42 protein-coding genes and 1 tRNA gene are annotated in these 54,664 nt (G+C 67.5%); 21 read left to right on the top strand and 22 right to left on the bottom strand.

Annotation, left to right across the window (positions count from 1 at the left end):
* The first annotated feature begins 321 nt into the window (after nt 1-321).
* Nucleotides 322-549 (top strand): helix-turn-helix transcriptional regulator, encoded by a 228-nt coding sequence (locus GGD82_RS17950; protein WP_150063654.1) that lies wholly within the window; start codon nt 322-324, stop codon nt 547-549.
* Entirely contained in the window at nt 546-1,643 is a 1,098-nt protein-coding gene (locus GGD82_RS17945) for a tyrosine-type recombinase/integrase (protein WP_170284426.1), read from the top strand. The genes GGD82_RS17950 and GGD82_RS17945 overlap by 4 nt, the downstream gene beginning before the upstream one ends.
* 14 nt (nt 1,644-1,657) lie before the next feature.
* Here the strand turns inward: GGD82_RS17945 and GGD82_RS17940 are convergent.
* The 5 genes from GGD82_RS17940 to GGD82_RS17920 form a co-directional block, all read right to left on the bottom strand.
* A tRNA-Phe gene (locus GGD82_RS17940) sits at nt 1,658-1,733 on the bottom strand.
* A gap of 99 nt (nt 1,734-1,832) precedes the next feature.
* A complete protein-coding gene (locus GGD82_RS17935) occupies nt 1,833-2,231 on the bottom strand; it encodes a PGPGW domain-containing protein (protein ID WP_150063656.1) in 399 nt (132 codons plus the stop codon).
* Between the two features lie 56 nt (nt 2,232-2,287).
* The gene (locus tag GGD82_RS17930) at nt 2,288-2,866 is read right to left on the bottom strand and encodes a YqaA family protein (RefSeq protein WP_150063657.1); all 579 of its coding nucleotides are present in this window, start codon (nt 2,864-2,866) and stop codon (nt 2,288-2,290) included.
* Nucleotides 2,867-2,952: 86 nt separating this feature from the next.
* Nucleotides 2,953-4,023 carry a bifunctional DNA-binding transcriptional regulator/O6-methylguanine-DNA methyltransferase Ada gene (gene ada / locus GGD82_RS17925; RefSeq protein ID WP_150063658.1) on the bottom strand — a complete coding sequence of 357 codons (1,071 nt, stop codon included), beginning with the start codon at nt 4,021-4,023 and terminating at the stop codon, nt 2,953-2,955.
* The gene (locus tag GGD82_RS17920) at nt 4,020-4,979 is read right to left on the bottom strand and encodes a DMT family transporter (protein ID WP_150063659.1); all 960 of its coding nucleotides are present in this window, start codon (nt 4,977-4,979) and stop codon (nt 4,020-4,022) included. Before GGD82_RS17920 ends, ada begins: the two co-directional genes overlap by 4 nt.
* 219 nt (nt 4,980-5,198) lie before the next feature.
* On the opposite strand from GGD82_RS17920, the gene GGD82_RS17915 reads away from it, so the two are divergent.
* The 5 genes from GGD82_RS17915 to GGD82_RS17895 all read left to right on the top strand — a co-directional run bounded on the left by GGD82_RS17915 (nt 5,199) and on the right by GGD82_RS17895 (nt 10,965).
* Nucleotides 5,199-6,599: an aspartate aminotransferase family protein gene (locus tag GGD82_RS17915; protein ID WP_281292764.1), complete on the top strand. Its 1,401-nt coding sequence runs from the start codon at nt 5,199-5,201 to the stop codon at nt 6,597-6,599.
* Nucleotides 6,600-6,627: 28 nt separating this feature from the next.
* Complete coding sequence (locus tag GGD82_RS17910; RefSeq protein ID WP_150063660.1) at nt 6,628-7,731, top strand: polyamine ABC transporter substrate-binding protein; 1,104 nt, start codon at nt 6,628-6,630, stop codon at nt 7,729-7,731.
* Between the two features lie 147 nt (nt 7,732-7,878).
* Nucleotides 7,879-9,054: an ABC transporter ATP-binding protein gene (locus GGD82_RS17905; protein WP_150063661.1), complete on the top strand. Its 1,176-nt coding sequence runs from the start codon at nt 7,879-7,881 to the stop codon at nt 9,052-9,054.
* Nucleotides 9,055-9,200: 146 nt separating this feature from the next.
* Nucleotides 9,201-10,094: an ABC transporter permease subunit gene (locus GGD82_RS17900; RefSeq protein WP_211364834.1), complete on the top strand. Its 894-nt coding sequence runs from the start codon at nt 9,201-9,203 to the stop codon at nt 10,092-10,094.
* A gap of 1 nt (nt 10,095) precedes the next feature.
* On the top strand, nt 10,096-10,965 hold the full coding sequence (locus GGD82_RS17895; protein WP_150063663.1) for an ABC transporter permease subunit: 870 nt from the start codon (nt 10,096-10,098) through the stop codon (nt 10,963-10,965).
* Nucleotides 10,966-11,148: 183 nt separating this feature from the next.
* Here GGD82_RS17895 and GGD82_RS17890 read toward each other — a convergent pair whose 3' ends face one another.
* Nucleotides 11,149-11,976, bottom strand: coding sequence for an HpcH/HpaI aldolase family protein (locus tag GGD82_RS17890; protein ID WP_150063664.1), 828 nt, complete (start codon nt 11,974-11,976; stop codon nt 11,149-11,151).
* Nucleotides 11,977-12,195: 219 nt separating this feature from the next.
* Here GGD82_RS17890 and GGD82_RS17885 point away from each other — a divergent pair, with 219 nt between their 5' ends.
* The gene (locus GGD82_RS17885) at nt 12,196-12,936 is read left to right on the top strand and encodes a FadR/GntR family transcriptional regulator (RefSeq protein ID WP_211364831.1); all 741 of its coding nucleotides are present in this window, start codon (nt 12,196-12,198) and stop codon (nt 12,934-12,936) included.
* A gap of 83 nt (nt 12,937-13,019) precedes the next feature.
* On the opposite strand, the gene GGD82_RS17880 is transcribed toward GGD82_RS17885, so the two are convergent.
* The 6 genes from GGD82_RS17880 to GGD82_RS17855 form a co-directional block, all read right to left on the bottom strand.
* Nucleotides 13,020-14,078, bottom strand: a complete 1,059-nt coding sequence (locus tag GGD82_RS17880; protein ID WP_184013317.1) for an Ldh family oxidoreductase — start codon at nt 14,076-14,078, stop codon at nt 13,020-13,022.
* 52 nt (nt 14,079-14,130) lie between these two features.
* Nucleotides 14,131-15,105: an NAD(P)-dependent oxidoreductase gene (locus GGD82_RS17875; RefSeq protein ID WP_150063666.1), complete on the bottom strand. Its 975-nt coding sequence runs from the start codon at nt 15,103-15,105 to the stop codon at nt 14,131-14,133.
* Nucleotides 15,102-16,010, bottom strand: coding sequence for a dihydrodipicolinate synthase family protein (locus GGD82_RS17870; protein ID WP_150063667.1), 909 nt, complete (start codon nt 16,008-16,010; stop codon nt 15,102-15,104). The genes GGD82_RS17875 and GGD82_RS17870 overlap by 4 nt, the downstream gene beginning before the upstream one ends.
* Nucleotides 16,007-17,518, bottom strand: a complete 1,512-nt coding sequence (locus GGD82_RS17865) for a tripartite tricarboxylate transporter permease (RefSeq protein ID WP_150063668.1) — start codon at nt 17,516-17,518, stop codon at nt 16,007-16,009. The genes GGD82_RS17870 and GGD82_RS17865 overlap by 4 nt, the downstream gene beginning before the upstream one ends.
* A gap of 95 nt (nt 17,519-17,613) precedes the next feature.
* Complete coding sequence (locus tag GGD82_RS17860) at nt 17,614-18,585, bottom strand: Bug family tripartite tricarboxylate transporter substrate binding protein (RefSeq protein WP_150063669.1); 972 nt, start codon at nt 18,583-18,585, stop codon at nt 17,614-17,616.
* Between the two features lie 57 nt (nt 18,586-18,642).
* Nucleotides 18,643-19,173 carry a tripartite tricarboxylate transporter TctB family protein gene (locus GGD82_RS17855; RefSeq protein WP_150063670.1) on the bottom strand — a complete coding sequence of 177 codons (531 nt, stop codon included), beginning with the start codon at nt 19,171-19,173 and terminating at the stop codon, nt 18,643-18,645.
* Nucleotides 19,174-19,645: 472 nt separating this feature from the next.
* Between GGD82_RS17855 and GGD82_RS17850 the strand changes: the two genes are divergently transcribed.
* The 3 genes from GGD82_RS17850 to pdxA are packed head-to-tail and all read left to right on the top strand — an operon-like array spanning nt 19,646 to nt 23,152.
* Complete coding sequence (locus GGD82_RS17850; protein ID WP_211364832.1) at nt 19,646-20,776, top strand: iron-containing alcohol dehydrogenase; 1,131 nt, start codon at nt 19,646-19,648, stop codon at nt 20,774-20,776.
* 43 nt (nt 20,777-20,819) lie between these two features.
* Entirely contained in the window at nt 20,820-22,145 is a 1,326-nt protein-coding gene (locus GGD82_RS17845; RefSeq protein WP_150063671.1) for a four-carbon acid sugar kinase family protein, read from the top strand.
* Nucleotides 22,142-23,152: a 4-hydroxythreonine-4-phosphate dehydrogenase PdxA gene (gene pdxA, locus GGD82_RS17840; RefSeq protein ID WP_150063672.1), complete on the top strand. Its 1,011-nt coding sequence runs from the start codon at nt 22,142-22,144 to the stop codon at nt 23,150-23,152. The genes GGD82_RS17845 and pdxA overlap by 4 nt, the downstream gene beginning before the upstream one ends.
* Nucleotides 23,153-23,236: 84 nt before the next feature.
* Here pdxA and GGD82_RS17835 read toward each other — a convergent pair whose 3' ends face one another.
* A complete protein-coding gene (locus tag GGD82_RS17835) occupies nt 23,237-25,342 on the bottom strand; it encodes a methyl-accepting chemotaxis protein (protein WP_150063673.1) in 2,106 nt (701 codons plus the stop codon).
* Between the two features lie 288 nt (nt 25,343-25,630).
* Nucleotides 25,631-26,542, bottom strand: coding sequence for a LysR substrate-binding domain-containing protein (locus tag GGD82_RS17830; protein WP_150063674.1), 912 nt, complete (start codon nt 26,540-26,542; stop codon nt 25,631-25,633).
* A 69-nt stretch (nt 26,543-26,611) separates the two neighbouring features.
* Here GGD82_RS17830 and GGD82_RS17825 point away from each other — a divergent pair, with 69 nt between their 5' ends.
* The 3 genes from GGD82_RS17825 to GGD82_RS17815 all read left to right on the top strand — a co-directional run bounded on the left by GGD82_RS17825 (nt 26,612) and on the right by GGD82_RS17815 (nt 30,444).
* Nucleotides 26,612-27,532 (top strand): DMT family transporter, encoded by a 921-nt coding sequence (locus GGD82_RS17825; RefSeq protein WP_150063675.1) that lies wholly within the window; start codon nt 26,612-26,614, stop codon nt 27,530-27,532.
* A gap of 124 nt (nt 27,533-27,656) precedes the next feature.
* Complete coding sequence (locus tag GGD82_RS17820; protein WP_150063676.1) at nt 27,657-28,397, top strand: TIGR00266 family protein; 741 nt, start codon at nt 27,657-27,659, stop codon at nt 28,395-28,397.
* Nucleotides 28,398-28,515: 118 nt separating this feature from the next.
* Nucleotides 28,516-30,444, top strand: coding sequence for a polysaccharide biosynthesis protein (locus GGD82_RS17815; RefSeq protein ID WP_311731986.1), 1,929 nt, complete (start codon nt 28,516-28,518; stop codon nt 30,442-30,444).
* A 21-nt stretch (nt 30,445-30,465) separates the two neighbouring features.
* On the opposite strand, the gene GGD82_RS17810 is transcribed toward GGD82_RS17815, so the two are convergent.
* Both GGD82_RS17810 and cobN read right to left on the bottom strand, forming a co-directional pair.
* Nucleotides 30,466-31,989, bottom strand: a complete 1,524-nt coding sequence (locus GGD82_RS17810; protein ID WP_150063677.1) for a hypothetical protein — start codon at nt 31,987-31,989, stop codon at nt 30,466-30,468.
* A gap of 97 nt (nt 31,990-32,086) precedes the next feature.
* Nucleotides 32,087-35,824, bottom strand: a complete 3,738-nt coding sequence (cobN, locus tag GGD82_RS17805; RefSeq protein WP_150063678.1) for a cobaltochelatase subunit CobN — start codon at nt 35,822-35,824, stop codon at nt 32,087-32,089.
* A gap of 607 nt (nt 35,825-36,431) precedes the next feature.
* Between cobN and GGD82_RS17800 the strand changes: the two genes are divergently transcribed.
* On the top strand, nt 36,432-36,659 hold the full coding sequence (locus GGD82_RS17800; protein WP_150063679.1) for a hypothetical protein: 228 nt from the start codon (nt 36,432-36,434) through the stop codon (nt 36,657-36,659).
* A gap of 55 nt (nt 36,660-36,714) precedes the next feature.
* On the opposite strand, the gene GGD82_RS17795 is transcribed toward GGD82_RS17800, so the two are convergent.
* The 3 genes from GGD82_RS17795 to GGD82_RS17785 form a co-directional block, all read right to left on the bottom strand.
* Nucleotides 36,715-37,701, bottom strand: coding sequence for a transcriptional regulator GcvA (locus GGD82_RS17795; RefSeq protein WP_150063680.1), 987 nt, complete (start codon nt 37,699-37,701; stop codon nt 36,715-36,717).
* A 189-nt stretch (nt 37,702-37,890) separates the two neighbouring features.
* Nucleotides 37,891-39,450, bottom strand: a complete 1,560-nt coding sequence (locus GGD82_RS17790) for an ATP-binding cassette domain-containing protein (protein WP_150063681.1) — start codon at nt 39,448-39,450, stop codon at nt 37,891-37,893.
* A gap of 172 nt (nt 39,451-39,622) precedes the next feature.
* Entirely contained in the window at nt 39,623-40,492 is an 870-nt protein-coding gene (locus GGD82_RS17785; RefSeq protein WP_150063682.1) for a hypothetical protein, read from the bottom strand.
* A 366-nt stretch (nt 40,493-40,858) separates the two neighbouring features.
* On the opposite strand from GGD82_RS17785, the gene GGD82_RS17780 reads away from it, so the two are divergent.
* Nucleotides 40,859-41,608 (top strand): response regulator transcription factor, encoded by a 750-nt coding sequence (locus GGD82_RS17780; RefSeq protein ID WP_150063683.1) that lies wholly within the window; start codon nt 40,859-40,861, stop codon nt 41,606-41,608.
* Here GGD82_RS17780 and GGD82_RS17775 read toward each other — a convergent pair.
* Together GGD82_RS17775 and GGD82_RS17770 are read right to left on the bottom strand one after the other, a co-directional pair.
* Entirely contained in the window at nt 41,566-46,533 is a 4,968-nt protein-coding gene (locus tag GGD82_RS17775; protein ID WP_150063684.1) for a PAS domain S-box protein, read from the bottom strand. The genes GGD82_RS17780 and GGD82_RS17775 overlap by 43 nt on opposite strands.
* Before the next feature lie 258 nt (nt 46,534-46,791).
* Complete coding sequence (locus GGD82_RS17770) at nt 46,792-47,184, bottom strand: PilZ domain-containing protein (RefSeq protein ID WP_170284427.1); 393 nt, start codon at nt 47,182-47,184, stop codon at nt 46,792-46,794.
* Between the two features lie 404 nt (nt 47,185-47,588).
* On the opposite strand from GGD82_RS17770, the gene rpmI reads away from it, so the two are divergent.
* From rpmI to pheT, 4 genes are all read left to right on the top strand, one after another.
* Nucleotides 47,589-47,792, top strand: coding sequence for a 50S ribosomal protein L35 (gene rpmI / locus GGD82_RS17765; RefSeq protein ID WP_150063686.1), 204 nt, complete (start codon nt 47,589-47,591; stop codon nt 47,790-47,792).
* A 49-nt stretch (nt 47,793-47,841) separates the two neighbouring features.
* Nucleotides 47,842-48,198: a 50S ribosomal protein L20 gene (gene rplT / locus GGD82_RS17760; protein ID WP_150063687.1), complete on the top strand. Its 357-nt coding sequence runs from the start codon at nt 47,842-47,844 to the stop codon at nt 48,196-48,198.
* 181 nt (nt 48,199-48,379) lie between these two features.
* Nucleotides 48,380-49,456 carry a phenylalanine--tRNA ligase subunit alpha gene (gene pheS, locus GGD82_RS17755; RefSeq protein WP_150063688.1) on the top strand — a complete coding sequence of 359 codons (1,077 nt, stop codon included), beginning with the start codon at nt 48,380-48,382 and terminating at the stop codon, nt 49,454-49,456.
* Entirely contained in the window at nt 49,453-51,864 is a 2,412-nt protein-coding gene (gene pheT, locus GGD82_RS17750; RefSeq protein WP_150063689.1) for a phenylalanine--tRNA ligase subunit beta, read from the top strand. Before pheS ends, pheT begins: the two co-directional genes overlap by 4 nt.
* 230 nt (nt 51,865-52,094) lie before the next feature.
* On the opposite strand, the gene GGD82_RS17745 is transcribed toward pheT, so the two are convergent.
* Nucleotides 52,095-53,162 (bottom strand): nitrilase-related carbon-nitrogen hydrolase, encoded by a 1,068-nt coding sequence (locus GGD82_RS17745; protein ID WP_150063690.1) that lies wholly within the window; start codon nt 53,160-53,162, stop codon nt 52,095-52,097.
* A 347-nt stretch (nt 53,163-53,509) separates the two neighbouring features.
* On the opposite strand from GGD82_RS17745, the gene GGD82_RS17740 reads away from it, so the two are divergent.
* The gene (locus GGD82_RS17740; RefSeq protein ID WP_150063691.1) at nt 53,510-53,788 is read left to right on the top strand and encodes a site-specific integrase; all 279 of its coding nucleotides are present in this window, start codon (nt 53,510-53,512) and stop codon (nt 53,786-53,788) included.
* Nucleotides 53,789-54,664: the final 876 nt, after the last annotated feature.

The raw sequence follows: 54,664 nt of genomic DNA, 5'->3' as shown, positions 1-54,664 counted from the left end.
GACCTGTTGGCACCGTCTGACGTGCCCTGGGGCTTCGCGTTGCCCCGGCCGGATACCCTGGTGCTGCGCCCGGAGCCCTGGCACGACGCCGCCGACCGCTGGCTCGCCACCCTGCGCACCCTGCTCCCGGCCGACGCGCCGGTGAGCGTGTGACAGAAGGCAGATCCCTGCGTCATTTGGGAGGTGTGCTGTGGCGCGTGGCACCTTGAAGCGCAGCGCTTAAGCCAGATCGAACAAGATGTCATCGTCGGGTTCCATGCGGGAAGCGTATGGCGATACCCGGAACGAATAAAGAACACAAATCTATCTTGGTAGAACGTCATGAACGACAGCTGCCCCCTTCCCGGATGGCCACGCCTGATGCGCCGAAAAACCGTTGCCGCCTATCTCGACGTCTCACCGGGAACGGTCGACACCCTGGATCTACCGAGTCACCGCATCCGCTCCATGCGGTACTGGTTGCGTGATGAAGTCGACTCCTGGATCGACAGTCAGACCGGGCATATCAGGGAAATGGATACGACCGCCTACCTGGAGCAATGGGGATGACGGTCCTACGTCTTCGCAATATCCACCGGGTCAAAACGGGCGGGCGCGTCTACTACTACCATCGCCCCACACGAACCCGTCTGCCTGGAATGCCCGGCAGCCCCGAGTTCATGGCCGCCTACGCCGCCGCCGAAAAGCAGGCAGCGCCGCCGCCGAAACCCGGCACACTGGGCAGCCTGATCCAGGCCTATCGCGCCAGCCCGGAATACGCCGCTCTGGCAGCCGAAACGCGGAAGGACTACGCCCGCGTGCTGGACTGGTTGGGCAAAGGGCACGACACCCCCCTGCCCGCGGTCACCCCGCGCCTCGTGTTCGGCCTGCGCGACAAAGCGTTCGAGCAGCACAAGCGTCGCTTTGCCAACTACGTCGTCCAGGTCTTGTCTCTGCTGTTCAACTGGGGCCGACCACGCGGGATCGTCTCAGGGAACCCGGCGGAGGGCGTTGCCAAGATTCGCAAGCCGCGCGGCGAGGCAAAGGCGAATCGTCCGTGGCGATGGGAAGAGCTAGCGGCCGCCCTTGAGGCGACAGTGTCTCACCCAGGCATAAGGGCCGCCATTGCCCTGGCCGCCTTCACAGGGTTACGGCAAGCCGATTGCCTAACCCTTGCTTGGTCGGCGTGCTCTGATGGGCGTATTTCAGTCCGCTCGCATAAGACCGGTGTCTCGATCCGGGTGCCCATGCACTCGATGCTATCCGCTGTTTTGGACAGGACCCCCAGACAGTCGCCCCTCGTTGTCACGGGCAAGGGTGGCAATCCCTACACGGGGTCAGGCTTCCGAACCGAACTGCGTAAAATTATGAAACGGCTCGAAGGCGACGGAGCGACTCAACCGGGCCTGACATTCCACGGACTGCGGCACACGGCGGGGACCATGCTCGCCGACGCCGGTTGCGACAGTCGTGATATCCAGGCCGTTCTCGGTTTGGCCACGCTTCGCATGGCGGAACACTATACCGAGGAAGCGGATCGTTTGCGCCGCGCGGAAGGCGCCATGGCGCGTCTCGAATTGGCCACGCGAACGAGAACAGGTCCGGGACATTGTGTAAAAAACGAAGGGCGAGAGTGTAAAAACCACTCTCGCCCTTCCAGCTAAGTCGCTGATAAATATGGTGCCCAGGGACAGATTCGAACTGCCGACACGGGGATTTTCAGTCCCCTGCTCTACCAACTGAGCTACCTGGGCGTCGTGCGCCTCGCGCGGTGGCGGGGCCGACGATGTGGCGCCGGGCGGCACCGTGGGAGAGGGGTTTATGGGAAAACGACGGCGCTGTCAAACATGGTTTCACACCGATGACACGGGTGCGGGTTTTGGGCTCGACGACCCGAGGACCGGAACGTGCGGATCCGTCGCATGAAGCACCCAGACAACCGGTCGCGGCAGCTTCGGCTCGATCCGGCGCAGGCCCCGGTCCAGCGCGCCGACGCGACCGCGCACCCATCGCACCGCGCGGCGCACCCGCTCCGAATCCCGGGCCAGCAGACCCAACGCCAGGGCAATCAGCGGCAGGCCGATCGGCAGCGGCGTCGGGGCCGTGATCAACCCCACCACCAAAAGCACCCAGCCCGCCGACAGACGGCCCAGGCGCGCCAGAAGGCGGCGCGACGGCCCGTTGCCAGGGGATGAAGCGCGCTCCGGCCCCATGGGGGATACCGGCGGCGTATGGGGTGTGGCGTGTGTCATGGCGTCGGATATGGGCGGCGGCGCCGGCGGCGACAAGGTCCCGCCGCCCGGCCCGATCACAGCAGCTTGAGCGCGAGGAAACCGCCCAGCAGCAGCCCGAACGCCAGCGTCGCCAGCAGGCCCAGGCGCCGCTCGATAAACACCCGCATGGGCGGGCCCCACTTCCACAGCAACGCGGCCACGATGAAGAACCGCAGCCCCCGCGACACCACCGACGCAAGGCCGAAGACCCACGGGTCGAGCTGTGTGACCCCGCTGGCGATGGTGATAACCTTGTAGGGGAAGGGCGTTACGCCGGCCCCGGCCACGATCCAGGCGCCCCACTCGTTGTACATGCCCTGGAAGTCGGCGAACCGATCCAGGTAGCCGTAGAACGCCAGCACCGGCTGCCCGATAGCCTCGAACAGAAAATACCCGATGGCATAGCCGGCGAAGCCCCCCACCACGCTCGCCAGGGTGCAGACGCCGGCGATCAGCCAGGCACGCTCGCGCCGCGCCAGGACCATCGGGATCAGAAGCAAGTCCGGGGGAATCGGAAACACCGAACTTTCGATGAACGAGATCAGGGCCAGCGCCCAGAGGGCATGGCGGGACTCCGCCAGCCGCATCGCCCAGTCGTACAATCCGCGCAACACAGCGGCTCTCCCCCACGTGAGACGAACGATGCCAAGGGTTCTATCAGCGCGCCGCGCGGCTCACAATCCGGCCGGACCGGCGCGCGCTATGCCTCTTCCTCCCTCAACAGGGCCTTCTTGCGCTCCAGGCCCCAACGGTAGCCACCGAGGCCACCATCCGACCGCACGACCCGGTGACAGGGCACCACGGGCGCGACCGGGTTCGCCCCGCAGGCGTTGGCCACGGCCCGGGTGGCGGAGGGCTGGCCGATGGCGGCGGCGACCTCGGTATAGGTGCGAGTCTCACCGGGCGGAATACGGCGCAGTTCCTCCCACACCCGAAGCTGAAACGCCGTGCCCCGCAGGTCGAGTGGCACCTCCGGCAACGCCGCCACGTTCTGGCGTGGATCCGCCACCACGCGCAGGACCACCGGCAACACCGCCTGGGCCGCCGGGCCGTCGGCGCGTAACGTCGCCTTAGGGAAGCGCGCCCACAGGGTGGCCAGCAGCGCCCCATCATCGTCCCCCAGCGCGATACCACACAGACCGCGTGCCGTCGCCGCCACCAAGACTCGACCGAGCGCACTGTCCGCCGTGGCGTGGTCGATGACCTCGCCCGCCCCGCCCTTGCGATAGGCCGATGCCGTCATACCCAGCACGCCGGGCGCGTCCGCGTGCGCTCGCGCCGATCCGCTGTAGCCGGCCGCATAGGTCGCTTCCGTCACCGTCGCCCCCTCCTCCAACGCCGCCCGCATCCGGTGGCCGCGCACCGCGCGCGCGTATCCCTTCGGGGTCAAGCCCGTCCGGTCCTTGAACACGGCGCGAAACTGGGCCGCGCTCAACCCCGCGTCGGCCGCCAGATCGGCCAGGGCTGGCTCCGCCTCGTCGGTCTCCAGGCGACGACACGCCCGCGCCACCGCCACCGTTTGCGAATCGTCGGGATCGGCCCCCTGCGGCCAGCAGCGACGACAGGGCCGGTACCCCGCCGCCTCCGCCGCCGCGGGCGTGGCGAAGTAGACCACGTTCTCCCGGTTGGGCGTGCGGGACGGACACCCGGGCCGGCAATAGATCCCGGTTGTGGCGACGGCATACACGAACGGCTCGTCCGCGATCGGCTGCCGGTCGGCAACCGCCCGCCAACGCCGGGCGTCGCGCCCCTCCCCGGTCCCGGCGGTCATGCCGTCGCCTCCGGTCCGGCGTTCGACCGCAACCGCCGTCGCACGGCGGTCCAGGCCCGGCCGTCCATCACCAGCAACCCCACGCCGATCAACGCCATGCCGCCCAGGTGACTGGCGCGCAACGTCTCATCCAGCACGAATACCCCCAACAGGATCGCGGTGACGGGCACCAGAAAGGTCACCAGCAGCACGTTCGTCGCCCCCGCCGTCTCCAGAATGCGAAAATACAGGCCGTAAGCCAACGCAGTGCACAGGACCGCCAGACACACCAAGGCCGCCACGATCTCCAGCCCCGGCATCGGCAGCGTCCAGGGCCGGTCGAGGGCCATCGCAAGGCCCGCCATCACCGCACCCGACGCGGTCACCTGACCGGCGGCCGTCACCAAGGGATCGACGCGCCACGCCCGGAACCGGCGCCCGAACACGCCGGCGAACGCATAGGACACAGCCGCGCCCAGCACGGCCACCTGGGGCAGCACGGGCAGCTCGCCGATATCCAGCGCATCCACCCCGATCAGCAGCGCGACGCCGACGAACCCGATGGCGACGCCCAGGATCCGAGCGAGCGTGAACCGCTCATCGGCCAGCAGGGCACCGGCCACGAACACCGCGAACAGGGGCGTGCTGGCATTCAGGATCGAGGCCAGACCGGAGGGAATCTGCGTCTGGCCCCACACGATCAGGCTGAACGGGATGACGTTGTTCAGGACCCCCATGACGGCGAACGCCAACCAGACCGACGGGTCCCGGGGAATCGGGCGACCCAGCGCCGCCACCGCAAGCCAGAGCACCGGAGCCGCCAGCCCGACCCGCGCGGCCACGATGGTCAGGGGCGGCACCTCCCGCACCGCGACGCCGACCAAAAAGAAAGACCCGCCCCAGAGACAGGACAGGGACAGCAGCAGGCTCCACTCACGGACGCCCATGGCCCGCGTGATCGTTGCGAGGGGTGCCATTCGGCGGGTCTCCCATTCCTATAAGCGATAGACTGGGGAACCCTACCCGGCCGCCCCGCCCCCCGCATTCCGGTTCCGACGGTCACATTCGAAGCGCGCGCACGCTGCCCAGCGCACAGGCGGCCTCTTCCCAAAAGCCCTACGGTCGGTCAGAACTAAGGCCGTTGAGCACCCGCGACGGTGCACCCGCCCCGCTCCCAAACCAGGACGCATGCCGCCGTGACCAACACCCAGATCGCCGCACCTCTGCCGGACCGCACCACCGATGCGTGGCGGCACCTCGACGCCGCGCATCATCTGCACCCCTTCACCGACTACAAGGCCCTGGCCGCCGAGGGCAGCCGGATCATCGTCCGCGCCGACGGCTGCTCGCTGTGGGATTCGGAGGGCACCGAAATCCTCGACGGCATGGCCGGCCTGTGGTGCGTCAACGTGGGCTACGGGCGGGACGAATTGGTCCAGGCCGCCGCCCGGCAGATGAGCGAGCTGCCGTACTACAATCTCTTCTTCAAGACGGCGACGCGCCCGGCCATCGAGCTGGCGAGCCGGCTGGCGGACCTGGCGCCGCCGGGCCTGGATCACGCCTTCTTCGCCAACAGCGGATCGGAGGCCAACGACACCATCATCCGCATGGTGCGGCAGTATTGGGCGCTGGAGGGCCACCCGGAGCGCCGCGTCATCATCGGGCGCCAGAACGGCTACCATGGCTCGACCGTCGCCGCCGCCTCGATGGGCGGCATGAGCGCGATGCACAAGCAGGGCGGCGGCACCCTGCCCGACTTCCATCACATCCGCGAGCCGCACCACTTCAAATACGCGCAGGACCAGGACCCGGAGGCGTTCGGGCGCGAGGCCGCCGGCTGGCTGGAGGAGGCCATCCAGGCCATCGGGCCGGAGCGCGTGGCCGCGTTCGTCGGCGAGCCGGTCCAGGGTGCCGGCGGGCTGATCGTGCCGCCGCCGGGCTATTGGGCCGAGATCCAGCGCATCTGTTCCAAGCACGACATCCTGCTGATCGTCGACGAGGTCATCTGCGGCTTCGGTCGCACCGGTCAGTGGTTCGGTAGCCAGACCTTCGACATTCGGCCGGACATCATGACGCTGGCCAAGGGCCTGTCCTCCGGCTACCTGCCCATTGCCGCCGTCATGGTGGGCCAGCGCATCGGGCGGACCCTGGTCGAAAAAGGCGGGGAGTTCGTGCACGGCTTCACCTACTCCGGTCATCCGACCGCTTGCGCCGTGGCGCTGGAGACCCTTAGCATCATGGAGCGTGAACGCTTGGTGGAGCGCGTTCGCGACGATGTCGGTCCCTACCTGATGGAGCGCCTGGGCGCGCTCCGCGAGCATCCTCTGGTCGGAGAGGTACGCGGCGTCGGCCTGATGGCCGGTGTCGAACTGATCCGCGATAAGACCGCGCACGCCTTCTTCTCTCCCGTGGGCAAGGTCGGAACACGCTGCCGGGACCACTGTTTCAACAACAACGTCATCATCCGGGCCGTCGCCGACACCATGGTTCTGTCGCCGCCTCTCGTCATCACGCCTGCGCAGATCGACCACATGGTCGACACGCTGACCCGCTCCCTGGACCAGACCGAGCAGGACCTACCCACGCTGATGGCCTGATCCTCAGGCCCCCGCACGGAGTTACCTGATGCCTGATCTTCGTCCCTCCCTGGTCGCCGGGATCGCCCTGGCCACCGCGACCACTCTGGCCACCCCCGCCCTGGCGGATGGCACGCTGCATTTCTACAACTGGTCGGACTACATCGCCGAAGACACGATCCCGAATTTCGAGGCGCAAACGGGCATCGACGTCACCTATGACGTTTATGATTCCAATGAAGTGCTGGAGGCCAAGCTGCTGGCCGGCAACACCGGCTACGACCTCGTCGTGCCGACCGGCATTTTCATGGAACGGCAGGTGAAGGCCGGGGTGTACCAGCCGCTCGACAAGGACAAAATCCCGAATCTGAAGACCCTCAATCCGCGACTGATGGAGTATCTGGCGCAGCTGGATCCGGGCAACGAGCACGCCGCCATCTACATGTGGGGCACCACCGGAATCGGCATGAACGTCGACATGGTGAAGGCGCGCCTGGGCGAGGACGGCCCGCTCGACAGTTACGACATGTTCTTCAAGCCGGAGAACCTGGCGAAGCTGGCGGACTGCGGCGTCCATGTGCTGGACGCGCCGACGGAGTTGCTGCCGATCGCCCTACACTACCTCGGCCTCGATCCCTCCAGCGGCAACCGCGAGGACTTCCGGAAGGTCGAAGAGCTGTTGATGCCGATCCGGCCCTACATCACCAAGTTCCATTCCTCCGAATACGTCAATGCACTGGCCAACGGGGATATCTGTCTGGCCATCGGCTGGTCCGGGGACGTGCTGCAAGCCGCCGACCGCGCCGCCGAGGCCGACAACGGCGTCACCGTGACCTACGTGATCCCGAAGGAAGGCACGCTGCTCTGGTTCGACACCCTGGCGATTCCGACCGATGCCCCGAACCCGGACGCCGCGCACCAGATGATCAACTATCTGCTGGAGCCAGAGGTGACCGCCTCCATCTCCAACTACGTCGCCTATGCCAACGCGAATGACACCTCCAAGCCGTTCCTGGACGAGGAGGTTCTGAATGATCCGCGCATCTATCCCGCGGATGACGTGTTGGATCGCCTGTTCCCGGACCGCGCCTCGACCCAGGCCGTCGATCGCCTGCGGACGCGGCTGTGGAGCAAGTTCAAGACCGGGATCTAAGCGTCGGCGGATCATCCTGAGGACGCGCCGCGGCCGGGGGACCTCGTGCGAGCACCATCGCTCCGCGGCGTCTCCCCGGACCGCCCGAGCCTCCGGGTGGCCATTCCAGACACGGGATCGCATCATCCATCGGAGGGGCCGCTTGGCATGACCGACACCCTGGTGCAGGGCACCCACAGCGCCAGCTCCCGCCCGGAAGGCAGCCGCCCGGGCGCGGTGCTGCGCCGGGCGGAGGCCCGTCCGATCATCGAAATCCAGGACGTGGTCAAGACCTTCGGCGATTTCGTCGCGGTCGATCAGGTCTCGCTGACCATCCGGGAGGGGGAGCTGTTCGCCCTGCTGGGCGGGTCCGGCTGCGGCAAGACCACCCTGCTGCGCATGCTGGCCGGATTCGAGCGGCCCACCGCCGGCCGCATCCTGATCGGCGGCCAGGACATGACGCAGGTGCCGCCGTACGACCGGCCGGTCAACATGATGTTCCAGTCCTACGCGCTGTTCCCGCACATGTCGGTAGAAGCCAACGTGGCGTTCGGGCTGCGCCAGGACAGCCTGCCGAAGGCCGAGATCCGCGACCGCGTGCGCCAGATGCTCGACCTCGTGCAGCTCGGCCCATTCGCCAAGCGCAAGCCGCATCACCTGTCGGGCGGACAGCGCCAGCGCGTCGCCCTCGCCCGCTCCCTGGCCAAGCACCCCAAGGTGCTGCTGCTGGACGAGCCGCTGGCCGCGCTGGACAAGAAACTGCGGGAGCAGACCCAGCTTGAACTGGTGGGCATCCAGGAGCGTGTCGGCACCACCTTCGTCGTCGTCACGCACGACCAGGAAGAGGCCATGACCATGGCCGACCGGGTCGCCATCATGGATTCGGGGCGCATCATCCAGGTGGACACCCCGCACGCCCTGTACGAATACCCGAACACCCGCTACGTGGCCGAATTCTTCGGCACCGTGAACATGTTCCAGGGCCAGTTGATCGAGGATGAGCCCGACCACATCCTCATCCGCTCCGACGCGCTGGCGAACCCGGTCTATGTCGGCCACGGCATCAGCGCGCGCGGCGGCGCCACGGTCTGGGTCGCGCTGCGGCCGGAGAAGCTTGCGATTTCGCGGGTCCAGCCGGACAGCCCACACAACTGGGATCAGGGTATCGTCGAGGATATCGTGTACCTCGGCGGCATTTCAACCTATCACATCCGCCTGGACAGCGGGGCGCTGGCCCGTGTGACCACCCAGAACCTGGAACGCATGGCGGAGCCGGATATCACGTGGGACGACCGCGTGTTCGTGTCCTGGCGCCACGATAACACCGTTGTGGTGACGGGATGAGCGGGGCCGGTGAAGGCCCCGGCCACGGTTTGGGGGGCCGTCCCACCACCGGCGCCCGCACACGGTCAATCGCCGAGGCCGCATGGGCCGCGGCCGGCCGCGACGGCGAACGCAACGGCCATGGCCGGACCCGCCTGCAATGGCTTATGGCCCGGTTCGGACGGGGCACCGTCATCGGGATCCCGTACATCTGGCTGCTGCTGTTCTTCCTGCTGCCGTTCCTGATCGTCCTGAAGATCAGCTTCGCCGAGTTCCGCATCGGATTGCCGCCGTACACGCCGCTGTTGGAGTGGATCGAGGGTGGGTATCTCCAGATCAAGTTGGCGTTCGGCAATTTCCTCTTCCTTCTGGACGACCCGCTGTATGTCGTGGCCTACCTGAATTCGCTGAAGGTGGCGCTGGTCTCCACACTGATCGCGCTGCTGATCGGCTACCCCATGGCCTATGCGATCGCGCGGGCTTCGCCGACGTGGCGCGCGGTGTACCTGCTGTTGGTGATTCTGCCGTTCTGGACGTCGTTCCTGATCCGCGTCTACGCCTGGATCGGCATCCTGAAGAACAACGGCCTGATCAACAACGCGCTGATAAGCCTGGGCCTGATCGATTCCCCGCTGCCGCTGCTGAATACCGAGGTCTCGCTCTACATCGGGATCGTCTATTCGTACCTGCCGTTCATGGTTCTGCCGCTGTACGCCACGCTGGAAAAGATGGACATCGCCTTGATCGAGGCGGCGGCGGACCTGGGGTGCCGCCCGTTCAAGGCGTTTCTGACCGTCACCCTGCCGCTCTCCATGCCGGGCATCGTGGCGGGCTCCATGCTGGTGTTCATCCCGGCGGTCGGCGAGTTCGTCATTCCCGACCTGCTGGGCGGGGCCGGCACACTGATGATCGGCAAGGTGCTGTGGAGCGAGTTCTTCAACAACCGGGACTGGCCGGTGGCTTCGGCCGTGGCCATCGCCATGCTGATCTTCCTGGTCATCCCCATCGTGGTGTTCCAGTACTATCAGCACAAGCACGCCGAACGGGCGGAGGAGAGCTGACATGAAACGCTCCCCCGTTTTTCTGTATGCGATGCTGGCGTTCGGGTTCGCGTTCCTCTACGTCCCGATCCTGCTGCTCATCCTGTATTCGTTCAACGAAAGCCGCCTCGTCACGGTGTGGGGCGGTTTTTCTCTGAAGTGGTACGCGGAGCTGTTCCGGAACGAGCAGATGCTGAACGCCGCCCTGGTCTCACTGCGCGTCGCGGTGACCTCGGCGACCATCGCCACGGTCCTGGGCACCCTGTCCGCCTTGATGATGGGCCGGTTCGGCCGGTTTCGCGGCCGCCTGCTGTTCACCGGCATGATCACCGCGCCGCTGGTCATGCCGGAGGTCATCACCGGCCTGTCGCTGCTGCTGCTGTTCGTCTCGCTGGAAACGGTGATCGGCTGGCCGGCGGGACGGGGAATCGACACCATCACCATCGCCCACACCACGTTCTGCATGGCCTATGTCAACGTGGTCGTGCAATCGCGGCTCGTCGGGCTCGACCGCAGCGTGGAGGAGGCCGCGATGGACCTGGGTGCGCGGCCCCTGAAGGCCTTCCTGGTCATCACCCTGCCGATGCTGGCCCCGGCGCTGGTGTCGGGCTGGCTCCTGAGCTTCACCCTCTCCCTGGACGATCTGGTGATCGCGAGCTTCGTCGCGGGACCGGCCTCGACCACCCTGCCGATGGTGGTGTTCTCCTCCGTGCGCCTGGGTGTCACGCCGGAGATCAACGCGCTGGCCACCCTGCTGGTGCTGCTCGCCACGGCCACCATCCTGATCGCCGCCGGATTCATGTGGCGCCAGGAGCGTGAACGGGAGCGCGTGGCCACCAAGGCCCTGAAAACCGAACGCGGGGGTTCGCACACATCCTCGTCTCGCCCCTGAGTCGACATGCCCATAGGCGGGCCAAAGATCCGCGTCCCCCCGCGGCCGAACCGACTTCGGGCGCCGCTGATGGCCCCGGACAGCCCCAACCCCGGTTTCCGCCGTGTGCGAAAGCCTTTTGGGTGACCCCGATGTCCCCTCAAAAGTTGCCGCAAAAAGCTCCGAGGTCCGGGCTGCCGGGGGTTACGACACCAGGGCGAGGCGCGCGGTTTTCAGGTGTTCCGCGGCGGCCTTGTCCAGGTGGTTCAGATCCGACGACACCGAGGCGAAGGTGAAGCCCTGATTCAGGCGCTTCGCCGCGATGTCCCCGGCCATGGTGTGGATGCCGGCAGCCACGCCGGCGTTCTTCGCGGCCGCCAGAATCCGGGCCAGCGCGCCCTCGAAGTCCTCCGCTTTCGACGGATCGTTGATGGTGCTCCCACCCAGGGCGAGCATCAGGTCCATCGGCCCGATGTAGAGACCATCAATGCCCGGGGTGGCGACGATCTCCTCGACGTTCGCCAACCCCTGCCGGGTTTCGATCATGACGATGCAGGCGACCTCCACGTTCATGACGGCGGTCTCCGGTCCCGAGCGCAGGCCGGCGCGCATCGGACCGTAGGACCGCATGCCCCCGCCGCTCGGGTACCGGCAGGCCGCAACGGCGGCCTTGGCCTCTTCGGCGGTGTTGATCAGCGGCACGATGACGCCGCGCGCCCCCGCGTCCAGCGCCTGGCCGATGACCGCGATGCTGTTTTCCGCGACCCGGACCATGCCTCCGCAGGCGCTGCCCGCAAGGGCGGCCCCGGCCTCGATGCCGATCATCCCGTTCAGAACAGCGTGATAGTCATGGAAGCCATGTTGCGCGTCAAAACAGACGTAATCGTATCCATGGCGCGCGATGCGCTCCTGAACGGCCGGAACCGGTAGCTGCGTCCAGTAGCCGATCATGCGTTCACGGGCGCGAAGCCGCTCGGCGAACGAGAGGGGCTTCGGGTGGCCGGAGGCCGGTATCGACGTCGTGGTGCTCATGATTGGTCCTCTGGGCCCGCGGGGGGCCATGCTGTGGGGTTCGCGAATTTGTCAACAGGAATGCCCGTTGGCAGATACAAATCTCTGGACACAATGCCCTGAGAATATTATACGTTTTAGACAGGATCTAACACAAAGCCGGTTTCTTGCCCGACTACATTCAACAGGTTTACCAATTGTTTGGCCCGAACGGGGGCCCAGGCGTAAGGAACGAAGGAGATGATGGACGGACAGCCCGCGCAGCCGGAGCGAAGCCGGCCCCGCAGTGCCCTGGCGGACCGCGTCTATCACATGCTCTATGCCAGAATTACGAATGGCGAATATCCCGCCAATCAAAAACTCCCGACGGAAAAAGAACTCGCACAGGAGTTCAGCGTTTCGCGTCCAATTCTTCGGATTGCGCTGGAAAAGCTCCGCACCGAAGGATTCGTGTACTCGAGACAAGGCTCCGGCAATTACGTTCGGGCGCCACAGGGTTCGGCACTTGGCTTTGCGCGTGTTGAAACCATTGCCGACATTCAGCGGTGCTACGAATTTCGCATGACCATCGAAAGCGACGCGGCCTGGCTGGCGGCGCAGCGGCGCAACCGAGAGGTCATGACCGACCTGGAAGCGGCCCTGGAGATGCTGCGCGTCGCCACCGGGTCCCAGGTGCACCGCGAGGACGCCGACTATGCCTTTCATGTGGCGGTGGCGCGGGCGTCGAACAACCAATACTACGAAGCCACCATGCGGGCGCTGCGCGAACACATTCACGCCGGCATGAAAATGCACGGGGAATCGCTGCTCAGCGATGGCCCCTTTGCGCTCAATGAGGTCCTCGCCGAACACACCGGAATCTATCAGGCGATCCTGGATCAGGATGGGGACCGGGCTCGTGAGATCATGCGCCAGCATGTGAAAAATTCCCGTGACCGGCTGTTCGGCGCCGGAGCCCTGGACCTCACGATGCGCGACTGACCGGTCGGCCGGGCATCGCCCTCCCCCACCCCTCCGCGCCGGACGCCCGATCCGAAACGAGCGCCGGCCGGAGGGGCACTGGATCACGCCACCGGCGTCGGCAGCGGAACGCCCAGACGGGCCGCGTGCGGCTCCAGGGACTCAAGGATACCCTCGAACAGCGCGACCCCTCTCTCCAAGGCCTCGCGCTTGCGCGCCAGCGCCGCCTCGCCCGGCAACCGAACCCGGGCAACGCCGGGCCGCGGCGGGTTGGCATGGCAGGCGTCGGCCAGCCAGCCGGTCTGGCGCAGGAACGCCTCGGCGCCGCCGAACGCCGCCGGGTCATGCACCTGAACGGTCACGGCCGCGTTGGTACCCTTGGGGGCGTCGACCCGGCCATAGCCGCCGAGCCCCTGGGTCCAGGCCTCGATCTGCAAGGCCATGCCGTAACCCTTCTGGCCGTGATCGAGCCCGCCCGTGGGCAGCAGCGTCCCGCCGTCCTTCAGGACCTGCGGGTCCTGGCTCGGGGTGCCGTCCTTGTCCATCAGCCAGGGATGATCGTACGTCTGGCCGGCCTTGATCAGACGGTTCGCCATGTTCACCGTGGTGATGGAGGCCGAGATGTCGATCAGGATCGGATCGCCCGGCGTGGGGATGCCGTAGGCGATGGGGTTGGGCGTATAGAGGCCCTTCGTCCCCCCGAACGGCGCCACCTGCTGACCCGAGGGGCTGGAACTGGCGACCGAGACCATGTAGCCGCGGTCGGTGGCAATCGAGAGATACGCCGCCAGACAGCCGATATGGTGGCTGTTGGCCACGACGACGGTGGCGGTGCCAAACTGGACGGCCCGGTCGCACGCCAGGGTGACGGCCTGGGCGGTCAGCCAGGCGCCAGGCAGGCGGCGGCCGTCCCAGCGGACGGCCGCGCCGCGATCGGAGGTCACGTCGGGCGCGCCGGACCGGGTCACGACGCCGTCGGCGACGCCTTGCAGGTACCAGCCCGCAAGGGCGAGGCCATGGGTGGTGTGCCCCATGAGATCCGCTTCGACGAGATACTCGGCCACCGCGGCGGCCTTGTCGACCTCAAGCCCAGCGGCCGTGAACAAGGCGTGCGCCATGCCCCGCAGGGCGTGGGCATCATAGCGGGGGGATCCGATAACCATGGTGTTTTCCCATGTTTTAGACGGCCGGCGATCGACCGGCCCGGGTGACGGCTTATTCGGCCGCCGTGTTGAACACCTCCGGGTTCAGAACCCGTTTCGGCCGTCCGCCCGCCAGCATCTCCTCGATATCGGCCACATTCATCAGACCGACGCGCTCCAACGCCTCCAGGGTGTCCGCGCCGGAATGCGGGGTGAACACAACGCTCGGGCGGGAAAAGATCGGATGGCTGCGATCGGGCGGCTCCACGGTGTAGGCGTCGATCCCGGCGCCCCCCAGAGCGCCGGCCGCCAGCGCGGCGTCGAGCGCGTCCAGGTCGACCACTTCGCCCCGGGCCAGATTGAGCAGGCACGCGGTCTTTTTCATGAGCTTCAGCGTGTCGGCGTTGATCAGGTTCGTGTTGGCCGCACCGCCGAAGACATGCAGGGAGACGATGTCGCTGCGCGCGAGCAAGGCCTCCAGATCCAGCAGCTCGATCCCAAGCTCCTTGACGAAGGCCGGATCGGCGTAGGGGTCAGTGGCGACGACGGTCATGCCCAGAGCCTGAGCCTTGGCCGCCAGCATCCGCCCGATGTTGCCCAGGCCGACGATGCCCAGGGTCTTGCCGTCGATCTCAAACCCGGCCTGACGGTCCCAGCCCCCCTCGACCACGCTCTTGTGACCGCCGGGGATGTTGCGGGCCAGGGCAAACATCATCCCCAACGCAAGCTCGGCCACCGCATTGGCGTTGGCGCCGGGGGTGTTCAGCACCGGAATGCCGCGCGCGGTGCAGGCGGGAATATCGATGCTGTCAACGCCGACACCGTGCTTCAGGACCGCCTTCAGTTTGGGGGCCGCGTCCAGGGTTTTGCCGGTGACGGCCACCAGACCGGCCACCAGGAAATCAATCCGGTCGATACAGTCCGACAAGCCGCCATCAGGTTTGGTGCTGTCGGCGCAGCGGATGAACTCCCACCCGTTTTCTTTAATCCGGGTCGGCACGCGGCCATACCGGCCGAAGCCGGGCGAGGTGGTTGCAATCGTGGTCATGACAGGGCCTCCTGCTCCGTCGGCAGCAGATCGTGAGCCTTGAGGATCGCCGTGATCTGGGCGTCCTGCGCCGGATCGGGCAACAGGGCGGGCTGGCGGCTGGCGCCGACGCTGGAATCCATGACGTAGAGCGCCCGCTTGACCATCGCCGGCGGGTAGCCGAGCGCGTACAGGTCGGTGCGCAGGGCGGTGAACCGGTCCTGCTGACGGGCCGCCTCGTCCATGTCGCCGGCGTTGAAGGCGCCGACGATGCCGGCCAGCACGTCCGGCATCACGTTGCCCAGACCGGAAATGCATCCCTTGGCGCCGTTCTGGCAGGACCAGAGCACCAGGGAGTCCGGGCCGGAATAGACATCGAACCCGGTCGTCTCCTTGGAAACCTGAAGGTAGGCCTCCAGGGTGTCCTTCTTGCCGCCGCTGTCCTTGATGCCGGCGATGTTGCCATGCGCCGCCAGGGTCCGGGCCGTCTCCGGCTCGATGTGGTTCTGGGTCCGCGCCGGAATGTCGTACAGGTAGACCGGGCTGTTCACGGCGTCGGCCACGGTGCTGAAATGGCGAACCAGGCCATCCTGGGTGCAGGCGATGAAGAACGGCGTGATGACCGCGATGCCCGCCACGCCGATGCGGTCGAAGGCCTTGGCGAGCTGGACGGTCTCGTAGGTCGCCGGCATGCCGGCGTTGACGATGACCTTCACCTTGCCGGCGGCCTCCTCGACCACCTGTTCGGTCAGGGTCACCTTTTCCTCGAACGTCAGGGCGGTGAAATCCCCGTTGGTTCCGGCGCAGAGGATATTGTTCCCGGCAGCCACCTGTCGGCGCACCTGCGCGCGCGTGGCCGGGTAATTGATGCTCTCGTCCGCATTGAAGCAGGTGACGAGCGCGACATAGGACTCCGCGGTTCTCATAGAAGCACCCTTTGCTGGGTCGTATTCGCGGCAGCCGCCCGGCGGCGGGCCAGTCCGCCACGGATCAGGGGCCACGCGAGCGACAAGACCGTCAGGCCAAGGAACACAAGCGTGATCGGGCCGGACAGGAAGTCGACAAGGTTGTCGTGGGTCTGCAGCAGGCCGCGCCGCAGGTTGGATTCCGCCATCGGCCCCAGGATCAGGGCGATGCACAGGGCGGCCTGGGAGAAGCCGAACTTCTGCATGCCGTACCCCAGCACGCCGAACCCGACCATGGTGTAGAGATCGACCACGTTCAGGTTGATCGCGAACGAGCCGATGAAACAGAAGGCGACGATGCTCATCACGAGCAGGCGCTTGGGGATCAACAGGATGCGGGAGAACAGGCGGATCCCCAGCATGCCGAAGATGAACATGAAAATGGTCGCCTGGAACGTGCCCGCGAACATGCCGATGATGATGTCCGGCCGGGTTTGAAACAGCACCGGTCCCGGCGCCAGACCATGGATCATCAGGCCACCCATCATCACCGCGGTGACCACGTCACCGGGCACACCCAGGGCGAGCAGCGGAATCAGCGCGGCGGCACAGACGGCGTTGTTGGCGCTTTCGGTGGCCGCCACGCCCGGCATGTGACCGGTGCCGAACAGCTCCGGCGTCTTGGAACTGCGCCGGGTCTCGTTGTAGGCGATCCAGGATGCGGTACCCGAGCCGGTGCCCGGAACAATCCCCAGGATCGTGCCGATCACGGAGCCCCGGATCAGGGCAGGCACCGAACTGCGCAGATCCTTGCCACTGGGCCAGCTGCCCGAAACCTTCACCACGTCGGCCTTCCGGTCGACGAGGATCTTCTCGATCTGGACGAAGACCTCGGACAACGCGAACAAACCGATCAGGGCGGGCGTGAACGCAAACCCAGAAGCGAAGCCGGAGACACCGAACGTGTAACGCAGCGTCCCGGAGATGGGATCCGCCCCGAAGGTCGAAATCAGAACGCCGAGGAGGCCTGCGATCGCGCCCTTGACCAAGTCGCCGGACAGCGAGGCGATGATGGTCAGGCCGAACAGGGCCAGCGCGAAGTACTCGGCCGGGCCGAACTTCAGCGCGATGGCCGCAAGCTGCGGGGCCAGTGTCGCCAGGACGACCGCCGCAAAAATGCCGCCGACGAACGAGGCGATGGTGGCCATGGCCAGCGCCTTGCCCGCCTGCCCCTTCTGCGCCAGCGGATACCCGTCCAGGCACGTCGCCGCCGAGGCCGGTGTTCCGGGCGTCCGCAACAGGATGGACGAGATGCAGCCGCCGTAGATGCCGCCGATATAAATGCCGATCAGCATGTTCAGGCCAAGGACCGGCTCCATGCCGAACGTCAGCGGGATCAACAGGGCCACGCCCATGGTGGCGGTGAGCCCCGGCAAGGCCCCGATGATCATGCCCCCGAGGGTCCCCAAGGCAATGACTTGCATGACCTCAAGGGAAAAGACGGGGGCGATGTATTGCAGGATGTCCATGGCACCACCGGAGAAGCGGGCTCAGGAAAGAGGCGAAGGGCGGCGGCCCCGATACGCTGTGTGCCGGGGCCGCCGCGGGCAATGAACAGAGTGGACTACTTGTTCATTCCGTACATGCCGAGGTCCTGAATGACCTCCTTGGCAAGGTTGCTGTCGCGCTCGGCCAGCGCCCGGTAGGCGTCGCCGTCCCGGTATTCGACGAACTCACCCATCTCTTCCATTTTGGAGACGAAGTCCGGGTCGGTGAACGTGGCCTTGAAGGCATCCTTCAGCGTGGCCAGCACATCCTCAGGCAGGCCCTTGGGCGCGATGATGCCTTTCCAGGAGGCCCAGGTGAAATCCACGCCCCCTTCGATGGCCGTCGGGGTGTCCGGGTAGTCCGGGATGCGCTTGTCGCTCATGATGAAGAGCGGCGTGACGGCGCCGGACTGCGCGTGCGGCAGGGCTTCAGAGGGGGTCGACGTCATGGCGTCGATATGCCCGCCGAGGCAGGCCGTCATGCCCTCGGATGCACCATTGAAGGGCACCGGCTCCAGATCAACGTCGGCGGCCTTGGCGAAGGCCTCGATGGCGATGTGATCCGCGCCGCCAGCGCCGGAGTTGCCGATCTGAAGCTGACCCGGGTTGTCCCGGGCGTAGTCCATCATCTCTTCGAAATTGGAGAAGGGCGCGTCCTTGCAGCCCACCAGCAGCTTCAGGTTCCACCCCATCATGCCGATGAACTGGACATCGTCGAGGCTGTAGTCGGTGCCGCCGAAATGCGGCAGCAGGGCGAGCGGCCCCTGGGACCCGGTGCCGAGGGTGTAGCCGTCCGGCCGCGCGTGCAGGGCGGCGCTGGTGCCGATAGCGCCGCCGCCACCGGGCTGGTCACGAACGACGATGGTTCCGCCGTCCACGTGCTTCTTGAAAACGTCCGCCATGATGCGGGCCGACAGATCGGTGCCGCCGCCGGCCGAATACGGCACGATGACCTGAATGGGACGCACCGGGAAGTCGGCGGCCGCCGCCGGGCCGCCGAACGCGACGAGAGCGGTGAAGCCAAGGGCCAAGGATTTATAAATGGACATGATGTCCTCCCAAGGTTTGTTCTGGTTTCAATGTGACGGACGGTGGCTGATGCGGCGTCACGGAAGCCAGACCGCGAGAACCTCCGTGAATCCGAAGTAGATTCCGGTGGTGATGGCGATCGGCAGCACTATGAGGGAGAGCCACCCCCTCTCACCGAGCAGATACATGCCGATGATGAAGACGCCGCAGGTCGACGCCAGATAGCCGACCTGCATGAAGACGGCGGCGTAGCCGACCAGCAGGGCGATAAAGGCGAAGATTCGAAGCGTGATCCGCCGCGCCAGCGCCGGGTCCAGGCCTTCGGCGGCGACATCGGCGTCAGCGGCGGCGGAACCGCTGGCGGATCCGGACGAGTCCGCCTGCGGGGTGGCGGCGTCGGGAGCCGCTTTTCGAGCGGCGATCTGGGCCCGGATGATCAGGACAAAGCTCAACACCGCGATCCCGCCGATCATCACCCAGGGGATGAAATCGGGGCCGGCGGATGTTCCCGTCGCGACCGAGGGAATGCGAAGCGTGCGCCACGCCATGAAGGCGACGGTAGCGAGAAGACCGAAACCGATCCAGGTGTCCGCGCGGCGTTCAACCATGTCCTACCCCACAGTGCGGCTGACCTCCCTCCTTGTGTCGGGGAGGCTTTCCCACGTCGTGCCGCCATCCTTCCCGCCCAGTGGTCTAGTTGTCAATAGAGAGCACCAGGAAAATAGGATTAGTCCTATCGAGCCGCTCACAATGCCCTGGTTTCTTAGCATGAGATGCGGGCCCAACACCTCTGCGTGACATCAATGATAATGGCATGCAAAAAGACAGATCAATACGGAGAAAGCCATTAGTACCTTGAAATTCCTACGTTATTAAATGCGCTGCCGCGTGAGGCCAGGCACCTAAAACCGTATTATGGACAGAAAGGATGGCTCCCTTGACAAATTTGTGTTCTGGGGTATTTGAGGTTGGAGTGGATCGCCACCGGCGCCCGCTCCGCCGGGGATCGCGCTCTATCGATCGCAGGGTGGTCAAACCCTGACCTCCGGTGGCCATCCGCCGGAAAAACGGAGACATGACATGATGCGCTTGGACCGCCCGCTGGAGATGTTCCGCCCCACGACCACGCGATTTGGGACGGGCCAGTTGACAACTCTTTCGGAGTGGCTCGAGGCGCGCCGTGTTCGGACGGTTCTTGTTGTGTCCGATCCCTTCAACGCCACGCGGATCGACCGGCTGGGGATCGGCGCGCCCGCGGTCTTCAGCGACATGGCGGCCGAGCCGGACTTGAACGATCTTCAGGCCGCCCTGACCGCCGCCCGTGCGTGCGACGCCGACCTTGTGATCGGCTTCGGCGGCGGAAGCGCGATGGATCTCGCCAAGATCGTGGCCGTTCTATTGCGTTCGGAGAAGGGCATGGCGGATATCGTCGGGCCGAACCGGGCGCCGGCCCGCGAGGTCGGCTTGGTGCAGATCCCCACCACGGCGGGGACCGGCAGCGAGGTGGGCACCCGCGCCTTGATTACCGACCCCCTGAGCCTGAACAAGATGGCGGCGGAAAGCCCGCATATGATCGCCGACCTGGTGATCATCGATCCCGAGCTGACCCGGAGCGTCCCGCCGGCGGTGACGGCAGCGACGGGCATCGATGCGCTGGCCCACTGCGTCGAATCCTACACCAGCAAGCGCGCCCATCCGCTGATCGACGGCTACGCCCTGCAAGGGATCGAACTGGTGGGCCGGTACCTGCCCCAGGCCGTCCGCAACGGCGACGATCTGGAAGCCCGGGCCGGGTTGTCCCTGGCGGCCTTCTACGGTGGGGTCTGCCTGGGACCGGTGAACACCACGGCCGGGCATGCGGTCTCCTACCCCCTCGGCACCCGCCACAAGATTCCCCACGGGCTGGCAAACGCCCTGATCTTCCCGCACACCCTCGCCGCCAATGCCTCGACGGTGCCCGAGAAGACCGCGCGGATCTGCCAAGCGCTGGGTGGCGAGGCGGATCCCACCTCCGAGACGGCAGTCCGCGACGTGGCGGCGGCCTTCTGCCGGGGCCTCGACCTCGACATGACGCTGTCGGGCCACGGTGTGCCCGCCAACGACCTGGAGACCATGGCGCGGGAGGCCCACGGCATCCGCCGGCTCCTGGATTTCAATCCGCGCGATCTGTCCGAACGGGACATCCTGGCCCTGTACGAGGCGGCGTATTAGCCGCCCGTCTTAACGCGCCCCTCGGGGCGCTGCGGAGGACGCGATGACGATCGCGATCATGGCCGACGACCTGACCGGCGCCAACGACAGCGGGTTGCAGATGGCAACCCGGGGCGCGGCGGCCCGGGTCTTTCTCGGCACCCCGTCGCCCGGCGAGCTGGCCGGCCTTGATGTCGCGATCCTGGATACCGAAACGCGGCCCCTGTGCCCGCAGGCCGCCGAAGCCAAGGCCGAAGCCGTGGCTTCGGAGCTCCGGGCGGCCGGCATCGACCACGTCTTCAAGAAGGTCGACTCCACCCTGCGCGGCCCGGTCGCCGCCGAGCTGGCGGGGGCCGCTCGGGGGTTGGGGGCTAACCTGATCCTCGTGGCTCCCGCCTTTCCGGCGCAGGGACGGACGGTGGAGAACGGCCGGCTGTTGGTAAACGGTGTGCCGGTGGCCGACACCGCGTTCGCGCGCGACCCGGCCACGCCGGTGCGCGAGTCCAACGTGACAGCCCTGGTCGCGGCGGGGCGGCCGGCTGCGTCCTGTCTGACCGTCGGGTCGGAGGACACACGGGATCCCGACGCCCTGGAGCGTCGCGTGTTGGAGGCCCTGCACCGCCAGGCCCCGTTGTGCGTGGTCTTCGACAGCCGCGAGGAGAAGGATCTGAACCGGATCGCCGCGTTCGGGCAACGCCTTGAGGCGCAGGCGCAGGCGACGGGGCAGATTCTCTGGGTCGGATCGGCCGGGCTGGCCGCGAGTCTGGCGTCTGCATGGGGGCTGACCGGCGCGCCGGAGATCCCCCATCTGGCCCAGGGACACCGGCCGCCGTTGCTGGTGATCGGCAGCGTCCATCCCGCCAGCCGGGACCAGATCGACCACTTGGCCCGGCACCTGTCGGCGGACCCGGTGTTATTGGACCCGGCGCAGATCCTGACGGCCGGCGCCGCGCGCGAGACGGAGATCGCCCGCTGCGTGGCAGCCCTTCACGCACGGATCGCCCAGCGGGATCCGGCCCTGGTGCTGACCACGGAGGTCGATCCCGCCGGTGCGGCGTTCCTGTCCGCTCAGGCCGACGTGCCCGGGTGGTCCCGCGTCCGGGTGGGGCGGGAGATTGCCGCCAGCCTGGGCGCGGTCGCCGCCAGCACGGTAGAGGATGGGACCGTCGATCGCCTGGTTCTGACCGGGGGCGAAACCGCGCGGGCGGTCATGGATGCCGCCGCCATCGGAAGCCTGGACCTCATCGCGGCAATCGAGCCGGGGATTCCCCTGGTGCGCACGGCGACGGGTCCGGCCTGCCACATCGTCACCAAAGCCGGAGGCTTCGGGACCGCCGCGTCCCTGGCCCAGGCAATGGATTTCTTGATCAACGGGAGACTCGACCCATGACACCGGTTATCGGCATTACCATGGGGGATGTCTGCGGCATCGGCCCCGAAATTATCGCCAAAAGCCTGATGGACCCCAAGGTTTACGCACTCAGCCAGCCGGTGGTGATCGGCGACGCGGCGGCTCTTGAACGGGCGCGCGATCTCGTGGGGACGGACTTTGCCGTCCGGCGGATGGCGCCCGACGCCATCGATCTGGCCGGAACGTCGCCCAAGCTCGTCGCCTGCGTGGATCCGGGCCTGGAGGTCGGCGCGCTGCCCTATGGGGACGTGAGGGCCGAGGCCGGCCATGCGGCCTATGAGTTCGTTCGGGTGGCCGTGGAGCTGGCCCAGGCCGGCACCATCCGGGCCATCGTGACCGCGCCCCTGAACAAGGAGGCGCTGCACAAGGGCGGCCACCTGTTCGCCGGGCACACCGAAATCCTCGCCGACCTGACCGGCACCACCGACTACTCCATGATGCTGGCAACCCCGAAGCTGAAGGTGATCCATCTGACCACCCATGTCGGCATGATCGAGGCCGTGCGCCGGATCAATCCGGAGCGGACCTATCAGGTGATCAAGCTGGCGCACGACACCGTGATGCGGGCGGGTCTGGGTGCGCCACGCATCGCCGTGTGCGGCATCAATCCGCACGCCGGGGAACACGGCCTGTTCGGCGAGAACGAGGAAGAGACCAAGCTGGAACCCGGCATCGCGCGCGCCAAGCAGGACGGCATCAACGTCTCGGGACCCTGGCCGGGCGACACCATTTTCTTCCGCGCCATGCGGGGGGATTTCGACGTGGTGGTGGCCTGCTACCACGACCAGGGGCACATCCCGGTGAAGCTGATGTCGATCGATGACGGCGTGAACATCACCGTGGGTCTGAAGGGCGGCATCATCCGCACCTCCGTCGATCACGGTACCGCGTTCGATATCGCGGGCCAGGCAATCGCCCGCCACGACAGTCTGGTCACGGCCCTTCAGCTCGCCGTGGATCTGGCCCCCAAAACCGTCTCCGCCTGACCCGGTCGGCGTTGCCCCGGCCCACCCACGCCGAACCGCGGCCAACGGCCCCTGTCCCGGGAGCGGGATAGGGGCCGCTCCGCATCAGGCCCGAATGCCGGCCAGGAACTCCCGCACCCGCGCCTGCAGCGCTGCCGACTGATCCGCCAGACGGCGTGCCGCGGTGCCGACGTCTTCGGCCGACTCCCGACTGGCGGCGGTTTCCTGGCTGACCCCGACAATGGTCTCCGAGACCTCGTGGGTCCCAACCGAGGCCTGCTGGACGTTGCGGGCGATCTCCCGGGTGGCCGCGCCCTGCTGCTCTATCGCAGCCGCGATGGCGTTGGCGATTTCGCTGATGCTGCCGATGGTCTCGGAAATCGTCTTGATGACGACGACGGCGTGCCGGGTCTCGGACTGGATGGCGCCGACCTGCGCACTGATCTCCTCCGTCGCGCGGGCGGTCTGGTTGGCCAGCGTCTTGACCTCGTTGGCGACGACCGCGAAGCCCTTACCGGCCTCCCCGGCGCGTGCCGCCTCAATCGTGGCGTTGAGCGCAAGAAGGTTGGTCTGGCTGGCCACGTCCGTGATCAAGGTGATCACCTTCCCGATGCGGTCCGCCACGTCCGTTAGGCTCGCCATCCGCTGGTCGGCTTCCTCAGCTTGACCAACAGCGTCGGTGGCCACGGTGGACGCCCGTTGGACCTGAGCGCTGATCTCGTCGATGGAGGCGGTCAGTTCCTCCGTCGCCGACGCGACCGCCGACACGTTCGTGCTGGCTTCCTCCGAGGCGGCGGCGACAGCCGTGGCCTGCCCATCCAGGGTCTGCACGCGCTGTGTCATGGTCTGCGCCACCGCATCCATATCGCTCACCGCGCCGGACACCTGACCGAGAATCTGCCCCACCGAGGTTTCGAACGTATCGGCCATGCTCAGCCGTTCGCGACGACGCTCCGCCTCGGCGGCCGTCTCGGCCCGCTGACGCTCGGCTTCCATCTCGCGGACGCGAATCAAATTGCCCTTGAAGGATTCGAGCGCCCGGGCGATGGCCCCGACCTCGTCCGTTCGCTGCTGCCCCGCGATCGGGATCGCGGTGTTCCCGCCTTCAATTGCGCCGATCGCCCCAACCAGTGCGCTCAGGGGCCGGTTGATGAGCTGGCGCCCGACCAACGCCAGCGCTCCGATCAGCGCGACCAGAAGCACCGCTCCGGTCGCCGCCAGGATCAGCGCCACACGCTGCGCCGGGGCTTTGATCGCCGCGTCGCGCAGGTTCACCATCACGGACCAGGGAAGCTCTGTCCGACCCAGGGGGATTGGCGTGAATAGGTGCGTGTACGCCGCGTCCTCCAGGATACCGCCGTCGCGCATCCCTTCGGACTCCAGCTCGAAGAACGACCCCGTCTGAATGGCCGGCAGGGCGGCCTCCAGCGCCGGGAGGGCGTCCACGACGGGCGTGCCACGCGCGGCCGCATCCGGCAACGCCACCCATCGGCCATCGTGTGAGATGACGAACACCGATCCGGTGCCGAGCGGTCGTGTGTCCGCGATGCGTTCCCACAGATCGGACAGCGTCATGTCCACGCCCACCACACCGATGGTGCGGCCGCCCTCCTTGATGGGCACAACGAGCGAGGCCAGAAACACCTCCGTCCCCTCAATGTCGTACACCGTCGGCTCGGTCACGAACTCCCGACCGGTGGTCATGGGCACCTGATAGTAGGCGGAGGCCGCCCCTGCCGCCTCGAACGTGGTCAGGTGGTACAGGGTCAGACCTTTGGCATCGCCGAAGTCATACCAATAGGTGATATACCGACCGCTCTCGTCGGTGCGGTCGCCGCGGCCCGCAAACGCCGCATCCTGCCCGTCCAGGGCATTCGGTTCATACCCCGCCCACGCCCCGGCCAACGATGGGTTGCGTTCCATTGTTTCGCGCAAGATGGCATCGAACACATCCCGGTCCGTGTCGCCCTCCGCCTTCAAGGTCTCGAAGGTTTTCGCCAAGGTGCGGGCGATAACCAGCCCCTCCTCCAGATCGGCCTGGATATCCCGCGCGATCGCGGTTCCGATGGCGCGCCCCTCGCCCAGCGCCAGCGCGGCTGTCTCCGATTGCGTCTCCAACGCCAGCACCAGGCCGCCCACCAGAAGTCCAACGACCAACACGATGGCACTGGCCGTCACCAGCTTGGCCGCCACCGACAGCTTGAGGCCCATTCTGTCCCCCCTTAAGCGCGTGGGTCACTTTCGTGCCCCGGTTCCATCCGATAAGGCCGATGTCCACACACCGTCGGCGGGCCCAACCTAAAAGGGACCACACAAGCCAAACGATGAATTGTCTGTGAAACGAATGATTAGCTTAGAAAAGCTCAGAAGACAAGAAAAGTCGCTGTGCAAGATCCACTTATGGGCGAGTTACAATACAGCGTGTTCGAATGAAATAATCCGCATTCAGGGCGCGCCTCGATCGACACCGGGCCCGCCGCACCACGGGCTGATAATGGCTCACGCGGGCTCGGCCAGTTCCTCCCGCAACCAGTCGAGCAGCGCCTGCGTCTCACCGTGAGAGCCGCGGCGAGGACCGCGAAACACCGACAGTTCGGCCGGACGAAGGACGGACTCTTCAGTGGGCCGGATCAGCTTGCCCTCCGCCAGCAGGCCCGCCACGGTCCGCTGCCAGCCCAACGCGATCCCCTGCCCGGCCACGGCGGCCTGCAACACCAGCGGAAAGCTGTCGAACGAGATCAGACTCAGGTTTTGGCGCGGCGTCAGGCCAACGGCCGCGAACCACGCGGGCCAGTCCATCCAGTCCTGCGGCACCACGCGGTGGGCCAAGAGCGGATACGCGGTCAGGGCAGCCGGCGGGACTGGGCGGCCCGTATCCCCCAACACGCCGGGCGCGCACACCGGGAAAATCGCGTCGGACGCGGTGAACACCAGCCGTGCCGAGCCAGCCGCACGCCCGGTGGTCTGAATCGCCACGTCGAACGGCTCCGCCGCCTCGGTCAGCGGCGTCAGAACCGTGACCACGCGCAGCTCGATCTCCGGATGCCGCGCGTGAAACCGGGACAGCCGGGGCATCAGCCAATAGAACGCCTCACACAACTGGCACTGCAAAACGAGCCCGCCCGCCCCGCGCCCACCCCGCAACCGCGCCGCCTCCGCCGCGATATCCGCCAGCGCGGCCGACACGACCCGGCCGAACTGGCGGCCCTCCTCGGTGAGGAACACCGCGCGATTGCGGCGGTCGAACAGCCGGACGCCGAGATCCGCTTCCAGGGCCGCGATCTGCTTGGTCACGGCCGTTTGGGTCAGCCCCAGTTCGGCGGCGGCCCTCGTAAAGCTTTCATGCCGCGCCGCCGCTTCGAACGGGCGCAGGCGGGCCAGCGGGGGCAAGGCCCGGGTGAGTGGATCCATTCCACATCCTCATGTGTTTGCGAACCAAGTTCATTTTATCTGAGTGCCTGTCCCGGCGTTCAATACCATATGGAATGGGTACACACACGATCCGAAGCCTCGGGGCGGTACACCCGGGGCCTCGTCTGGATCACGATTGCCGTCTTTCTCCTGTCCCTGTCCGACGCCTTGGTGAAGGCCGTCGGCGACAGCCTCGGCTTGGCGCAGATCGTCGTTCTGCGCTCGACGATCGCCGCCCTGCTGATCGCGGGCGGGCTGTGCCTGCGATCGGGCCGCCGTGTGCTCCGCCCGCGCCGCCCTGTGTGGGTCTGGCTGCGCAGCGCCTGCCTGACGGCGATGTGGCTGTGCTATTACGCCGGCCTGCCGATGCTGTCGCTGCCGCTGGCGGCCGCCTGCTACTACACATCGCCGGTCTGGATGGCGCTGCTGTCCCGCTGTGTCCTGAAGGAAGCCGTCGGTTGGCGGGGAGGACTGGCCATCGCCCTCACCCTCGCCGGCGTGGTGCTCGCCATCGACCCGAGGCCCGCCACCGCCACACCGGCCGTCGCCCTGCCCCTTGCCGCCGCGTTCTTTTATGCCCTAGCCGGTATCATCACGCGAAGCCGGTGTGCGGACGAACACCCCGGCGCCATGGCGCTGACCCTCAATGTCGCGTTGATTGGCGCGGGCGCCCTGGGACTCGCCGGGCTCGCGCTGTTTGCCCCCGCTCAGGCGACATCCTTCGCCCTCGCCGTCTGGCCCCCCATGGCGGCGGCGCACTGGGCGCTGATCGCTGTGCTGGGCGTCTTCCTGGCGATTATCACCCTGGCCGTGGCGGAGGCTTATCGGCTGGCGCCAACGCCCGTCGTCGGCGTGTTCGATACCGCCTACCTTCTGTTCGCGGCGGTGTGGAGCGTCCTGCTGTTCGGCGCCCTGCCCTCCCCGCAGGACGCCCTCGGGCTGGGTCTGATCGCGGCCGGCGCCGGACTGCTCACGCTCGGGCGGCGGTAACGGACGGATCATTTCGACACCGACCATCGAGTCCCGGGGCCATTGCTGGCATAGTCCCGGGGCGCGGCCCGGCCCCCGCCGGCCCCGCCCCAACCGGATTGCCACCACGAAAGGACCATCTCCCATGGACTACAGAATCTCCCAGGCCCCGGCGTTCTCGCTCCTGGAGATGAGCATGGATCAGGGCGAGCAGGTTCAATGCGAGTCCGGCGCCATGGTCACCATGTCCCCCACGCTCGCCCTCACCACGTCGATCGGCGGAAGCGGGGGCGGCGGCGGCTTCTTTGGGCGCGCCCTGAGCGGAATCGCCCGCTCCGCCCTCGGCGGGGAAAGCTTCTTCGTCACCACGATCGCGGCGGAGAGCGGTCCGGGCGAAGTCTCCCTGGCCCCCGCCATGCCCGGCGATATCCGCGATGCCGAGATCGCCGACGCGGCGCTGATTCTTCAGGCCGGATCCTTTCTCGCCTGCTCGCCCGGGGTTTCGGTCGACGCCTCATGGGGCGGGATGCGCGGTCTGCTGGGCGGCGAGGGTCTGTTCATGCTGAAGGCGACCGGCGCCGGCACCGTGTTCCTGTCGAGCTTCGGCGCCATTGTCCGGCGCGACCTGGAGCCGGGCCAGCGGCTGGTCGTCGACAGCGGCCATATGGTCGCCTACCAGGAGGGCATGGGCCTTGAAACCCGCATGGTCGCGGGGGCCGGCGGCTTCTTCAAGCGTGCCTTCACCAGCGCCACCAGCGGCGAGGGCCTTGTGATGGAGTTCACCGGCCCCGGCCCGGTGTGGATCCAGACCCGCAACCCGCAGGCGTTCTCCGGCTGGGTCGCGACCCTGCTGCCGAGCGCCCGCAATCAGTCCAGCGGCCAGTGACGGCGCCCCGACCGCGACGCCCGTCCCCCGGGGAGGCCGATTTTCCTGGCCTGCCCCCGGGGGATGGCCTATTCGTCGGGGTTTCTCCGGCCCCCGACCTGATCGACGGACCCTGGCCTTGCGACTGCTGCCCTCTTTCCTGAGCACCTCGCCGCGTGCCCGAATCGCCTATATGCACGACGTCATCATGTCGGGCCTGTCGTTCGTGCTGTCCATCTATCTGCGCGTCGGCGACGCGTGGCAGGACCACGTCGCCCCCGAAAACCTGATGATCGGAACCGCCGTCTTCACCGGCATCGCGGCGGCGGTGTTCCTTTATCAGCCCATGTACAAGGGCATCTGGCGCTATGCCTCGATGCGGGATCTGATGGCGATCACCAAGGCGGTGACGCTGACCATCCTGCTGTTCCTGCCGGCGATGTTCCTGACGACCCGCCTGGACGATCTGCCGCGCAGCGCCTTTCTCATCAACTGGTTCGTCCTGATGGCCTTGTTGGGCGGCCCCCGGTTCCTCTACCGGGTGCTGAAAGACCGCCGACTCGATTTCCACTACGAGACGCGGCGCGACCCCAACGCCATTCCGATCCTGCTCGCCGGGGCCGGCGACGGGGCGGAGCTCTTCCTGCGCTCCCTGCACCGCCAGCCCGGCGCCAGCTATCGGGTCCTGGGCATCATCACCCGCAAGCGCAGCCGCGTCGGGCGCCACATCCACGGCGTCGAGGTCATGGGCACGCTGGATCAGGTCGAGGACATCGTGGCGACCCTATCCGGGCGCAACCAGCGGCCGATGAAGCTGGTGCTGACCCAAGAGGACTTCGCCGGCCCCGACATCCAGAGCCTGCTGGACACGGCCGACCGCCTGGGCCTTACCCTCGCCCGCCTGCCCCGCCCCACGGATTTGCGCGCGGGTACGACGGACCGGCTGGAGGTCCGCCCGGTCTCGGTCGAGGACCTGCTGGGCCGGCCGCAGGCGGTGCTCGACCGCGCCGCCATCGCCGCCCTGATCGACGGGCGCCGCGTGCTGGTGACCGGGGCCGGCGGGTCGATCGGGTCCGAGCTGGTACGACAGGTCGCCGCCCTCAGCCCAGCGTCGCTGACCCTGCTCGACAGCAGCGAGTTTGCCCTCTACACGATCGACCTGGAGATCGCGGAGCGCCATCCGGACCTGACGCGCGCGGCCCGCGTCGCGTCCGTCCGGGATCGGGGCGTGCTCGACCGGGTGATGGCGGAGGCCCAGCCGGAGGTCGTGTTCCACGCCGCCGCGCTCAAGCATGTGCCGCTGGTCGAGATGAACCCCATCGAGGGCCTGTGGACCAACGCCGTCGGCAGTCGGCACGTCGCCGATGCCTGCCGGGCGCATGGCGTGCGGGCGCTGGTCATGATCTCCACCGACAAGGCGGTGAACCCGACCAACATTATGGGCGCCAGCAAGCGCTTGGCCGAGTGTTACGGGCAGGCGCTGGACGTGCTGGACAAGGGGCGCGGCGTCGCCACGGGCACCCATTTCGTCACCGTGCGGTTCGGCAACGTGCTGGGCTCCACCGGCTCCGTCGTGCCGCTGTTCCAGCGCCAGTTGGCGCGCGGCGGGCCGCTGACCGTCACGCATCCGGACATGACGCGCTATTTCATGACCATCCGCGAGGCCGTCGAGCTGGTGTTGCAGGCGGCGGCCCTGGGCACGGCGGACGATGCATGGCGCGGCCGCATTTTCGTGCTCGACATGGGCAAGCCGGTGCGCATCGTCGATCTGGCGCGACAGATGATCCGCTTGGCCGGCCTGCGCCCCGATCAGGACATCCCCATCGTCTTCACCGGCCCTCGGCCCGGGGAAAAGCTGTTCGAGGAAGTCTTCCACGGCGCGGAAAAGCCGGTGCCGACGGGACAGGAGGGCGTGCTGATCGCCGATCCCCGCCGCCTGGATCACGCCCGCGTCGCCGCGACCCTCGACGCGCTGGAAGTGGCGTGCACCACCGGCGACACCGACCGCGCGCTCGCCCTGCTGCGCGAGCTCGTGCCGGAGTACGGCCAACAGACGGCGGCGGCGTAACCGGGCGCCGCGTCCTCCGAATCACAGCGCCCGCTTGCGCAGCACCACCCGCATGGCATCAACGGCCCGGGGCGTAGCCAGGATGCCCTCGACCGGGGTGCCCTCCGATTCCAGCCGCTCGCCCAAGGCCGTAAAGGCGAACTCCAGCGTTTCCATATGGAAACGGGCGGTCATCCAGCCGATGGCCGCGTGCCCTTCGGTGAAGGCCGTAAAGGCATGCTCGTTGAAGGCGCGCACACTGGCCGGATCCGCCCAGGCGCCGTGCGACAGATCGTAGGGCACCAGGATTTCCAGTGCCCCGTCCTCCGCCAGAAGGGTCAAACAGGTGGTCATGAGCGCGGTCAGGTCCCGGGTCCGCGACAGCACCCACGGCGCCAGAATGCGGCCGAAGCCGGACGGCGCCAGCGCGACCGGCCCGAACCGCGTGGTGTCGAACACACGCCCCACGAGATCGGGCGCGGTGAGGTCGGCGATGATGTCGGGAGGCGCCAGCCCAACCGGCCCGCGCGCGTCGGGAACGTCCAGGTTCACCGCCTCCTCGATGGGATCGCGACCCCCATTCAGGTTCAGGATCGTGGGCACGCTGTCCGCGTTCCCCAACGTAGGCGGGGGCGGTGCCTTGGCCTTGCGCTTGGGCGCGGGCGGCGCCACCGTCGTCCGCGCCGTTTCCGGCAACCGCGCCAGCGCGCGCTTCAGCACCGTGGCGGCATCGCGGCGGCGCACGGCGTCCAGGCCCCGCTGACCGAGCGCCAAACGGCCATCGACGTCGTTGCCGAGACGATGACAGGCGCGCGCCAACTCCTCGAACGGAGCCAACCGGATGCCCCCCCGTAGGACAGCGTCGTCCTCCAGCTCCACCGTCGCTTCCGCCAGCACGGCCTTGCGGTTGGCCAACAGGTAGACGAGCCACGCCGGGTCCGGGATCTGATCCTCCACCGGCGCCAAATCCAACACCAGACGAGCGCGCGCCACCAGGCCATCACGCTTCGAGCCGGTGGCCTCCGCGACATGACGGACTTCCTGGCCCTGCGCCTCCAGATCGGCCAGCAGACGCCAGCGCGCGCGGTCCATCGGCCCGATGAACAGAATGCCGATGTCCTGGGCGCGCGCCACCGGCACACGCCCCAATGCCGGCACCCAGCCGGGCGGCACGTAAACCAGGGTCTCGTCGGCGGAGGGCGCCGGGCGGCTGCTGGCGTCGGACAGGGCGTCCAGAGCGCTCCGGCTGACATCCCAAACCGGATTCCGGGCCAGAAGGCGGGCATACTCCGGAAAGCGCGCCGCCAGCCCGCCGGGCGGCACCGGCACGGCGTTGTACACGATCACGTCGGCGGGCACAGCATCGACCCCATGGCCCTCCAGCAGATGGCCGCCAATGAGGATGTTCAACGCCTCCGGATCCAGGCCCTCCGGCACCCGCTCCACGGGGTGCCCCAGCTCACGCAAGCCCTCCACCGTGATGAAGGCCAGATCGTCCAGGGCCGACGCCCCGGGCACTCCGGGCGGACGAGCCTGGATGACACGGACGGGACGCGGATGAGCCATACGGAAGTCCTCGGATAAACGAACAACGCAACACGCGACGGTACGGGACCGTCCGGCGGGGGACAAGGCAGGTCCGCCGCACCTTAAAACCGCAGCCTCAGCCCAACAGCGCCCCCAGCCGGGGGCCGGTATCGTTGCGGCGGGGCTGCCACAGGCCCCGGTCCAGAGCCTCCTGAAAGCGGGCGGCCATCTCGCGCAGCGCGTCCGGGTTCACCCCCGCCATGAAGTCCCGCACCGTCGGGTCCTCCAGGTAGGCGTCGAACAGCAGGTCGAAATGGTGGTTTTTCACGCATCGGGCGGTCGCGGCGAAGGCGAACAGGTAATCGACAGTGGCCGCGATCTCGAACGCGCCCTTGTAGCCGTGCCGCATAACCCCCTGAATCCATTTCGGGTTCGCCGCACGGGCGCGAACCACGCGGGCGATCTCCTCATCCAGCGTGCGCACGCGCGGGCTTTCCGGCCGGCTGTGGTCGCTGTGATAGACCGCCGGCTGCTGGCCCGACAGGCTACGCACCGCCGCCGCCAGCCCGCCCTCGAACTGATAATAGTCATCGGAATCCAGTAGGTCGTGCTCGCGGTTGTCCTGATTGTGCAGCACCGCGTCCACCTGCGACAGGCGGGATTCCAGCAGCGCCCGCGCGCTGTGCCCGGACACGCCGCCGCCATAGGCGTAGCTGCCCCAGGCCACATAAGCCGCCGCGAGATCCGCATCGGTGTCCCAGCCCTGCTCGTCGATCAGCGCCTGAAGGCCGGCGCCGTACGCCCCGGGGCGAGAACCGAACACCCGATGCCCGGCGCGCTGGCGGGCGTCCTCCGCCGGCAGGCCCTGCCCCTCCAGGCGCGCGGATTCCGCCCGCACGCGCGCGGCCAGCGGGTTGAGGTCCGCCGGTTCGTCCTCCAGCGCGGCGACGGCGCGCGCGGCCGAATCCACAAGGTCCACCTGGGCCGGAAAGGCATCGCGGAAAAAGCCCGAGATGCGCAGGGTGACGTCCACCCGGGGCCGGTCCAGCACCGACAGCGGCAGGATCTCGAACCCGATCACCCGGCCGGACGCCGGTTCCCACCGGGGCCGGGCCCCCATAAGCGCGAGGGCTTGGGCGATGTCGTCTCCGCCCGTGCGCATGTTGGCCGTGCCCCAGGCCGACAACGCCACCGCCCGGGGCCAATCGCCATGATCCATGGCGTGGCGCTCGATCAACAGCGTGGCGGAGCGCCAGCCGAGCGCCCAGGCGGTCGGCGTGGGCACGCGGCGGCTGTCCACGGAAAAGAAATTGCGGCCGGTCGGCAGCACGTCGGGCTTGCCGCGCGTCGGCGCGCCGGAGGGGCCGGGCGGCACGAACCGCCCGTCCAGACCGGTCAGAAGGCCCCCGATTTCGGCGGTGCCGCAGGCCTCGACCGCCGGGGCCAGCACACCCCGCACCTCGCCCAGCACCGCCGCCGTGCGGGGCCACTCCGGATACGGCTCCCGCGTGCCGGCCACCAGAGCACGCGCCAGCCCTTCCAGCCGCTCCACCGTGTCGCCGGCCGTCCGCCATGAATCCGCCGAGATGTCGGCCAGCGCAGACGGACGCGGGCCCGGCCAGGGCCGCCCCAGGTCCTGCGTCTCCAGTGGATCGAAGCCAAGCCCGAGATCATCGGCCAACGCGCGCGTCAGCGACACATCCTCGGGCCGATCGCCACGGGGGGGGCGGGCCAGCGCCACCAGCAGATCCGTGCGCTGGTCCCCCTCCGGCGATCGCCCGAAGATGTGCAGGCCGTCGCGGATCTGAATCTCCTTCAGCTCGCACAGGTGATTGTCCAGCGCGGCCAAGGCCTCCGCCGCGCCGTCGTCGGCCCGTGCCGCACGGGGTGGCGGGAGACCGAGGTCGGCGGCGAGTCCGCTCGTCTCCGCCAGGGACAGGATTTCGTCGCGCAGCACGGTCAGGCGGCGCGGATCGACCCCGGCGGCCTCGTGGTACTCGTCCACCAGCCGCTCCAGATCGCGCAACGGACCGTAGCTTTCCGCCCGGGTCAGCGGCGGCGTCAGGTGGTCCACGATCACCGCCAGGGCGCGGCGTTTGGCCTGCGTGCCCTCCCCCGGATCGTTGACGATGAACGGATACAGGTGGGGCAGCGGGCCGAACACGGCCTCCGGCCAGCAGGCGTCGGACAACGCCAGACTCTTGCCGGGCAGCCACTCCATATTGCCGTGCTTGCCCATGTGCACGACGGCATGGGCGCCGAACACCTCCCGGATCCAGATGTAGACGGCGAGGTAGCCGTGGGGCGGGATCAGGGCCGGGTCGTGGTAGCTGCTCACCGGATCGATGTGGTAGCCGCGCGCCGGCTGGATCCCAACGGCCACGTTGCCCAGCATCATCATGGAGAGGGAGAACCCGCCCCGCTCCGGCAGGAACGAAGGGTCCTCAGCCGGCTCCCCCCACCGCGCGGTGATATCGAAGCGGGCCGTCTTCGGCAGCCGGTCGAGCGCGGTCTGGTACGTCTCCAGCGGCAGGACGACCCGCACCTCGCGCGCCGAGCGTGCCTCCAGCGCATTGGTCGGGCCGGCCCGCAGCCGGTCCATCAGCGCGGCCCCGTCGGCCGGAACGTCGCGAACCGTGTAGCCGGCCTCCGCCAGCGCCTGCAGCACCCGCACCGTTCCGGCCGGCGTGTCGAGCCCGACGCCGTTGCCAAGCCGACCGTCCTTGTTGGGATAGTTGGCGAGCACCAGCGCCACCCGCCGATCGGCGGGCGCGGTCCGCCGCAGGGTGACCCAACGCGCGCACAGCGCGGCGACGAAGGCGACGCGGCCCGGCTCCGGCACATGACCGGTCACGTCCACCTGGGCGTCCGCGTCCCAACGGTGCAGGCCCTTGAACGACACCGCGCGGGTGAACACCCGCCCGTCCACCTCCGGCAGGGTGACGGACATGGCGATGTCGCGGGCGATCAGGCCGTGGGTGCCGTCCCGCCAGCTCTCCATTGAGCCGCTCGCCAGCACGGCCTGCAGCACCGGCACATCATGGGCGGCGAACGGGTTGGTCCGGGCGTGGTCCGCGGTGGCGACCGCAAAGCCGGTCAGATTCAGGATCAGGTTAGGCGGCGTTTCGTCCAGCAGTTCACCCAGCAGAGCCCCCGCGACCGGGTCCTTCAGGCTGGTCACGAACACCGGGAGAACCGCCAGCCCCTCGGCCCGCAAGGCGTCGGTCAGGGCGGTGATGACCGCCAGATCCCCGGCCTGGGCCAACGCGCGGTAAAATACCAGCGCCACCACCGGACGGTTCCCGACTGGGTCTGTCACGGGGGCCGCGCCCAACCGACCGGCCGGGGGCAGCGGCGCCGGCTCCCGCCAGTCCGAAAAGCCGGGCGCGTCCAGCAGATCCGCGCAACGGGTCAAGAAGTTATGCGCGTTCTCCACACCGCCGTGGACGAGGTATTGCCACAGGCGATGCAGCTCCGCCGCCGGCAGGGACGACGCCTCCGTCAGGTCGGGGTCCGGATGGGCATCCCCCGGCAACAGCGCGACGCGCACCCCGTAGCGGCGCGACAGCGCGGCCACGGTCTCGACGCCATAGGACCAGTACGCCCGCCCACCCAGCAGACGCACGACGATCAGGCGGGCATGGCGCAGGACGGCGTCCGCGTATAAGTCCACGGAATAATTGTGGCCAAGGCGCGTCAGATTCGCCAGACGCAGGGAGGGCGCTCCCGCGCCCAAGCGCGCGCGCGCGGCGGACAGGCAGGCGATTTCGGTATCGGCGGCGGTCAGGACGACGATGTCGGCCGGATCCTGTCCCAGATCCACGGCCTCCGTGCCATCGCTGACGACGCCCGGCGTGGCGGCGAGCAAATGCATGGGGCCGGAGAGTAAGGCCAACCGGGGCGCGGGTCACGCATTCCCGTCGTCAGTACGCGCGTCACCATGCGCGTCACCATGCGCATCCGCGCCGTCTGGCGCGCCGCCCCCCCGCTGTAACGCGGATCCCCTTGATACGGGACCGCACCGTTTTAAACGGATCGGCCCACGCAACCCCATGAATACGACACCCGCATACCGAGTTTCGCCTCACCCCCGGACCCGGTACACCATCAGCGCGAACAGGACAACGACTATACGGTGCATCCTAAACATCGTCCGTGGCGTCAGGACCACCCCAAAAGCAATCATCCTGAGTGAAACGCCCGCTCCGCCTCTCAGGCCTGGATATTGTCCGCAAAGCGGACGGATAGAGCACGCTGTTCCGTCCCTTGGGTGTCCTCAGAGAACCGCGTCGCAACCCTTAAACCGCCACTGTGCGCAGTCCTCCCAGAAAACAATATGGCTTCACAGGGCACGGCCAGAAGTAGTACAACGCATCCTACGCCCTTAAAGAAGGGCTACCCTCCCCCAGTTGGGGGACGCCGCGTGGGGGCGGCTGTCGCAGGATACGGGGTCGGTCTGCTTACCATGAGGAACACCGCGCATGTCGGAGTCGCACATCGCTAGCCACCCGTTTTACGAGAACCTGCGCCCCCCATCGGAGATTGATCTTTCCGGCGGCGACACCGCCCGCGACAAGGCCCGCGAAGCCTGGGACCTTCTCGGCACCCTGCAGACCCGGGCGGAGGTGCTGGGGGGGCGCGAACTTTGGCTGATCCTCGACTGCGCGCGGCACTCCTTGCGGCGACGCTGGGGCCCCTTCGAACGGTGATCCACGGACCGGAGGGACCGGTGCATCGGAACCGGGAGCATCACCCGCTGGGCCCTCAGTTGCCTCCGGCTATCACACGACCGGTGTGCGCGTTGTAGACGACACCCGGCGCCTCTTTGGCGGACACGATCCGCGACACCGGGCGGATCAAGCTGGCGGTCGCCGTCTGCCGGCGGACCCAGTCCCGGAACGCCTGAACACGTGGGCTTTCCAATCGGTCCGGACGGCACAGGAACCAGTAGACAAAGTTGCTCTCGATCGCCAAGTCGAAGGGCGCGATCAGCCGTCCGTCCGCCAGTTCATCGGCGACCAGGACGGTCCGCCCCAACAGGACACCGTGGCCGGCCACGGCGGCCTGAATGCTCATCGTCGAATCCAGGAAGCCCGGCCCCCGGTACGGGTCAAACCGGCCGCGCAGGCCAGCCGCATCGAGCCAGACCGCCCAGTCCAATCCGCCATCCTGCAACAGCACATAGTGCGCAAGATCGGGTGGGGTGTGCAGCGGATACGGACCGTCCATGAGCGCCGGCGCGCAGACCGGAAACACCTCATCGCGCAACAGAATCTCGGCGTGGAGGTTGGGATACGGACCCGGCCCCAGGCGCAACGCCACATCGACCGCACCGGTCTGAAGGTCGACCGCCTCCATGCCGGTCTCCAGGCGCAGTTCGATCTCCGGATGTGCGGAGAGAAAATCGCCCAAGCGCGGAATCAGCCACTTGGCGGCGAAGCTGGTCATGGTCGTCACGGTCAGCCGGCCGCTTTCCTCCTGCGCCAGAAGGGCGTCCGTCGCGTCGTGAAGAGTCCGGAAGGCATCCTGAACGCGCAGCGCATACCGCTGCCCGGCTTCGGTGAGATGAATAGCCCGTGTGCCCCGGCGAAACAGCGGCACGCCCAGGAAATCCTCCAGGGCCTTGACCTGATGACTAACAGCGGCCTGGGTCACATACAGGTCCTCAGCCGCGCGCGTAAACGACAGATGGCGGGCGGCGGCGGCAAAGGCGCGCAAGGCATTCAGAGGCGGCAGACGGGCGGGCGGCACGGGAAGCTCCACATCACAGCGCACGACGGGTCTCGACGGAGAGTACGCGACGCGGTGAGCGCGGCGGACCCCTTTTTTCCACCACCGGCCCAAGAAAAGCGGCGGGCAACGCCTGGGCCAACGCCCGCCTGCACGCCGCCGTCAGCGCCCTCGATACGGAGGTGATCGTGTTTAGATCAGGGGGACGCGCTATACCTGGAACTCCACCAGCGCCACCAGGGCGTGGATCGCAAGGACACTTCCCAACGCGGTGGTCACGGCCGTGGAAATGCCGTCGTTGATGTCGAGACCGGTCTGCTTCGGGGACAGACCAGCGCGCAGGCTGGCCCAGGCGATCGCCAGCCCGCTCAGCGCCATCTTCAGCAGCAGCCAGCCGGTCCCGCGCGGACTCCAGTGCTCGTCGTCCACAAGCTGGCTGAAGAAATGGTCCCACCAGCGCGACGGCGACCCATCCGGATACAGGAGCATGTTGAACGTCCGCTCCGACATGAGAGCGGACAGCACGAACAGCACGAGCGCGAACCCGACCGCCGCCGCGACCACGGTGAGGGTGACGGCACCGCGCAGATACAGGCGGTCCGGCACACCGAGGTTGCGCATGGCGAGGATCTGGGAGGCGTGGACCCGATGCCCCATGTCGGCGGCCACAATGGCCCCGGCGCGCGAGGCCAGCAGAATCGCCGTCAGCAAGGGGACCAGCACCCGGTATTGCAAGGCCCCCATGCCGGCCAGCAGATCGTTCAGGATCAAGGGTGACAGCACCGTGCGGTACGGCATGGTCTGGATCGTGAACCAAGTGGTTACGAACCCCACCAGCACTGCCGCCAGGGCCATGTACCCCAGCGCGGCCGGGCACAGCGCGAGACTCCAAGCGTACCCCCGCAAATAGCGCCAAAGCCAGAACCGCCTCACGGCCCGTGGCCCGGCCTCGGCCCCTCGGCCGGGGGCCAGACCGGGGGCCTCGGTCCGGGTGTCCTCCGAGGCGCGGGGCCCCGCGTCGCTGCCGCGCCGGGCCGCCGCCGCCGCCATCAGCCGGCCCTCGATCACCGCCCCATCGGCCGGCAGGTGCTCCAGCGTCCGCGTTCCCGGATCCATGAACACAACCTGTCCCGCGTAGGGCAAAAACGGCTCCAGATGGTGCGCGACAATGATGACGCCCCGCCCCGCGTCGGCCGCGACGCGGGCGATCAGGGCCGCCAGATCCCGCCCCGCGGCGGCATCCAAACCCGCGTTCGGTTCGTCGAACAGAAGCAGCGGCCGGTCGGCCAGCACAGTGCGCGCGATGGCCACACGTTGCTGCTGGCCCCCGCTCAACAGGCGGGGAGAACGGTCGAGGGGCAGCCCGTCCAACAGGGCCCGCGCGACCTGATCGGACGCCCCCTCTCCGGCCACGACGCCACCCGAAGCCGGACCGTGATCCGCGACAATGGCCAGGTTCTCCGCCACCGTCAGGTCTTCGAACAACCCCAGGGACTGGAACACCAGCGCCCCGAAACACGCCGCTTCCGGCGTCCGGACGAGGTCCACGGGCGGGCACCCCGGGCGGATGGCCGTCCCGGTCCGGACATCCCCCGGACGGCCGAGCCCCGCCAGAACGCGCAACAGCGTACTCTTGCCGCACCCGGATGGCCCGGTCAGCAGCACGATCTCGCCAGCGCCAACGGAGACCTCCGCCCCTTCCAAAAGCGACCGCCCGTCCGGCGTGCATAAGGAAAGGTCGGTAACGCGGAGACAGAAGGTCAGGTTCATGAAGGGACCGGCAGTGGGATCGGGTCGGGCGGAACACGACGACGCCGGCGTCTCGGTCTGTCCGAAACCCCGGCGTGTCAGGCAACCATGCGGCCGCTCCGACCGCAACCGATCATATCCAGCCGCGCCTCTCAGGCACTCGTCTCAGCCAATCATCCGCGGCACGCGCGGATCAGGCTTCGACATCGGACACCGCCCCCTGCGGCAGCCCGAGTTCCTCCGACTTGAGGTAGGCCGTATCGGCCCCCGAGCGACGCGGTCCCACGGCAGCCTCTTCGCCGGCCGTATTCTGCTGCTCCAGGGCCGCAAGACGCTCGGCGCGTCCTCGTTCCACCTTGTCCTCGGCGACGGCCCGCTGCTGAGCCGCATCCGCCTTTTGAGACTCCTGCTCCGCCAGGAAGGCCTCACCCTGGCCCGCATTCTGGCTGGCCTCTTCACGCCGGGCTTCGATTTCGGCCCGACGCGCTGCGTCCTGCGCGACGAAGACGTCGCCGTCGCCGTCGAACTGCTGCGCGACCTCGGCCTGACGCCGGAACATACGCCCGCCGCCCGGCACGGTGGCGTCATCGGACTGCACGGCTTCAAGCGCCAGGTCCCGCTCACGCAGGTCCAGGTGGTCGTCGCCATTGGTGTCGAACCGGCGCACCATATCTTCGGCGCCGATCGTAATGGCGGCCGCCATGCCGATGTTGACCGGCTGGACGAGAGCGACCGGTTCGGGCTCGGACTCGCTCTCCCGAACGGTCCGCTCAGCCTCCCGGGCCGCGCGATCCGCCTGGTCGGCTTCCTTATCGGCCTTCAGACCGGCCAGGGGGTTCTTCTGGGACCCCGGATTGTACATCTGGTCGCCCGGCTCGGCGGGCTCGACGGCACGCTGCTGCCGCTCCTGTCCCGCCGCCAGCGGTGACAGATCAACAACATCCTCGACCCGGCGGACCTCGCGGTCCTGCGGATCGCCCGCCTGACGGGTTATGGATCGCATGGTGGAGGACAGAACGCCACTTGAGCCGCTCGGACCACCTGCACCGACGGAATCAGACATCACACACATCCTTTCTGGAGGTGGAGGTCAACGCAGCCTTTCGGCCCGCTGCGCCACTGCTTCATTGGCTTTTCACGGACTCTACCAGCCTTGACAGCCCGGTTGAAGAGGTTCGGCGGCCGAGTCGGCACCGGTGGTTTAACCCGTTGACATGTCTCTGGTTCTGAGTTCACGCAAAGTTGTGTCAACGCCCCTGTAAATAAAATTATGTATAAGTTCTCCTGGCTTGCCATCATCCGAGTCGCACGGCACGATAACGCCCGGTCAGAGATCGTCCCGGCGCGCGGCTTTTCTGAACACGCAACACGAGCGTGACTGGAACCTGAATTCACGCAGGAGCGCCGCCCAAAGATCGAGGCTCCACTCGTGCCCGAACCCGTTGGCTCCACGCCCCAATCCGGCACCGTCCTCGTGGTGGACGACGACCCGATCACGCGCGACGTGCTCAGCGCCGCGCTGGAGGCGTCGGGCTTGCACACTCTGACCGCCAGCGATGGGGCCGAAATGGCCCGCATCATTGAGCGCGCGCCGGTTGATGTGATCCTTCTCGACATCGGCATGCCGGGCAAGGACGGTTTCACCATCACCCGAGAGTTGCGCGACACGTCGGATGTCGGGCTCATCATCGTCACCGCGCGCGACTCGCGCGAGGATCGTCTTGCCGGGCTTGAACTCGGCGCGGACGATTACGTCGTCAAACCGGTGGACGAGGCCGAACTCATCATTCGCGTCCGCAACCTGCTGCGTCGGCTGGACAGCGCCGCAGGCCGGCGCGCCGGCGAAGAACCGCGGTGGCGACGGTTCGGGTCATGGGATATGGACCTGCACACTCGCACCCTCAGCCGCCGCGACGGGACCGACATCCGCCTCACCGCCGCCGAGTTCGACCTGTTGACCGCGTTTGTCGAGAACGCGGGCGAGGTCATGACCCGCCAGCAGCTTCTGACCGGCCACCGGCCGGTTCCGTTCGAGCCGACAGAGCGGACCGTGGACGTCCTGGTCCGGCGCCTGCGGCAAAAGCTGGAGGACGATCCCTCGCAGCCCCGCCTGATCGTGACGGTGCATCGCGCCGGCTACATCTTCACCGCCGATGTGGTCACCGTGGGCGAGCCCTGATCGTCCGCCCCGGTTTCCTCCGCGGCCAACCCCGCCCGAAAGGCCGCACGCGCCTCACGCCAGGCCGCAAGAAACGCTGTCCCGGCCCGAACCAGCCGGACGGGCGGAGACGCCGATGACAGAAAGGCCACGGTCGGCGTCTCCAGGATCGCGTGCTCCAGGCGGCCGGCGTGATCCGCGAGACGCCCTGCCCCCAACGTCGCGGCGGCGCCCCGGACGCGATGGGCCAAGGCCGCCATGGTCGCGGCCGCCTCTGCGGTGGGATGCTCGGCCCAGGCGCACAAGGGTCTCATAATGTCATCCAGGTCGGCCAGACGGTCCGCCATCCGGGCCGCCCCCAGCAACGCCAGCCGTCGGTTCCATAAGGCCTGATCGAGCACCGGATCCGTTGGGATCGTGGGCACGTCCGTCGTGGGGGACGCCACGAGCGTACCCCCCTGTCCGGTGGCCCCCGTCGGCTCCGTTGACGCGGACGGGAGATCGCCAGAACCCTCCGACCACGCCCCGGGCCCGGCGTCGGCATCGCGGCGGGCGTACCGGCTCAGGGCCAGCCGCAACGTCGCAAGGTCCACCGGCTTGCACAGACAGCCCTCGAACCCGCTGTCCTTGAGAGCCTCGTGCTGAGGGTTGGACGGGGTCATAAGCCCCCCGCACTCCCCCGCTGACCAGCCGGCCGTGCCGGCGGTCACCGCCAGCACCGGTGTCTCGGCCCATCCGTGCCCCAGACCGCGAAGACACTGCGCGGTCTCGTCGCCATCCAGTTCGGGCATGTTGAGATCCATGAGAATCAGGCTGGGTGGGGCCGCAAGGCCCCGGGACGCGGCCTCCAACAACGCCGGCCCGCTCGCGAAACCGCGTGGCCGGCAGCCAAGCGTGGCCAGCATCTCCGTCAGAACCTCGCAATGGATGGAATCGTCATCCACAACCAGCACGTCGAGACCAGCCAAGGTCGGGACCCGGTCCGTCGGCTCCGTCCCCGCCAGCGTCGTCCCGAGGCCCCCGGTCCCCGTTAGGTCGTGCTCCAGGGACGCCTCGCCCGCGACCAACGGGCAGCGAAACCAGAACCGGCTGCCCACACCCGGCTCGCTGTCCACATCGAGCGCCCCGTTCATCGCGGCCACCATCCGGCGGCAGATGGCAAGACCGAGTCCCACGCCGGCCCGTGTCTTGCCCGACGTCATGGAATCTCTGCCCTGGGCAAACGGCGCGAACAGACGGACGCGGTCGGCCGGGTCGATACCGGCGCCCGTATCCTCCACCTCGAACAGCAGCGTGGGCGTTTCGCCCGCCGTGCCCGCCGCCTCGAAACGGGCCCGCAACACAACCCGACCCCGATCGGTGAACTTGACCGCATTTCCCCCCAGATTGAACAGCACCAGCCGAACCAAAGCCTCGGGCCCAACGACACGGCACGGCAGGTCCGGCGCGAGATCCATCTGCAATTTCAGGCCTTTGCCGTCGGCATGCGCGGACAGAAGCCCCAAGACCTCCGACACCACACTGGCCGGCGAGAAGGGACCGTTCGCGGTCCCCAAGGCGCCTGATTCCGCCTTCGACAGCGTCAGAATATCGTCGAGCATCCCTAGAAGAAGCCGACCGGCGGACTCGATACGGCCCGCCCGCCGGCTCTGCACGACCGGAAGGTTCCCGCGCTGAAGAAGCTGGGCGAGCCCGATCATGCCCGCCAACGGGGTGCGGATCTCGTGGCTCATCATGGCCAGGAAATCGCTCTTGGCCCGCGCCGTCGCTTCGGCCTGATCGCGGGCCGCCACAAGCAGGTCCTGCGTCGCCTTCTGCGCCGACACATCCTGGACGTGGGCCAGCCAGTACAGAACGCCGCCGTCCTCGTCGAACACCGGCGCCACCTTGGCGTGGATCCAGGGCGTGGTCCCATCGACCCGTCGCGCCCGCACACGGGTTTCCAAAAGCGACGTCGGCTCCAGAGCCACCCGGCGACGCAACGCCATCACGACCTTACGGTCTTCTTCCATGACCCAGCGGATCACAGGCGTGCCCACCATGTCCTCGGCCGACACGTCCAAAAGCGTCGTCAGCGACTGATTGACACGCTGCCAGCGACCGTCCGGCCCGATCAGGGCCATGCCCTCCGCCGCCTGATCAAAGGCCGTCCGGAACCGTGTTTCACTCTCGCGCAGCGCCTGCTCGGACCGCTTGAGGTCGCTGATATCCAGCGTCAGGCCATCCCACGCCACGGCGCCATCCGGGAGATCGTGGACCTTGCCCCGGGAATGAACCCACTTCTGGTGACCGTCGCCGCACAGGACGCGATATTCAAGAGACCAGTCCTCATGCGCGGCGGCGGCCTGCTCGACGCTGCGATGGAACATCGCCCGGTCATCGGGATGGACGATGCCGGCCACCCCATCGGCGTTTCGCCGCCCATCGCCCTCGGGCAACCGCGCGAACTTCGCTAGGCCGGGGCTGACATAGGGGTAGCTCAAGGTGCCGTCCCGGGTCCGGACCCGCCGCCAGACGATCCCCGGAAGATTGCTGGCGAAGGCTTCCAACCGTTTTTCACTCAAGGCACGGGCGCTGCGGTCCCGCGCCCGGGTCAGGGCACTCGCGTACATCTCCGCCAGGAAGGCCAGAAGCCTGGAATCGGCATCGGTCCAGCCACGCTTGCGGCCGGAGCAATCGGCCAGAACGATCTGGGAGACCGCAGCATCCTCCACGATGACGGGGACCGCCAGCACCGCCACGCCATGCGGGCCCGCATTGTTGCACCGTGCCCCCTCCTTGGACGCCCCGCCCTCGTCGCGCTCCGACCAGCGCCACGGTCGCCCGACTTCGAGCCCCAGGCGGGCCTTCGGCAGCCGGGCCAGCTTGGTCGCGCAGGCCCCCAGGCCTGGAGCGGCACGCCAGACGAGACGTGTTTGCAACATCCCGCCGGGGTCGCCCGGTTCCTGCATGATGAACGCATCCCGGTTCAGGAACGTCCCGACCTCGGAAAACGCGGTCCAGATGGCACGATCCAGCGGCTCCCGCACGAACCGCTTGGCGATCTGGATCATCAGTTCGTCGCGCGCGGCCCGTTCCCGCGCCGCCTCCTCCGCCGCCTTTCGGGCCGAGATATCCTCGGCGGCGACCAGAAAATGCACGCCCCCGGCGTGCTCGAACCGTTGCATGGTCAGTTCCAGCGGCACCACCACGCCATCGGGTCGCGTGTGTATGGTTTCAGCCACACCCAAGCGCCCACGATCCAGCCGGGACAGGCCCGCCAGAATGGCCTCGCGCTGGAACGGTTTGGCGCCCGCGGCTCCCCCAGGCTCCGCCGGACGGGACGCCAGACCGCGCGCGCGGATGCCGGTCAGATCCTCGGCCGCCCGGTTCGTGTCCAGGACCACGGCGTTCTGGTCCAGCAGGAGCAGCGGCTCTCGGCTTTGCTGGAACAGGGCGCGGAACCGATCTTCACTGGCGGCCCGTTCCGCCTCCACCCGATGGCGCGACAAGGCATGGCCGATGATCTCTGCCGCCAGACTGGCCCATTGCACGTCCCAGTCCGTCCAGCGCCGCGTCTGGCGGTGCGTCACGAATGTCACGACACCGACCGTCTGCCCTCGATCCCTCAGCGGCAGGATCAACACGGAACTCGCACAGGTCAGCCAGGCACAAGCGGGTAGCCGGTCGAGAAAATCCGACACATCCTCGACCCGGCTGACCCGCAACAGACCGGCGTGTTCGAGATGCGCGTGAAACGCCGAACAGGCGCTGCACGACTCCCGAGCGCACGCCGGGCCCAGCGCCCGCGCATCCTGACCGCTCCAGCTTTGCACCAGGCGCCAGTCCCGCCGGCCATCCCGAGGATCGGCAGCCTGGATCACCGCCGCCTGTTCCGCCCCGATGGACTCACACACCATGCGCAGCGCGTCGGCCGTAGCATGCGACACCGATTCGGTCAGAAACGTCCGCGACACCGTCGCCAGGAACCGGCCGAGCGGGCCCCGGCGTCGCACCTGCTCCACCGCAAACCGCTCCTCCAGGAACCGATGCAGGCACCGCAACACACGCCACTGGGTCTCCGTGAACGGGGTGACGACTGCCTCCCCGCCCGACGCCGACCCCAGATCCGACACGGGGGGCGCAGCGCGGCGCGCCAGGATCAACACGTCCCCGAAAATGTCACCGAGGGGAAGCACGGCAGTCGCGGCCCACACGTCGTCCGAGAGGTCCACCACATCGGGGAGCCCCGCCGTGGCGTCCGAACAGCCCGGCTCCTGGTCCCGCACTCCGGCGCTGCGTCGGCAGGCCCCCAGCAAAGCCTCCGCCTCGTCCAGCGCGCACCCGACGAACAGACGGTCGCCGAGAGACTCAACCAAAAGAGCGTCCGCATCGACCAGCGCCATCAGAGCGGACGCCTCGCCGTGCAGGGCCTCCGTCAACGTCATACCGACACTGAGCCGCGCACCAATAGCCTCACGCATCGCCCGAACTGCGACATCCGGCCGGGCCGTCATCCGGCTCGCGATGTCACCGAGCGCACGGGCCAGAAGATCCGCCGCAAGGGTCACGGCCTCGCCGAGGCCGGGAAGCGTGGTCCGAATGCCGGCCGCCAGGGCGACGTCGAGCGTTCCCCACGGCCGCTGGTCGGCCCGCACCGTCGCCGCGAGCCGCACCGGGCCAAGCCCACCCTGCACCGCCGGCGCGGCGCCCGCGCGACTGACCTCAAGATGACCGGGCAGACGCAGGACCCGAACTTCGACCGCACCGGGCAAGGCCAGCAAGCTTGCGGTCACGCGATGGGCTGCGCCCACCACGGTGAGATCCGGACCCGCTAGGTCCTGGGAAAGGCGCGCCAGAATGGCCAGCGCGGCGGGCGCGGTACCATCTGATGACACGCTGGCTGATGACACGCTGGCGGACGACGCACTGGCGGACGACGCATTGACGAGGGTCTCGGACGCCATGGAACCCCCCCGGACCGATCACACTACGCCGACGTGTGGCGCACCGGAATGGCAAGACGAAGCCGTCACAGACGCCGATCCGTTTCGCGGAAAGAAGGCTGCGGGCGCCACGCCCCCGGCCCCACACCCGGCCCCACACCCGGCCGGCGTGCCCGGCATCACAGCGGGGTTCCCAATCATAGCGCACTCCCGGACGGCCCGGCGGACATCCTGCCTCGACACACTATTGCAGACCATCCGGGTCACACGGGATAGGCTCTAGACGCCGGACGCGGGCACGACCCCGGGCGGAAGCTCAAGACAGCCCCGCGTGCCATGGCGCGCGATGTGCTCTCGCAGGCGCTCCGAGTCGATCTCGCCCAGCGTGAACGCAACCCCCGCGAGGCCATCGTGCGCCCAGCGGACATCCCCGGGAATCGGAACGTCCAGATCGTCCAGTTTCAGGATGCCTGCCTCCCCGACGCGCAGGGACACCAAACAGGACAAGGCGGCGCCGCGATGCGACATGGACTCAATCACCGTATGAACCCACCGGCCGTCCGCGATCCAACGGCCGGATAGGGGCACGGCGTAGCGTTGAACCGCCCTGCGGTCCCGGCGCCGCCCGTCGCCCGCGCGATCCACCATATCCTGAGGTACTGGAGAGGCCATGGGGCGATCTCCCGAAAATCGAAACCCGCCCCCACCTGGGAGCGTCCGGCACTCGATAGGATGACTCTTACTATAACAATCTGACGCGAACCGACAAGGAAGCCCGACAGGGACACCCCGACCCACGGTGTCCGAACGCGCCATCTGCGGCCATCGCGCCCCCTGCCGCCACCCGTTCGCCGCGCGCGACGCAGGGAACATCTTGCAAGCCGGCCCTCCATGCGGTAAACGGCTCGCTTTCCGAACAAGGGATGGCGTGGCGCGGTGTGCCGTGACCCGCTTCAAGTGGGGGCACGCCAGGGCATGCCCGACCGTCCCAACCCGAAACCGACCGCCCGCCGGCCGTTCCGGTCTTCCGGACCGGACAGCGCCTCTAACGCGGGCCACGCACAGGACCATAGAAAATGCCCAAGATGAAATCCAAGAGCGCGGCGAAAAAGCGTTTTCGCCTGACCGGCACCGGCAAGGTGCGCGCCAACGTGGCCTACAAGCGCCACATGCTGCGCAACAAGCCGCAGAAGATGAAGCGCCAGGCGCGCGGCACGTTCATCCTGAGCGACGCTGACGCGACCATCATCAAGCGCAACTTTCTGCCCTACGGGCGCTAAACGCGCACCGTTTCCCCAGGGGTCCGTTTTCCGTCAGGAGTAAACTACCATGTCTCGCGCCAAGGGCGGCACGACCAGCCACGCCCGTCACAAGAAGATTCTCAAGCTGGCCAAGGGTTACCGCGGCCGCAATTCCACCAACTACCGCATCGCGATCGAGAAGGTCGAAAAGGGCCTTCAGTACGCCTATCGTGATCGGCGTCAGAAGAAGCGCGATTTCCGCGGCCTTTGGATTCAGCGCATCAACGCCGGTGCCCGCCTGCACGGCCTGACCTACAGCGTGTTCATCGACGGCCTGAAGAAGGCTGGCATCGATCTGGACCGCAAGGTTCTGGCCGATCTCGCCGTGCATGAGCCGGAGGCCTTCGGCTCGCTGTGCGAACAGGCTCGCGCCGCCCGCGGCTGACGCCCATCCGACTCCGTTCGGTTTGCGATACGGCCGCCCGCCGGCGATGGCGGGCGGCCGTTTGCATGCGCCCCTTGCATGGCGGACCCGCGCCGGGCGCGGGGTGATCTTTTCTTACCCGCGCCCGGGTGTTATGCGACGCTGCCGTTCGTCCAACCCTGACGCGTCTATGGAAGAGTGCATGGAAGACCTGGAAACACTGCGCGCTGAGTTGATGTCCGCCGTTGAGGCGGCCTCGGACCCGGCGGCCCTCGAAGAGGTGCGGGTATCCGCGCTCGGCAAGAAAGGCCGCGTGACCGCCCTGATGAAGGCGCTCGGCGGCATGGACCCCGAGCAGCGCAAGGCGTTCGGCCAGGAGATGAACCGCGTCAAGGCCGCCGTGGCCGAGGCCATCGACCAGCGGCGCGCGGCCCTGGAGGCCGCCGCCCTCGACGCCCGGCTGGAACGGGAGCGCATCGACGTCACCCTGCCGGTACGGCCCGAGTCGACCGGTTCGATCCATCCGATCAGCCAGACCTGGGACGAGGTGGTGGCGATCTTCGCTCAGATGGGCTTCGCGATCGCCGAGGGGCCGGACATCGAGGACGACTTCCACAATTTCACGGCCCTGAACTTCCCGCCCGATCATCCGGCGCGGGAGATGCATGACACCTTCTTCCTGCCGGAGCGCGCGGACGGCACCCGCCACGTCCTGCGTACGCACACCTCGCCGGTTCAGATCCGCACCCTGCTGGGCCAGAAGCCGCCGGTGCGCGTGCTGGCACCGGGTCGGACCTACCGCAGCGATTCCGACATGACGCACACGCCCATGTTCCATCAGTTCGAGGGGCTGGTGATCGACCAGTCCACGCACATGGGCCACCTGAAGGGCTGCCTGCAGGAGTTCGTCGAGGCGTATTTCGAGGTCGACAACGTGCCGATGCGCTTCCGGCCGTCGTTCTTCCCCTTCACCGAGCCGTCGGCGGAGGTAGACATCGGTTGCTCCCGTAAGGGCGGCGAACTGCGCATCGGTGCGGGCGACGACTGGCTGGAGATCCTCGGCTGCGGCATGGTGCATCCCAACGTGCTGCGCGCCTGCGGCCTGGACCCGGCGGAGTACCAGGGCTTTGCCTTCGGCATGGGCCTGGAGCGCATCGCCATGCTGAAGTACGGCATTCCCGACTTGCGGACGTTCTTCGAGTCCGATCTGCGCTGGCTGCGCCATTACGGATTCGGCGCGCTCGACGTGCCCACGCTGCATGGAGGGCTCGGCCGATGAAGTTCACGCTGTCCTGGCTCAAGGAGCATCTGGAGACCGACGCGCCGCTGGAGGCGATCACGGACCGGCTGACCATGCTCGGTCTGGAGGTCGAGGGGGTGACGGACCTGCGCAGCACGCTGGCGCCGTTCACGGTGGCCGAGGTGCTGACCGCCGAGAAGCACCCGGACGCCGACAAGCTGCGCCTGTGCACCGTGCGCACGGGCACCGAGGGTGAGGCCGACCTTCAGATCATCTGCGGCGCGCCCAACGCCCGCGCCGGCATCAAGGTCGTTCTGGCCCGCCCCGGCACCACGATTCCCGAAAGCGGTCAGGTCCTGAAGGTGGGCAAGATCCGCGGCGTCGAAAGCCGTGGCATGATGTGTTCGTCTCGGGAGCTTGGCCTGGGCGACGACCACAGCGGCATCATCGAGCTGCCGGCGGACACTCCGCTGGGCGTCAGCATCACCGAGGTGCTGCCCCTCGATCCCATGATCGACATCGCCATCACGCCAAACCGTCCGGACTGCCTGGGCGTGCGCGGCGTGGCCCGGGATCTGGCCGCATCGGGGCTGGGCACGCTGAAGCCGCTGACGATCGAGCCGGTGCCGGGCACCTTCGACAGCCCGGTGCGGGTCACGCTTGGCCCCGACGAGGCCGACCGCGACGCCTGCCCCCAGTACGTGGCCCGTTACATCCGGGGGGTGAAGAACGGCGAGAGCCCGCAGTGGGTCAAGGACCGGCTGACGGCCATCGGCCTGCGACCGATCTCGGCCCTGGTCGATGTGACCAACCTCATCACCTACGAGTACGGGCGGCCGCTGCACGTCTTTGACGCCGACAAGCTGACGGGCGACATCCAGCCCCGTCTCGCCACGGCCGGCGCGACCATCGCCGCCCTGGACGACAAGGACTACACGCTGTCGGCGGAGGACGTCGCGATCTGTGACGACGCCGGACCGCAGGGCATCGGCGGGATCATGGGCGGGCGCGATACGGGCTGCACGGCGGAGACCGTGAACGTGGTCCTGGAATCGGCCCTGTTCGATCCCCGCCGCATTGCCGCAACAGGTCGCCGACTTGGGATCGACAGCGATGCTCGCTACCGCTTCGACCGGGGCGTGGACCCGGAAAGCGCCATCCCCGGCACCGAGGCCGCCACCCGCCTGATCCTGGACTGGTGCGGCGGCGAGGCCTCCCACCTCGTGGTTGCGGGCGCGCCGCCGGCGTGGCGGACGGAAATCTCGCTTGATCCGCTGCAGGTGCTGCGCCTGTGCGGGCTGCGCCTCGACACCGCCCAGTGCCGCCGCATTCTGGAGGCCCTGGGCTGCGAGGTCCTGGCCGAGGACGCCTACGGCGTGCTCACCGTCCTGCGCCCGTCCTGGCGCCCCGACATCTCGGACGAGCATGACCTCGTCGAGGAAGTGGCGCGCATCCACGGATTCAACCGCATCCCCCGGATCTCGCTGCCGCGCGACCCGATGCCGACCCCGGTCCTCACCGGCGCCCAGGTGCGCCGCGTGGCGGCCCGGCGCGCCCTCGCCGCGCGGGGGTTGTCGGAGAGCGTGACGTGGTCGTTCCAGCCGAAGGCGCACGCCGAGGCGTTCGGCGGCGGCCTGCCCGCCCTGGACCTCGCCAACCCGATCAGCAGCGATCTGGACGCCATGCGCCCGTCGATCCTGCCCAACCTCGCCACCGCCGCGCAGCGCAACGCCGACCGGGGTGTGCCCAACGCGGCGCTGTTCGAGGTCGGTCCGCAGTTCCACGGCGGCGAACCGGGTGAACAGCAGATGGTCGCCGCCGGGGTGCGTGTCGGCCAGAGCGGCCCACGCCATTGGGACACCCACCCCCGCACGGTCGACGCCTATGACGCCAAGGCCGACGCCCTGGCGGCGCTGACGGCGGCGGGCGCGCCGGTCGGCAATCTGCAGACCGTCGCCGAGGCGCCCGCGTGGTACCACCCCGGCCGCTCTGGTACCCTCAAGCTGGGGCCGAAGGTGCTGGCGCGGTTCGGGGAGTTGCACCCGGGCGTGCTGAAGACGCTGGACGTCAAAGGCCCGGTGGCCGCGTTCGAGGTGTTCCTGGAAGCGGTGCCGGAGCCGAAGGCGAAGCCGACCAAAGCCCGGCCGCTGCTGAACGCTAGCCCGTTCCAGCCGGTCGAGCGCGACTTCGCGTTCCTCGTCAACGCGGACGTGTCAGCCGAAACACTGGTGCGCGCCGCCAAGGGCGCGGACAAGGCGCTGATCGCCGATGTCGCGGTGTTCGACGTCTACCAGGGCGAACGCCTGGAGCCGGGCAAAACGTCCGTCGCCCTGTGCGTGACCCTGCAACCGACCGAACGGACCCTGACCGACGAGGACATCGAGGCGGTCACGAAGAAGATCGTCGCAGCGGTGGTCAAGGCCACGGGCGGCGAACTGCGGGCGTAAGGAACCGGACGACAGGCCATCGGACCCCACGAACGGCGTCCGATGGCCCCCGCTCGACGGCACCTCCCCATCCGTTCCGGGCCTGACTGGAACCGACGCGGGGGCGGGCGCGCTGTCGTTGAACACTCCCCCGTCCCGGTCGGCGACCGGTCTATGACTATGATATGATGGTATACGCCCGACAGTGGGGACGGGCGGTATACCTGGTGACATCACGGACAATCAGACGATCATTTGGCCGGCTTTTTCCAGATGTCCCGCTCCAGCATCAGATTCACCTGCCGGTCAATTACCTCTTTCTTGTAGTCGGCGTGCTTCCCCGGAAGTTTATCGATGTACAGATTCTTGGGATAAACAGGCGTTTCATAGACGATCTGCGCCAGTTCCGAACGCACGTCCTTCAGCCAGTTGGTGACCTGGGCACTGGACCGATGGTGGCGCAGGGCTTCGATATCGATGACCCCGGATACGAACGTGGATCCGTTGGTGTCGAGTTGCTTGCCGACGATCCGGCCGCGGTAATCCACGATCATGGAGCACCCCCCACCGGCATCGACGCCCACCGTGTCCTCCGGATGGAGGTGATAACTCCCGATGTTCGGCGCCACGACGTACATGTTGTTTTCCAGCGCACGGGCCCGGTTGGTGATTTCAAAGAAGTCATTGCCGGTGAAGGGGGCCGGCAAGGACGCCCGGTACACGACTTCGGCGCCGTTCATCGCCAGGCCTCTACCATTCTCCGGGTAGCTCCCCTCCATCGCCATCATCACGCCGAGCCGACCGATTTTCGTGTCGGCGACCGGCCAGAAGGCATCCAGGGTGCGACCGTACTTCTCAATCCACCAGTCGAACAGATCGTGGGGGGAGACCGACCGCTCCACGGGCAGCAAGGCGTTGATCTTGTAGTGCTTCAGGATGACCGCACCGTCGGGATCGATGACGAAGCCCACGTTGAAGAAGAGATCCTTCCAGTCCGGATGGCGTGCCTTGGCCTGAGCCATGATGTACACGTTCCACTCCTTGGCGATGTCGCCAAGGGCGTCGGTTTCCGGGCCGGGAATGTCGATGCAGCAGGTCCTGGCGAAGTCCGCGTGATCAACATCAAGGACCTCGTCGTTGAACCCCATCAACGCACCTTCGGGAATCGCGATGAGCCGGACCGGGATGTCCAGATTGGACAGCCAAAAGGCCCCGTGGGTCAGCCCCCTCAAATGATCGATATTTTTCTGAATGTCCTCGCGCGTCCGAATGCCCCAGAATGAGGGAATAAGGCCAACGGCGTTATACGGCTCGATCATGGGTTCTCTTTCCTGGCAGGGGTGAGTGACGAGGCTGCCGACCGCCTTGCATGAGCGTGGACACCGGCGTTCTTGTGCGGACCCGCATCCCGATTTTGCGCGCGCCCCGTGCCGGAGTCCGCCCGGTCTATAGCGCTTTTCGCAAAAAGGGGCACCGGTTCTGTGCAGGCACGGTCGGGCGGGCCCCGTCACCGGAGCGCCGGGTCCGGAGACCGACGGTCGCGCCCCGTTCACCGAGGTTGAGGCTGAGGCTCAGCCTCGTGACTATGAACCTGTGCGGGAGGTCAAACGGGCGCAGTGCCCTGGACCTGTTGACAACCTTACCCGTTCCCGGCGGGTCGCCCTTCTTGTTCCCGGCCGATCAGGGCGACGGCCCGTTCACCGCGGCGCCGGACACGCTTCGGCGGCTGCGCGCCGTGGCCGGCCTGATTGACGTCACGCCGCATATGCTTCCCCATACCTTCGCCAGCGTGGCCGGCGACCTGGGGTTCTCCGACCTCACCATCGGCGCGCTGCTCGGTCGCGCGGCGCGCGGGATCACGCAAGGCTATGTGCACATCGACGCGGCGCAACGCCGCGCGGCCAACAGGGTGGCAGAGGACATCGCCAACAGGTTGGAGCCATGAACCCCTCCGCCCGCCCCTTGCCAGGGGGCCATCGGTCTCGGCCCGGTCAAGGACACGCCGCGCTCCGCGCGGAGACCTTCGGCCCACCTTGACCGAGCCAGCGACCGACGGCGTTTCGGCTGGCAGGTCGGAACGGAGGGATGACCGTGGGTCCGGTCGAACAGAGGGATAAACAAGATGGGGTCAATGGGCATGGGGGCCCGCTGTTGACCGGCGACGACGCTGGGCAGTTTCCGGCGGGGGCGAGGCCTGGACCACATTCGCCGCTTGGTCGCGGGCGAATCTGCTCGCCATTGCAAATTTCACAATCATAACCAAAAGTCATGGTTTGAATTTGGAGATAGGGTAGCACAGGAGAGCGTAAATGAGCGTGAATGAGCATACTGGGAAATGCATCTGGAAAGAAGGCAATATAAAAGAAAGCCTACGATGTCGCTTACCCCATTGCCTGCACGTCGTTTTTTTAGGAGCACCCTCCCTTCTCTGTGAGCAGATTGCATTTAAGGAATTGAAATTTATAAGATAAAAGGGAGGGCGTCGGCAAAGGCAATAACACTTCATCCGACGCCGTCTCTGTTCACACCGACCACCCCAAAAGGGCAGAGAGCCCCGCTTCATGTCAATCCAGGAGCGACATCAGCCCGTTATCCATCCAGTGCCGACACGTGCCGTGACCGTTTCTGGCATGCTGCTGTGTCAGGACTCCCCTGAGCGGAAGTCATTGCCTTGGTTGGTGGCGCCGCCAACAATCCATCGTCGCAATTCCATACCTCTCCATCTCTTGCAGGGGAATCGCATTTGAGAAATCGGGGTAGCGGTCGGGCTTGAAATGGATTCTGTAGGGGACTCCCTTGGATTAAGCGGGAGGCTCCATGT

The organism is Roseospira marina, assembly GCF_014197855.1.
GTDB lineage: Bacteria > Pseudomonadota > Alphaproteobacteria > Rhodospirillales > Rhodospirillaceae > Rhodospira > Rhodospira marina.
Note: the sequence above shows the minus strand (reverse complement) of the source record. Positions and strands in the feature narration are given on the sequence as shown.

Excerpts from the sequence above, each read along its gene's own strand:
- GGD82_RS17950 (WP_150063654.1), top strand. The coding sequence starts at position 322 with ATGAACGACAGCTGCCCCCTTCCCGGATGGCCACGCCTGATGCGCCGA.
- GGD82_RS17945 (WP_170284426.1), top strand. The coding sequence starts at position 546 with ATGACGGTCCTACGTCTTCGCAATATCCACCGGGTCAAAACGGGCGGG.
- GGD82_RS17935 (WP_150063656.1), bottom strand. The coding sequence starts at position 2,231 with ATGACACACGCCACACCCCATACGCCGCCGGTATCCCCCATGGGGCCG.
- ada (WP_150063658.1), bottom strand. The coding sequence starts at position 4,023 with ATGACCGCCGGGACCGGGGAGGGGCGCGACGCCCGGCGTTGGCGGGCG.
- GGD82_RS17920 (WP_150063659.1), bottom strand. The coding sequence starts at position 4,979 with ATGGCACCCCTCGCAACGATCACGCGGGCCATGGGCGTCCGTGAGTGG.
- GGD82_RS17910 (WP_150063660.1), top strand. The coding sequence starts at position 6,628 with ATGCCTGATCTTCGTCCCTCCCTGGTCGCCGGGATCGCCCTGGCCACC.
- GGD82_RS17905 (WP_150063661.1), top strand. The coding sequence starts at position 7,879 with ATGACCGACACCCTGGTGCAGGGCACCCACAGCGCCAGCTCCCGCCCG.
- GGD82_RS17900 (WP_211364834.1), top strand. The coding sequence starts at position 9,201 with ATGGCCCGGTTCGGACGGGGCACCGTCATCGGGATCCCGTACATCTGG.
- GGD82_RS17895 (WP_150063663.1), top strand. The coding sequence starts at position 10,096 with ATGAAACGCTCCCCCGTTTTTCTGTATGCGATGCTGGCGTTCGGGTTC.
- GGD82_RS17890 (WP_150063664.1), bottom strand. The coding sequence starts at position 11,976 with ATGAGCACCACGACGTCGATACCGGCCTCCGGCCACCCGAAGCCCCTC.
- GGD82_RS17885 (WP_211364831.1), top strand. The coding sequence starts at position 12,196 with ATGATGGACGGACAGCCCGCGCAGCCGGAGCGAAGCCGGCCCCGCAGT.
- GGD82_RS17880 (WP_184013317.1), bottom strand. The coding sequence starts at position 14,078 with ATGGTTATCGGATCCCCCCGCTATGATGCCCACGCCCTGCGGGGCATG.
- GGD82_RS17875 (WP_150063666.1), bottom strand. The coding sequence starts at position 15,105 with ATGACCACGATTGCAACCACCTCGCCCGGCTTCGGCCGGTATGGCCGC.
- GGD82_RS17870 (WP_150063667.1), bottom strand. The coding sequence starts at position 16,010 with ATGAGAACCGCGGAGTCCTATGTCGCGCTCGTCACCTGCTTCAATGCG.
- GGD82_RS17865 (WP_150063668.1), bottom strand. The coding sequence starts at position 17,518 with ATGGACATCCTGCAATACATCGCCCCCGTCTTTTCCCTTGAGGTCATG.
- GGD82_RS17860 (WP_150063669.1), bottom strand. The coding sequence starts at position 18,585 with ATGTCCATTTATAAATCCTTGGCCCTTGGCTTCACCGCTCTCGTCGCG.
- GGD82_RS17855 (WP_150063670.1), bottom strand. The coding sequence starts at position 19,173 with ATGGTTGAACGCCGCGCGGACACCTGGATCGGTTTCGGTCTTCTCGCT.
- GGD82_RS17850 (WP_211364832.1), top strand. The coding sequence starts at position 19,646 with ATGATGCGCTTGGACCGCCCGCTGGAGATGTTCCGCCCCACGACCACG.
- GGD82_RS17845 (WP_150063671.1), top strand. The coding sequence starts at position 20,820 with ATGACGATCGCGATCATGGCCGACGACCTGACCGGCGCCAACGACAGC.
- pdxA (WP_150063672.1), top strand. The coding sequence starts at position 22,142 with ATGACACCGGTTATCGGCATTACCATGGGGGATGTCTGCGGCATCGGC.
- GGD82_RS17835 (WP_150063673.1), bottom strand. The coding sequence starts at position 25,342 with ATGGGCCTCAAGCTGTCGGTGGCGGCCAAGCTGGTGACGGCCAGTGCC.
- GGD82_RS17830 (WP_150063674.1), bottom strand. The coding sequence starts at position 26,542 with ATGGATCCACTCACCCGGGCCTTGCCCCCGCTGGCCCGCCTGCGCCCG.
- GGD82_RS17825 (WP_150063675.1), top strand. The coding sequence starts at position 26,612 with ATGGAATGGGTACACACACGATCCGAAGCCTCGGGGCGGTACACCCGG.
- GGD82_RS17820 (WP_150063676.1), top strand. The coding sequence starts at position 27,657 with ATGGACTACAGAATCTCCCAGGCCCCGGCGTTCTCGCTCCTGGAGATG.
- GGD82_RS17810 (WP_150063677.1), bottom strand. The coding sequence starts at position 31,989 with ATGGCTCATCCGCGTCCCGTCCGTGTCATCCAGGCTCGTCCGCCCGGA.
- cobN (WP_150063678.1), bottom strand. The coding sequence starts at position 35,824 with ATGCATTTGCTCGCCGCCACGCCGGGCGTCGTCAGCGATGGCACGGAG.
- GGD82_RS17800 (WP_150063679.1), top strand. The coding sequence starts at position 36,432 with ATGTCGGAGTCGCACATCGCTAGCCACCCGTTTTACGAGAACCTGCGC.
- GGD82_RS17790 (WP_150063681.1), bottom strand. The coding sequence starts at position 39,450 with ATGAACCTGACCTTCTGTCTCCGCGTTACCGACCTTTCCTTATGCACG.
- GGD82_RS17785 (WP_150063682.1), bottom strand. The coding sequence starts at position 40,492 with ATGTCTGATTCCGTCGGTGCAGGTGGTCCGAGCGGCTCAAGTGGCGTT.
- GGD82_RS17775 (WP_150063684.1), bottom strand. The coding sequence starts at position 46,533 with ATGGCGTCCGAGACCCTCGTCAATGCGTCGTCCGCCAGTGCGTCGTCC.
- GGD82_RS17770 (WP_170284427.1), bottom strand. The coding sequence starts at position 47,184 with ATGGCCTCTCCAGTACCTCAGGATATGGTGGATCGCGCGGGCGACGGG.
- rpmI (WP_150063686.1), top strand. The coding sequence starts at position 47,589 with ATGCCCAAGATGAAATCCAAGAGCGCGGCGAAAAAGCGTTTTCGCCTG.
- rplT (WP_150063687.1), top strand. The coding sequence starts at position 47,842 with ATGTCTCGCGCCAAGGGCGGCACGACCAGCCACGCCCGTCACAAGAAG.
- pheS (WP_150063688.1), top strand. The coding sequence starts at position 48,380 with ATGGAAGACCTGGAAACACTGCGCGCTGAGTTGATGTCCGCCGTTGAG.
- pheT (WP_150063689.1), top strand. The coding sequence starts at position 49,453 with ATGAAGTTCACGCTGTCCTGGCTCAAGGAGCATCTGGAGACCGACGCG.
- GGD82_RS17745 (WP_150063690.1), bottom strand. The coding sequence starts at position 53,162 with ATGATCGAGCCGTATAACGCCGTTGGCCTTATTCCCTCATTCTGGGGC.